The organism is Solimonas variicoloris DSM 15731 (genome assembly GCF_000382285.1).
Classification (GTDB): domain Bacteria; phylum Pseudomonadota; class Gammaproteobacteria; order Nevskiales; family Nevskiaceae; genus Solimonas; species Solimonas variicoloris.
In genome coordinates, this window is the sequence record NZ_KB907926.1 from 169555 (window position 1) to 227225 (window position 57671).

Genomic DNA, 57671 nt, shown 5'->3' on the forward strand with positions numbered 1-57671 from the left:
TGAACTGGATCTCGCCGTTCTTGATCATGTCGACGCAGTGCGGGCGGCCTTCCTTGACCTTGTTGACGCCCTGGCAGTCGATGCCGGCCTTGCGGATCATCGCCGCCGTACCGTGCGTGGCGACCACCTTGAAGCCCCGGCTCGTCACCAGGCGCGCCAGCTCGACCGCCTTCTTCTTGTCCTGGTCGCGGACCGAGATGAAGGCCTGGCCAGCGCGCGGCACCGTCATGCCGGCCGCCAGCAGCGCCTTGTTGAAGGCCTCGCCGAAATGCTTGCCGGTACCCATGACCTCGCCGGTCGAGCGCATCTCCGGCCCGAGCAGCGGATCGACGCCCGGGAACTTGGCGAACGGGAAGACCGATTCCTTGACCGAGAAGTACTTCGGCAGGATCTCGCCGGTGATGCCCTGCGCCTTCAGGCTCTGGCCGGCCATGCAGCGCGCGGCGATCTTCGCCAGCGGACGGCCGGTCGCCTTCGAGACGAACGGGCTGGTGCGCGAGGCGCGCGGATTGACCTCGAGCAGGAAGACCTTCGCGTCGCTGCCCTTGCCCTGCACCGCGAACTGCGTGTTCATCAAGCCGACGACGTTCAGCGCCTTGGCCAGCTTGACGATCTGGCTGCGGATCTCGTCGAGCACCTTCTTCGGCAGCGAATGCGCCGGCAGCGAGCAGGCCGAGTCGCCGGAATGCACGCCGGCCTCCTCGATGTGCTCCATGATGCCGCCGATCACGACGTCCTTGCCGTCGGCGAGCGCGTCGACATCGACCTCGATCGCATCGTTGAGGAAGCGGTCGAGCAGCACCGGCGAATCGTTCGAGACCTTCACCGCCTCACGCATGTAGCGCTTCAGGTCTTCGTCGTCGTGGACGATCTCCATGGCGCGGCCACCGAGCACGTAGCTCGGGCGCACGACCAGCGGATAGCCGATCTTCGACGCAACCGACAGCGCCTGCTTCTCGGACGTCGCCGTACCGTTCGGCGGCTGCAGCAGGCCGAGCTTTTCGACCAGCTTCTGGAAGCGCTCGCGGTCCTCGGCGAGGTCGATCGCGTCCGGCGTCGTACCGATGATCGGCGCGCCGGCGGCCTCGAGCTGGCGCGCCAGCTTCAGCGGCGTCTGGCCGCCGAACTGCACGATCACGCCCTTGGGCTTTTCGAGGTCGATGATTTCCATCACGTCCTCGAACGTCAGAGGTTCGAAATACAGGCGATCCGAGGTGTCGTAGTCGGTCGACACGGTCTCCGGATTGCAGTTGACCATGATGGTTTCGTAACCATCCTCGCGCAGCGCCAGCGCCGCGTGCACGCAGCAGTAGTCGAATTCGATGCCCTGGCCGATGCGGTTGGGACCGCCGCCGAGGATCATGATCTTCTCGCGCGTGCTCGGCTGCGCCTCGCACTCCTCGTCATAGCTGGAGTACAGGTACGCGGTCGAGGTCGGGAATTCGGCGGCGCAGGTGTCGACGCGCTTGTAGACCGGACGAATGCCGAAGCGATGCCGCGCGCGGCGCACGGAGTCCTCCTTGACGCCCATCAACCGGGCGAGGCGGCGATCCGAGAAGCCGAGTCGCTTGTAGCGCCGCAGATCGTCGGCCTCGATCTGGCTGATCTTCTGTCCGGCGATCTCCACTTCCGTCTTCAGGAGTTCCTCGATCTGCTCGAGGAACCAGACGTCGATCTTGCTGAACTTGTGCACCTCGGCGACCGACAGACCGGCGCGGAAGGCGTCGCCGACGTACCAGAGACGGCGGCCGCGCGGGATCGCCAGCTCGGTACGCACGCGATTCAGCGCCTCGTCGCCGTAGCGGCCGTCCTTGCCCGGTTCGACCTGCGGATCGAAGCCGTCGCTGCCGACCTCGAGGCCGCGCATCGCCTTCTGCAGCGATTCCTGGAAGTTGCGGCCCATCGCCATCACCTCGCCGACCGACTTCATCTGCGTCGTCAGACGCGAATCGGCCTGCGGGAACTTCTCGAAGGTGAAGCGCGGAATCTTGGTAACGACGTAGTCGATGCTCGGCTCGAACGAGGCCGGCGTGGCACCGCCGGTGATGTCGTTCTGGAGCTCATCGAGCGTGTAGCCGACGGCGAGCTTGGCGGCGATCTTGGCGATCGGGAAGCCGGTCGCCTTCGAGGCCAGCGCCGACGAGCGCGACACGCGCGGATTCATCTCGATGACGATCATGCGGCCGTCGGCCGGGTTGATCGCGAACTGCACGTTCGAGCCGCCGGTGTCGACGCCGATCTTGCGCAGCACCGCGATGCTGGCGTTGCGCATGATCTGGTATTCCTTGTCGGTCAGCGTCTGCGCCGGCGCGACGGTGATCGAGTCGCCGGTGTGCACACCCATCGGATCGAAGTTCTCGATCGAGCAGACGATGATGCAGTTGTCCTTGCGGTCGCGGACCACCTCCATCTCGAATTCCTTCCAGCCGAGCAGCGACTCCTCGATGAGGACTTCGGTGGTCGGCGAAAGATCGAGACCGCGCATCACGATCTCCTCGAACTCCTCGACGTTGTAGGCGACGCCGCCGCCGGAGCCGCCGAGCGTGAAGCTCGGCCGGATGATCACCGGGAAGCCGATCTCCTGCTGGATCTTGCGCGCCTCCTCGATCGAGTGCGCGACGCCCGAGCGCGCCGAACCCAGACCGATCTCGGTCATCGCGTCGCGGAACTTCTGGCGGTCCTCGGCGAGATCGATGGCGTGCTCGTTGGCGCCGATCAGCTCGCAGCCGAACTTCTTCAGCACGCCTTCGCGCGCCAGCTCCAGCGCGCAGTTCAGCGCGGTCTGGCCGCCCATCGTCGGCAGCAGCGCGTCGGGGCGCTCCTTCTCGATGATCTTGGCGACCGACTGCCAGCGGATCGGCTCGATGTAGGTGGCGTCGGCCATTTCCGGGTCGGTCATGATCGTCGCCGGATTCGAGTTGACGAGGATCACGCGATAGCCTTCCTGGCGCAGCGCCTTGCAGGCCTGCGCACCGGAATAATCGAACTCGCAGGCCTGGCCGATCACGATCGGACCGGCGCCGATGATCAGGATGCTTTGGATGTCTGTGCGTTTCGGCATCTTGCGACTCGTCTGACGGGCTAGTTGGCCGCGGCCGTTGCCAGCCGGGCACTGAAACTCAGGAACAGGGCACCGACCCCACCGGTCGCCCCGGCGCTCAGGCGCCGGCGCACGCGGAACGCCGCGGCGAGGCGGTGGCCGGCGAAGATCAGGGTGCTCAGGTAGGCAAAGCTCGCGATCTGCACGATCGCGCCGAGCGCGGCGAACGACAGCGCCGGATACGGGTAGCTGCGATCGACGAACTGAATGAAGAACGACATGAAGAACAGGATCGCCTTCGGGTTCAGGAGGCTGATCGCCAGCGCGCGCTGGAACGGCCGCGCCGTCGCCGGCTCGGCGAGCGGCGCCGTTGCCGCCGGCTGCGCTTCGCGATGCCAGGTCCGCCAGGCGCCGCGCAGCAGGCTCAGACCGAGCCAGGCCAGATAGGCGGCGCCGGCCCACTTGAGCGCGAAGAACAGCTGCGGATAGGCGCGCAGCAGCGAGGCGACGCCGGCAGCCGCCAGCAGCATCAGGATGAAATCGCCGACGAACACGCCGCAGGCCGCGCGATAGCCGGCGCGCACGCCATCGCGCGCCGCCACGCTGAGCACGAACATCGAGTTCGGGCCGGGCAGCACGACGATGATCACCACTCCGATCACGTAAGTGGCGATGTCGGTGATTCCGAACACGGGGCTTACCGCTGTTCCGCCATCAGGCCCACGAAGCGGTCGAACAGTTCGGCGACGTCGTGCGGGCCGGGGCTGGCCTCGGGATGCCCCTGGAAGCTGAAGGCCGGCGCATCGAGCACGCGCAGACCCTGGTTGGAACCGTCGAACAGCGAGCGGTGCGTGGCGACGACATTCTTCGGCAGCGTCGCCTCGTCAACCGCGAAGCCGTGATTCTGGCTCGTGATCATCACGCGGCCGGTTTCCAGATCCTGCACCGGATGATTGGCGCCGTGGTGGCCGAGCTTCATCTTCAGCGTCTGCGCGCCCAGCGCGAGACCGAGAATCTGGTGGCCGAGGCAAATGCCGAACAGCGGAATCTTCTTGGCGAGGAAGGTGCGCGCGGCGGCGATCGCGTAATCGCAGGGTTCCGGATCGCCGGGGCCGTTCGACAGCATGATGCCGTCCGGCTTGAGCTTGAGCACCTCGGCGGCGCTGGTCTGCGCCGGCACCACGGTGACGCGGCAGTCGCGGTCGACGAGCAGGCGCAGGATGTTCGACTTGATGCCGTAGTCGTAGACCACGACGTGGAAGCGGCCGCCTTCGCGCAGCGTCTCGCGGTTGGTCTCCAGCGTCCACGAGCCGCGCGTCCACGCGTACGGCTTGGTCACCGAGACGACCTTGGCGAGGTCCATGCCCTTCAGGCCGGGAAACGCGCGCGCCGCGTCGAGCGCCTTCTTCTCGGTGATGCGGCTGCCGGCGAGGATGCAGCCGTTCTGCGCGCCCTTGTCACGCAGGATGCGCGTCAGGCGACGCGTATCGATGCCGGCGATCGCAACCGTCTTGTTGGCTTTCAGATACTCGCGGAAATCCTGCGTCGAGCGGAAATTGCTGTGCCGGCGCGGCACCTCGCGCAGCACCAGGCCGGCGATGTGCACGCGCTCGGATTCCGCGTCCTCGGCATTGGTGCCGACGTTGCCGATGTGCGGATAGGTCAGCGTGACGATCTGCTCGCGGTACGAAGGATCCGTGAGGATTTCCTGATAGCCGGTCATCGCTGTGTTGAAAACGACTTCACCGACCGTTAGACCATCGGCGCCGATGGAAACGCCCTTGAAGATGGAACCATCGGCGAGGGCAAGCAGGGCCGGTTTGAAGTCGGTCATCGGCGGATCTAATCCTGGGAGGCGGACACGAAAACGGGGGCGTGTCGTGCGTCTAGCGCCCCCGTACTGGATTAGGCCGGCATTATATTGGTGCAGCGCCGCAAGGTCCATCAAAACTTCGCGAAAAAATCCCCCAGACCGGCCGCGATCCGCGCCGCCGACCTTTCAGCCTTGCGCCGGCAGCACGGTCCCCTCGACCTCGCCGAAACCGATCCGCGCCACCCCCTCGCCGGTGCACCAGCCGCGCAGGACGACGCGATCACCGTCGGCCAGGAAGCTGCGCGCCTCGCCGCCGATCGTCAGCGGCCGCTGCCCGCCTGCGGTCAGTTCGAGCAGCGAGCCGGCTTCGCCCGGCGTCGGCCCCGACTGCGTGCCGGTGCCGAGCAGATCGCCCGGGCGCAGATTGCAGCCGTTGACGCTGTGGTGGGCGACCAGCTGCGCGATCGTCCAGTACGCGTGCCGGAAGCTGGTCTCGGACAGCGCCTGCGGCGCCTCGCCGCGCGCGCGCATCGCCGCCGTCTCGATCAGCACCTGCAGGCGGATGTCGAAGGCGCCCGCGGCCCGGTTCGCCGCCGAATCGAGGTACGGCAGCGGCGCCGGATCGCCGTCCGGACGCACGAACGGCCGTCGGTACGGCGCCAGCGCCTCCAGCGTCACGATCCACGGTGAAATCGTGGTCGCGAAGTTCTTGGCGAGGAACGGACCGAGCGGCTGGTATTCCCAGGCCTGCAGATCGCGCGCCGACCAGTCGTTGAGCAGACAAAGTCCGAAGATGTGCGACTCGGCCTCGGCGATCGGCACCGCCTGGCCGAGGGCGTTGCCTGGGCCGACGAAGACGCCGAGCTCGAGCTCGTAATCGAGCTTCTTCGACGGCCCGAAGGTGGGCGCCGCCGCGCCCGGCGCCAGCGTCTGCCCGCAGGGCCGTGCGAAGCGCTGGCCGGAAACGCCGATCGACGAACTGCGCCCGTGGTAGCCGATCGGCACCCACCGGTAGTTCGGCAGCAGCGGCTGGTCGGGCCGGAACAGGCGGCCGACGCTGGTCGCGTGGTGGATCGAGGCATAGAAATCCGTGTAGTCGCCGATCGTCGCCGGCAAGGCGTACTCGGCCTCGGCCTGCGCCAGCAGGCAGGGCTCGAGCGTCGCGCGCAGCGACGAACCCTCGCGCAGCGCGCGCGACAGCGCCAGGCGCAGTGCCGACCAGGCCGGCGCACCGAGCGCCATCAGCGCGTTCAGCGTCGCCTGCGCGCCGGCCTGCAGGGCCTGCGCCGCGAGGCCTTCGAACGGTGCGCGTGCGGCGAGCGCCGCCAGATCGACGATCCGCTCGCCGATCGCGACGCCGCCGCGCCACGCCTCGTCCGTGCCGCGACGGCGGAACACCGCGAACGGCAGGTTCTGGATCGGAAAATCACCGTCGGACGCCTGCGCGCCGGGCACCCAGCTGCGCAGCGACGGCGCGTGTGTTTCGTTGAGCATGAAGATCAGCAATGTGCGGGATCGAAGTGCTTGCGCAGGCCCTGCCAGCAGGCGCGGTAATCACGCTGCCGATGCGGGGCATCGACGGCGGCGCGCGCCGGCACGAGCGGCAGCCGGGACTCGAACATGAAGGCCATGGTGTCAGCGATGCGCTCCGGGCGCGACAGGTCGGCGTGGCTCGCCCGCTCGAACGTCGCCGCATCGGGGCCGTGGCCGCTCATGCAGTTGTGCAGCGAGGCGCCGCCGGGCACGAAACCGTCGGCCTTGGCGTCGTAGACGCCGTGGATCAGGCCCATGAATTCGCTGGCGACGTTGCGGTGGAACCACGGCGGCCGGAACGTGTCCTGCATCACCAGCCAGCGCGGCGGAAAAATCACGAAATCGAGGTTGCTGACGCCGTCGCTGTCGCTTGGCGCGTGCAGCACGAGGAAGATCGACGGGTCGGGATGGTCGTAGGAGATCGAGCCGATCGCGTTGAAGCGCCGCAGATCGTAGCGATACGGCGCGTGACGCCCGTGCCAGGCGACGACGTCGAGCGGCGAATGGTCGATCTGCGCGCGCCACAGGCGGCCCTGATACTTGGCGAGCAATTCGCCGTCGACCTCGCGATCCTCGTAGGCCGCAACCGGCGTCTCGAAGTCGCGGGCATTGGCGAGGCCGTTGGCGCCGATCGGACCGAGATCCGGCAGCTTCAGCGGCGCACCGAAGTTCTCGCAAACATAGCCGCGCGCCGTCGCGTCGCGCAGTTCGACGGCGAAGCGCACGCCGCGCGGGATCACCGCGATCTGCTGCGGCTCGAGCTCGATGCGGCCGAGTTCGGTCGCCAGCCGCAGGCGTCCGAGCTGCGGCACGATCAGCAGTTCGCCGTCGGCATCGTAGAACCAGCGCTCGCGCATCGAGCGGTTCGCTGCATAGAGATAGATCGCGCAACCGCTCTGCAGCGCCGGCCCGCCGTTGCCGGCGTAGGCGACGAGTCCGTCGACGAAGTCGGTCGCTGCGGTCGGCAGCGGCAGCGGACCCCAGCGCAGCGGCTCGGGCGTCGCCAAGCCGTCGGCCAGCGCTTCGATGCCGGCATGCGGCAGCGGCATGAACGCGCCGTGCGTCAGCGCCGGGCGGATGCGGTACAGCCAGGTGCGCCGGTTGGCATGGCGCGGCGCCGTGAATGCGGTGCCGGACAGTTGCTCGGCGTAGAGACCGTAGGCACAGCGCTGCGGCGCATTGCGACCGACCGGCAGCGCGCCGGGCAAGGCCTCGGTCGCGAACTCGTTGCCGAAGCCGCTCTGGTACGGCGCGCCGCTGGCGATACGCATGGGGACTCCTCCGGCGGTCGGGCGCCTTCGCCGGCTCGTGCCAAGCTCGACGGCTCGCTGCGCCGCTTCTATAGTTGTGATCGCAACCATCGTAGAAAGCGACCCGGACCGGGTCAAGACGGGAGAAACCCCGGGATGCCCGCCGCCACCGAGCTGCAGCTGCTGCGCTTCCTGCCGTTCCGCCTCAACCGGCTGGCCGTCGAAGTCAGCCAGAATCTGGCGCAGATCTACCGGCAGCGCTACGGCATCGATGTCCCGGAATGGCGCATCCTCGCCACGCTGGGCGCCGAAGGCCGCTGCACGGCACAGGCGATCGCCGCCTCGACGCGCATGCACAAGACCCGCGTCAGCCGCGCGGTCGCCTATCTGCGGGAAGCGGGTCACGTCCGCGTCGCGGGCGGCACGGCCGACGGCCGTGAAACGCAGCTGCAGCTGACGCCGCGCGGGCGCCGCCTCTACGAAACGCTGGTGCCGCTGGCGCTGGCGCGCGAGCGCGAGTTGCTCGCCACGCTGGACCCCGTCCTGGCCGCGGCCTTTCTCGAAGCGCTGGACCGTCTCGAAACGGCGCTGCAGCTGCCGCGCACCGAAGCCGCCCTTCGCGCCGGCCGGCCCGAAGGGCCGCGGCAGACGGCCCGGCAAACGTCCGGCAGCACCGCGCGAAGTACCTGAGGCCGAGCTATAGCGGCACGCCCATCGCGCGGCCGATCTGCCAGATGTTCTTGTCGACCTGTTCCGAGACCATCATGATGACCGACTGCTCGGCGCTCATCTTGGCGGCCTCCTGCAGCGCCCAGCCGAGCGCATACGCAGTCTCGATCGCCGGAATGACGCCCTCGTGTTTGCTGAGGTCGTAGACAGCGCGCTTGGCAGCCGCCGGCGTGCCCTTCACATACTCGACGCGGCCGCTCGCCTTGAGCCAGGCGTGTTCGCGCGTCGTGCGCGGATAATCCATGCCTTCGAGAATCACCGCCGCGCGCTGCTGCTCCTGCAGCGTCAAGGTCTGCGGCCCGCCGCCGCCGCGCTCGGCAGCGGCATCGAGATGATCGCGCGTTTCGACGCAGACCAGGCGGGTGCCGGCCGCGCGCAGGAACGGCGGAAACAGGCCGATCGCATCGGCATTGTCGCCGGCGCGCGCGACCAGCAGGTCCGGCACTTTCTTGTTGATCGCATACAGCTGGCGACGACATTCGCGCCCCGCCACCGAAGCCATTTCCAGCGACAGCATCGGATACGGGTGCGGCGCCGCGTCGAGCCCCATCGCCAGAAAGCACTCGCCGAGATTGGCGACCCAGTGCGCCCAGGCCTCCTTGCGGATGTCGCTGGTCTTGCTCGGCCCGGTGCCGGCCTCGAGGACCTGGGCGCCCATCATCCACATGCGGAACAGATTTCCGGCCTGCAACTGCATCTGGCAGCTTTCCATGTAGACCACCGCGTCGAGCCCGAGGCGCGCTGCCACCGAGGCGAGCACCACGCCGCTGCGCCCGTTGGCGCTGAAACCGACCAGCGTCTTCTTGCCCATGCGCTTGGCCAGCATCGCCTGGCCGCACAGCGCCGCGAGCAGGTGCGAGGGCTGGGCGCTGAGGTCCTCGCGCTTCAGATAGATGCGCGCGCCGCCGACATGGCGCGACAGCGAAGCGGCGAACTGCAGCGAAGTCGGGTGTCCGGCGCTCTGGATCAGCTCGGCGTCGAGCTCGGCGATGAAATGCGGGTCCTTGCGCACCGCCTCGTAGGCTTCGGCGACTTCGGCAAGCGGCTTGCGGAAACGCTCGTCCTCGCCGATGCGCTTGTACTCGCGCGGGGCGGACGCCCTGGCGGCGATGTACTCGACCTTGCCGTCGACCTCGGCTTCGAGAAACATCGGATCGTCGAGGGCGATGATGCGTCCCATGCTGACGATCCGGCTCCAGTCCTGCGAGCGCCGCAGGTTCGGAATCATGTCCTGGACCTGGCGCGCGTGCTTGAGGAAAGCCTCGACCCGGCGCGTCTCGTAGTACAGCTCGACCAGCTTCAGCCGCAGGTCCAGGACGGTGGGCTGGCTGGCGATCTGACGCAGCAGCAGCTTTTCGAGATCGTCGTAGAACGCCCCCGTACTCTGAACCCTGACACTGCCGCGCTCCGTCATAGCAGCCCCTTCCCGTTGAGGCGGCCAGTATAAGGGGGGCTCCGCGTCAGAGCGCCAGATCCAGCTGGTCGCCGGCTTGCGGCGGCACGCGGAACTGCGTCGTCGACAGCCAGGCGCTGCGCTCGCCGGTATTCAGGCCCAGACGCCGGCAGGCCAGGTCGAAACGCTGGCGGATGATGCGCGCGTACTCGCCCTGCCCGGTCATGCGGCTGCCGAACGCCGGGTCGTTGTCGCGGCCGCCGCGCATCTGCCGGACCAGGCTCATGACGTGCTCCGCCTTCAGCGGCAGATGCGTCTCCAGCCATTCGCGGAACAAATCCTTCACCTCGTGCGGCAGACGCAGCGGGATATGCGCCGCCTGCCGCGCGCCGGCCGCGTGCGCCGCGGCGAGGATGCTTTCCAGTTCGGCATCGTTGACGAAGGGAATGACCGGCGAATACAGCACCATGGTCGGGATACCCGCCTCGGACAAGGCCCGTAGCGTACGCAGACGCGCCGCGCCGGAGGCGGCGCGCGGCTCCAGCGTGCGCTTGAGCTCGGGCTTGAGCGTGGTGATCGAGACCGCGACCGTCGCCAGACCGTCGCGCGCCAGATCCTGCAGCAGGTCGATGTCGCGCTCGATCAGGGTGCCCTTGGTGACGATGCCGACCGGATGGCGGAAACGCACCATTACTTCGAGCAGGCTGCGCGTGATGCGCAAATCCCGCTCGACCGGCTGGTACGGATCGGTATTGGCGCCGAGCGAGATCATCGAGCAGCGGTAGCCGGGCCGGCGCAGCTCGGCCTCCAGCAGCGCTGCGGCGTTCGGCTTGTAGAACAGCTGCGTTTCGAAATCGAGGCCCGGCGACAGGTTCAGATAGGCGTGCGTCGGCCGCGCGTAGCAATAGATGCAGCCGTGCTCGCAGCCGCGATACGGATTGATCGACTGCGTGAACGGCAGGTCCGGAGAATCGTTGCGCGCAATGATCGTGCGTGCCTGCTCGACGTGCAGCGTCGTCGCCTGCCGCGGCGGCGCGTCTTCGTCGAGCAGCCAGCCGTCGTCGAAACGCTCGGCGCGGCGCGACTCGAAGCGCCCCTCCGGATTGGAGACGGCGCCGCGCCCCTTCGGCGGCACGGACCCGGCGTCGCGCATCTCAGGCTCGGCGCCGGCCTGCGGCGGCGACGCGCCGCTCGTCGGCGCTGGCCGTACGGCCGGAGGTCACGCCGCGCCCGGCGCGATCGCTCGGCCGTGCCGGAGCGCCGCCGCCCGGCGCGCGCATGGCGTTCGCATCAAGCGCGACGCGGGCGGCACAAATGGCACGGCAGCGCAGGCGAGACATGGCAACTCCGGAACCCGGCGACGGCGCCGGACGGCGCCGTCATCGTTCTACCGCGGCCCGGCGAGTTGCGCCAGGCGGTTCAGGGCTGCGCCGCTGACGCGATTGATGATCCACTCGCGCTTCATCTCGGCACCGAGGCTCTGGTAGAAGCGGATCGCCGGCTCGTTCCAGTCGAGCACGGTCCATTCGTAGCGCCCGCAACCGCGTTCGACGCCGATGCGCGCGACCTCGGCGAGCAGGCGCTTGCCGATGCCGAGCCCGCGAAACGCCGGCTGCACGAACAGGTCTTCGAGGTAAATGCCCGGCTTGCCGACGAAGGTCGAGTAGTTGTGGAAGAACAGCGCGAACCCGGCCGGCTCGCCGTCGGCCTCGGCGATGATCGCCTCGGCGTACGGCCGCGCGCCGAACAGGTGCTCGCGCAGGCTGTCCTCGCCGGCGACGCACTCGTGCGCGAGTTTCTCGTACTCGGCGAGCGCGCGGATCAGCGCCAGCAGAAGTGCCGTGTCGGCGACGCTCGCCGCGCGGATCGTGATCGTCGCCATCAGAAGCCGAGCACCTGGCGCATCGTGTAGAGCCCCGGCTCGCGGCCGGCGAGCCAGGCCGCGGCACGCACGGCGCCGTTGGCGAAGTTCATGCGGCTCGAGGCCTTGTGCGCGATCTCCACGCGCTCGCCGTCGCCGAGGAACATCACCGTGTGATCGCCGACCACGTCGCCGCCGCGGATCGTCTGGAAGCCGATCGTGCGGCGCTCGCGCGGGCCGGTGTGGCCGTGGCGCGCGTAGACCGCGACCTCGTCCAGATCGCGGCCGACGCCGTGCGCGACCGCCTCGCCCATCATCAGTGCGGTGCCGCTCGGCGCATCGACCTTGTGGCGGTGATGCGCCTCGACGATCTCGATGTCGAAGTCGTCGCCGAGCGCGCGCGCGGCGTCCTCGAGCAGCTTCAGGCAAAGGTTGACGCCGATGCTGAAGTTGCCGGCCATCAGCACCGGCAGGCGCGTCGCGGCCGCCTCGATCAGCGCCTTCTGCTCGGCGCTGAAGCCGGTGGTGCCGATCACCATGCGCTTGCCGAGCGCGGCACAGGCTTCGAGCGCGGTGAGCGTACCTTCGGGACGGGTGAAGTCGATCAGCACATCGAACTGCGCGGCGGCGGCGGCGATGTCGGCGCTGATGCGCACCTCGCTGCCTTCGACCGGCCGGCCAAGCTCGGCGTGCCCGGCGCGCTCGAAGGCCGCACCCAGCTCGACCAGCGGCGAGGCGGCGACGGCGGCGGCGACGGCACGACCCATGCGGCCGGTGGCGCCGAGAATGGCAATGCGGGGACGAGCGGTCATGGTCGGCGGCAGAAAAAGGGGGCGCATAGATTAGCGGCGCGCCGCGCCGCCCGCAGCACATCGCGGCGCCCTTTCGGCGCGGCCGCCCGGCCGCGCACGCCGGTCTAGATGTCGGCCTCGTGCGGCTCGGCCGCGAACGCCAGGCCCAGAGCGCCGGCACCGACGTTGATGCCGCCGGTCACGCTCATCATGCTCTCGATGCACTCAACGCCGTGCTCGCTGCAGGTCCGTAGCAGATGCTCGTAGCCCGGCAAGGCGCGCATCTCGGCGAGGTCGCCGCCGTAGCACAGGCCCAGCGTCGGCGTCAGCAGGCCGGCGCGGACGCGCTCCCCGGCGTAAGTGAACAGCCGTGCGCAGGCGTCGTCGAAGTGACGCGGCTTGGCGACCGGTCCCGTCTCGTTGCGATAGCCGCGCACGATCGGCTTGATGTCGAGCATGGTGCCGAGCGCCGCGCCGACCCAGCCGACGCTGCGGTCGCCCTTCTTCTGGCCGCGCACGCGCAGGTAGTGCAGATCGCGCGGCACCATGTAGCCGTAGGTGTTCTGCACGATGAACTCGGCGCGCTCGCGGATCTTGTTGGGGTTCGCCGTGCCAGCCTCGATCAGGCGCACGATCTCGACCGCGCTGATCGCCTGCGCGACGAACAGGTTCTGCGTGTCGATCACGCGCAGCGCAAACGGCCCCGGAATGCCGGCCTGGGCGCGGATCGGCTTGTAGTCGCGCAGGATCGCGAACGAAGCCTGCGTGGCGTTGGCGTGGATCGGACTGCGGCTGCTGGCAATGGTCAGGCAGAACACGAAGTCGTAATCGAGCACCAGCTTGCGCAGGAACACGTCGCGAATCTGCTCGACCGAGAACGGTGACGAGCCGGCGTCGCCCCTGGCGCCGAGTCGCTCACGATAGAAGCGCAGCGTGGTTTCGGGATCACGCCGGTCGATCAGGTCCTGACCGTCCAGATGGATGGTGATCGGCAGGATCTGGATCTTGTGCCGCTCGATGAACTCCGGCGGCAGATCGCAGGCCGAATCGACGACGACGCCGATGCGCATGAGACTCCCTCCTCCCTCGCAAGTGGACCGCAGCCGGCCCGTGACCGACGCTTTCTATTTTTCGCGGCGCTTGGCTTCGAGCCAGCGCGCTTCCATCGCGTCGAGTCGTCGAGGATCGCCGATCGGCGGCAGCTGTTCAAGCGCGGCGCAGACGTGCGCAAAACGGCGCGCGAACTTGGCGTTGGTGCCGGCCAGCGCGGCCTCCGCGTCGACGCCGAGATGGCGGGCAAGGTTCACTGCCATGAACAGCACGTCGCCGAGTTCCTCCTGCGTGCGCAGGCGCCCCTGAGTCGCCGCTTCCTTGAGTTCGGCCACTTCCTCGTCGAGCTTGTCCCAGAGCTCGTCGAGCTGGCGCCAATCGAAGCCGAGCTCGGCGGCCTCGTGCTGCAGGCGCAGCGCCTCGGCGAGCGCGCCCTTGCCGGCGTCGGCACTCATCGGCGCATCCTTCCGGCGAGATCCCAGAGCATGCCGGCGGTCGCGCCCCAGATGCGGCGCCCCTGCCAGTTGACCTCGTAGATCGGCACCTCGAAACCGGCGCGCTCGAACAGCTTGCGCTCGAAGTTCGCCGGCTCGGCGAGCACCGAGAACGGCACGTCGAAGACCTCGGCGACTTCGTCCTGCTGCAGCGACAGCATCGGCTCGGGATCGACGATGCCAACCACCGGCGTCACCAGAAAACGGCTCAGCGTCGGGAAGTCGTCGAGATAGCCGACGATCTCCACGCTCGCCGGATCGAGGCCGACCTCTTCCTGGGCCTCGCGCAGCGCGTTGTCGACGGCGGTGATGTCGGAGGCATCCTTGGCGCCGCCCGGAAAGGCGATCTGGCCGCCGTGCGCACGCAGATTCGGGGCGCGCACCGTCAGCAGCACATGCAATTCGCTGCCGCGGCGGATCATCGGCACGAGCACGGCCGCCGGCCGCAAGCTTGCCCGCATCGCCGCCGGCATCAGCTTGTCGAGCAGCGGCATTTCCAGCGTGGCGATCGGCCGCGGCGTCTCCAGGTGCGTGTCGGCCAGCGCCGCCCGCAGGCGCCGCTCGAGCTCGGCGGCGGATACGGGTCGGTTCGGTTCGGGAGCATTCATCGTCGTCAGTTTAGCGGAGCCGCCGGGCTCGACCTAGAATCGTCGCCATGAGCGATCCCGACTTCATCGACGCGCTGCGCGAGCGCTATCTCGCGCTGTCCCCGCACATGGCCGAATGCGGCATGCAGGTCGGCGCGCTCAGCGCCGACGCCGCGGTCCTGATCCTGCCCTGGCGCGAGGACTGGCTCGGCGACAGCGAGAGCGGCCGCATCAATCCCGGCGTCATCACCGTACTGGTCGACAGCGCGGCCGGACTGGCGGTGCTGGCCCGCGTCGGCCAGCGCGAGCCGATCGCCACACTCGATTTGCGCATGGATTACCTGCGGCCGGCGTTTCGCGGTGCTGCCGTGCACTGCCGCACCAGCTGCTTTCGTTTGACGCAGAGCATCGCCTTCGTCCGCGCCACCGTCTGGCAGCACGACGAGGAGCAGCCGATCGCCAGCGCGCAGCTGGTCTTCATGCGCTCGAACGCGCCACGCCCCGGCCAGGCAGGTGCGCCATGAGCGCCTGGAGCGAAGCCCGGCGCGCGGCGCGCGAACGCGGCGACTATGCACCGCTGGTGGCACTGATTCCGTACGCGCGCTTTCTCGGCATGCGGGTCGAGCCGCATGAACAGCGGCCGCGCCTGCGCCTGCCGTTCCGCGACAGTCTGGTCGGTAATCCGCGCCTGCCGGCCTGGCACGGCGGGGTGACGGCGGCGTTCATGGAGAACACCGCGCTGCTGCATCTGCTGCTGCAACTCGATGCCCAGCGCATGCCCAAGAGCATCGATTTCGCGATCGACTACCTGCTGTCGGGCCGTCCCGAGGACCTGTACGCGGACTGCGAGATCACACGGCTCGGCAGTCGTGTCGCGCAGACGCAGATCCGCTGCTGGCAGAGCGATCCGGCGCGGCCGATCGCCATCGCGCGCGCTCATTTCCTGCTGTCGGCGTCGGAATGAATCCTTACCGGGACTGGCTGACGCTGCGCGAAATCGACGCCGCCGCCGGGCTCGCCAAAGGCCACGCGTTCCGCCGCTTCAAGCAGCTCGCGGCGCTGCGCGAGGAAGGCGTCGACTATCGCGTGCTCGATCATCGTCTGGCGACGTCCGAGATCGCGACGCTGCGCGCCGAGGGTCGCATCCACGGCAGCAGCATCAACGTCGTTCTGCTCGCGCCCGATTTCGCCGCAGCCTTGCTGGGGTCGCTGCGCGACGCCCCGCCGCGACACCAGTAAGCGGGCTTTCCATCTCGTCCGTTCTTGGGTTGTACGGCGCCGCGAGCTGGGCTTACGATGCGCACTCCTCACACCATTTCCGGAGCGTCTCATGTCTGCTGCTGAACTGCTGAAGAACCTGCCGTCCGCCTTCAATGCCGCCGAGGCGAGCGGCACCGATTGCACGATCCAGTTCAACTGCTCGCAGCCGGTCCATGCCGTCGTCAAGAACGGCGCCTGCGCGGTCGTCGACGGCGTGTCCAGCGCGGCCGACGTGACGATCACGATGGAAGACGACGATCTCGTCGCGCTGATGAAGGGCGAGCTCAACGGCATGACCGCGTTCATGACCGGCAAGCTGCAGGTCGAGGGCGACCTGATGCTCGCGCAGCGCCTGCCGGCCCTGTTCGACTCCAGCAAGCTCTAAGTCTTGTCGGCCACGCAGGACACGACCCCGGGCCTCGAAGCCCGGGGTTTTTCGTTTGCGCTGGAACGCGGCGCCGGCGGGCTCGAACTGCACGCGCGTCATCATCCCGAGTTCAAGCCGATCCGCTGCGACTGGACCGGCGCCGAGCTGGCGCGCCGCATCGCCGCCGGCAAGAAGCAGTTGCTGGCGCGCGCGATCGGCCTGCACAAGCATCCGCAGGCCGAGGTGCTCGACGCCACCGCCGGACTCGGCCGCGACGGCTTCACGCTCGCTGCGCTCGGGGCGCGGGTGACGATGGTCGAACGCCAGCCGCTGTTCGCGGCCCTGCTCGAGGACGCGCGCCTGCGCGCCCTCGCCGACCCGCGCTGGCGCGAAACGGCCGAGCGCATCGAGCTGATCGCCGGCGACGCTGGCGCGCTGATGCGCAGCGGACGGCGCTGGGACGTCGTCCATCTCGACCCCATGTATCCGCACCGCGGCAAGCAGGCCCTGCCGCAGAAGGAAATGCAGCTGCTGCGCGAACTGACCGGCAGCGATCCGGATGCCGAGGCGCTGCTCGCCCCGGCGCTCGTCTGTGCGCGCCTGCGCGTCGTCGTCAAGCGGCCAAGCGCCGCGCCATTTCTCGCCGACCGTGCGCCGGCATTCCAGATCAGCGGCACGCAGGCGCGCTACGACGTGTACCTGCCCGCGGCTTAGGGCCGGCGAGCGGATCGCGTCCGCGGTACCGCCTGGCGAACCGCCAGACTCCGGCTCCTTGGCCACGGCAGGGGCGAGCCGCGCAACGGGGTGATTCCCGCGAAGCGGGCCGCAACGTCGCCTGGCGGTTCGCCAGACGGCATCCCGCAGCACCCTATCGAACGCTGGTTGCCGCATCGCGGGCAGTTCCTTCACAAGCCGCAGGACCGGCAAGCCCCACCCAGCGCTAGAACAGCGGCGCCCCGGTCAGGACCCGCCGGGACGCTAGGCGGTGCTCGACCTGATGGGCGCCTGCCGCATCGGCGAGTTCATGGCCCTGACGGTGAACCTCAATCACGTCACCGATGCAAAGCAGCTCTCCAGCCGGTACGGGTCGCAGTCCTGCTACGTCGCCCCGCGCGGGATCAGCGCCAGCCGGAGCTGGCAATTCTGGGCTGCAACGCGAGCCGCACGGCGGATCCGGACCGGCCGGATCTGCCGCGCCGCAGCGGTGGATGCGCGCGCCACGGATGCGGAATACTCGCATCCATGCGCCTGCTCACTGTCGTCCGCCACGCCAAGTCGTCGTGGGACCATCCCGAACTCAGCGATTTCGAACGCCCGCTCAACGACCGCGGCCGCCGCGACGCGCCGCGCATGGCGGCGTGGGCGCGCCAGGCGCTCGGCGTGCCGGATCGCATCGTCAGCAGCCCGGCGCTGCGCGCGCTGACGACGGCGCGCCTGTTCGCCGACGCGTTCGGCATCGACAGCCATCAACTGCTGATCCAGCCCCGCATCTACGAAGCGGCGTTGCCGACGCTGCTGCGCCTGGTGCGCGGCTTCGATGACGCCGATCGCCACGTCATGCTGTTCGGACACAACCCGGGTCTCAGCGAACTGGCACACGCCCTGGCGCGCTGTCCGTTCGACGATCTGCCGACCTGCGCCGTCGCGCAGATCGCATTACCGATCGAACATTGGGCGCTGCTGGCGGAGCACGACGGGGCGCTGCGCGACTATCAGTTCCCGAAGCGCTTGCGCGACTGAGCCGGGCGCGCATCCCCCAGCATCAGCAGGGCCCCGCCGCGAGTTGCCGCAAGCCGGCGTGGAACCGCCCGCCGCTTGCCGGTGCGCTCAGGCCGGCGCCGGTTGCAGCGACGGCGCGGCATCGAAGGCGTGGCCGCGGTCGAGCAGGTAGTCGAGCCACTTGTTGAGCAGCAGATTGCGACGCCACTGCGCCGAGAGGAAGGCGTGGGCGGCCGGATCGGCGTCGTCCTCCGCCTCCCATGGCGGGCGCTGGCTGCATTCGAGCGCCTCGGCGACCGATGCATCGCGATACAGGCGCACCCACAGGTCCGGCTGCCGGCGCACCCCGGCCTCGTCGACGAATTCATAGGTCAGGCGCAGCGTCTGCGTATAGCGGTCGCGCTCGACGATCTCCAGATGCAGCGGACAGTCGCGCTCGCTGCGCGAGACCACGCGCTGGCGCGGCGCATGGCCGTCGAGCGCCGGCAGCAGCCGTTGCAGCATGCGGTAGTTCCGCTCGTAGAGCTCGAGCAGATGCGCAATACGCCGCGGCTTGCCGCAGCATGGGCAAAGATGCGTAGTAGCCTGCATGAGGGAACTATAAGATACCGGCCGAAAGCAAACCAACAGAACGACGAGCATGACGATCCGCGACATCCAGACCAAGCCCTACCTCGACCAGAAGGCCGGCACCGCAGGTCTGCGCAAGAAGGTCGCCGTGTTCCAGCAACCGCATTACCTGGAGAACTATCTGCAGTCGATCTTCGACTGCGTGCCGGAACTCCGGGGCGGCACCCTCGTCATTGGGGGCGATGGACGCTATCACAACCGCGCCGCGATCCAGACCACCGCGGCGATCGCCGCGGCCAACGGCATCGCTCGCCTGATCATCGGCCAGGGCGGCCTGCTGTCGACACCGGCGGCCTCGAACCTGATCCGCGTGCGCCAGGCTGCCGGCGGTCTGCTGCTGACGGCGAGCCACAACCCGGCCGGCCCGGACGGCGACTTCGGCCTCAAGTTCAACGTCGCCGGCGGCGGCCAGGCCAGCGAAGGTCTGACCGCGCGCATCTTCGAGTACAGCAAGGCGATCACGCACTACCGCGTGCTCGACGCGGCGCCGATCGACATCGATCGCCGCGGCGAGCAGTCGCTCGGCGACTGCGTGGTCGAGATCATCGACAGCGTCGACGACTACGCCCACCTGATGCAGCAGCTGTTCGATTTCGACCGCCTGCGCGACTGGCTCAAGCGCGGCGCGCGCCTGCGCTTCGACGCCATGCACGCCGTCACCGGCCCGTACGCGCAGCGCATCTTTGTCGAAATGCTCGGCGCGCCGGGCAGCAGCGTGATGAACGCCGTGCCGCTGGAGGACTTCGGCGGCGGCCACCCCGATCCGAACCTGATCTACGCCAAGCACCTCGCCGACCTCGCCTATCAGGATGACGCCCCGGATCTGATCGCCGCCAGCGACGGTGACGGCGATCGCAACATGATCCTCGGCCGCGGTCTGTTCGTCTCGCCGGGCGATTCGCTGGCGATGCTCGCCGCCAACCTGCAACGGCTGCCCGGCTATCGCGACGGCGTCAAGGGCATCGCCCGTTCGATGCCGACCTGCCGCGCCGCCGATCAGGTCGCCAAGGCGCTGCACGTGCCGCTGTACGAAACCCCGACCGGCTGGAAGTTCTTCTGCAATCTGCTCGACGCCGGCGACGTCACGATCTGCGGCGAAGAGAGCTTCGGCACCAGCTCGGCGCACGCGCGCGAGAAGGACGGCCTGTGGGCGGTGCTGGCCTGGGCCAACGTGCTCGCCGCAACCGGCAAGTCGGTGCGCGAGATCGCCGACCAGCACTGGCTGCACTTCGGCCGCCACTACTTCGCGCGCCACGACTACGAGGAACTGGCCGCACCGCAGGCCGAAGCGGTGATGCAGGGCCTGTCCTCGGAGCTGGCATCGCTGCCCGGCCGCAGCTTCGCCGATCTGCCGGTCACGCTCGCCGACGAATTCAGCTACCACGACAAGACCGACGGCAGCATCGCCACCGCACAGGGCCTGCGTATCGTCTGCGGCGACGACGCCCGCGCGGTGCTGCGCCTGTCGGGCACCGGCACCAAGGGCGCGACCTTGCGCGTCTATCTGGAGCGCTACCAGCGCGACCCCGGCCGGCTGCACTGGGATAATGCCGAGGCGCTGGCGCCGCTGGCCAAGGCGATCGACGAGCTGGCGCGGATCAGCGAGCTGACCGGGCGACGGACGCCCGACGTCATCACCTGAACACGGATCGGCCGCCGCGCCGCATCGGCCCTTGCCGCGGAATCCACCGCGCGCTGGGGCCGCGCCGGTCGATCAGCGGAACAGCGTTGCGCCGATCAAGACGCCGGCCACCAGAGAGAACGCGCCGGACCAGAATGCCCACGCATAGCGGCGCTTGATCCGCCACCTGTTACCAACTTGATCGTAATAGCGTAAGGGCACGACGTCAGCCGCCGACAGAGATGGGGGAAATGGCAGGACGCGCGCAGCACGTCCGATAGCGCACATAGTACGACAGAAAATCATTTCTTGTCGTAGGAAACCTGACCGTTTTTGCCTGACAAGCCTTGCTTTTCTAGGCATCACGAAAAGCGCCTGCGCCGGCATTCCGTCACCACCGTTTTCCGTCTCGCAGCTTCGCCGGAACTCCGTCTCTCCCGCTCGCAAAAGGCCTCTCGAGAGCGCGAGAAAATGGTGGAATATTAAGGTTTCTTAAGAATTCACCAGAATCCGCCATTTTTTTGACGCGACCGCGCCGCTGCGCAGGCCGGCGGCCTCGCCCCGGCACGGCCTGTCATCGAATTGCCGCGCGCCCGACGCACACTGCGTCGCTCGCCGGCACCGCATCCGCCACAGCGGGCGGTGTCGGTGCCACAGGCCTGTTCGAAAGGAATCGAATCTCATGAAGACCCGGCATACGCCGGAGCGCTGGCTCGCGCTCGCGGTTCTCGCTTGCACGCTGCAGGCGTGCGGCGGCCATTCCGACGTCGACGAAACGCCGGCGCCGGTGCCGTCGACATTGCATTGCGCTCCGGAGCCCGTGGCCGGCACCAGCTCGCGCACGGCGGTGCCGGCCACGGCCTGCCCGCCCACCGCGGAGGCGCTGTCATGAGCCGCACCGACCGCCGCAGCTTCCTGCGCCTCGCCGGCGGCGCCGTCGCCTTCGCCGCGCTGCCGGCCAGCATCCGCCGCGCGCTGGCGATCCCGGCCAACAATCGCACCGGCACGATCCGCGACGTCGAGCACGTGGTCATCCTGATGCAGGAAAACCGCTCGTTCGACCATTACTTCGGCACATTGCCGGGCGTGCGCGGCTTCGGCGACCGCATCACCGTACCGCTCGACGGCGGACGCAGCGTCTGGGAGCAGCGTTACGAGACGGATGGCGGCGCCCGCATCATCACGCCGTACCATCTCGACCAGACGCAGGGCAACGCGCAGCGCGTCGAAGGCACGCCGCACGGCTGGGAGGACGCGCACGGCGCCTGGGATGACGGCCGCCTCGGCCGCTGGCCCACCTACAAGCAGCCGCAGTCGATGGGGTACTACCAGGAGGCCGAACTGCCGTTCCAGTTCGCGCTCGCCAACGCCTTCACGATCTGCGATGCCTACTTCTGCGGCATCCACAGCAGCACCAACCCGAACCGCCTGTTCCACTGGACCGGCACCAATGATCCGGCCGGCGAGCACGGCGGACCGGCGCTCACCAATCAGTGGGACTCGCTCGACGCCTCGAGCGAGGGCTACACGTGGAAAACCTACCCGGAGCGCCTCGAAGAGGCCGGCGTCAGCTGGAAGCTCTATCAGAATCTGCCGAACAACTTCACCGACAACCCGCTCGCCGGCTTCAAGACCTACCGGCAGGCCAATGAAGCGCGCGGCAATGCGGCGAGCGGCTTTCCCTACCCCGCCTACAAGGACGCCGACAACGACGGCAATCCGCTCTACAAGGGCATCGCCAATACCCTGCCGGCCGGCAACGTCGCCAATCCGAACCTGCTCAGCGACTTCCGCAAGGACATCGACGCCGGCAAGCTGCCGCAGGTGTCATGGATCGTCGCGCCGGACAGCTACTCCGAGCATCCCGGACCGTCGAGCCCGGTGCAGGGCGGCTGGTACCTGCAGGAAGTGCTCGACGCGCTGACCGAGAAGCCGGAGATCTGGAGCAAGACGGTGCTGCTCGTCAACTTCGACGAGAACGACGGCTTCTTCGATCACCTGCCGCCGCCATGCGCGCCGTCGTTGAACGAAGACGGCAGCCGCGCCGGCCTGTCGACGATCGATCTCGCCGGTGAAACGCACAGCGACGGCCGCATCTACGGCCCGGGCCCGCGCGTGCCGATGTTCGTGATCTCGCCGTGGAGCCGCGGCGGCTGGGTCTGCAGCGAGACCTTCAGCCACACCTCGGTGCTGCGTTTCCTCGAAGCGCGCTTCGGCGTGCGCGAGGACAACATCAGCCCGTGGCGGCGCGCGATCTGCGGCGACCTCACCTCCGCCTTCAATTTCGTCAACCCGAACGACGAGGATCTGCCGCCGCTGCCGACGCGCAGCAAGTCCGATGCCGACATCCTGCGCATCAGCCAGGAGTTCAAATCGCCGGTGCCGGTGCCGGCCGAGACCGAGCAGCAGCTGCCGGTGCAGCCCGCCGCTCTGCGCTTCTCGCGCGCGCTGCCCTACGAGCTGCACGCGACCGCGCGCGCCGACGTCATGCGCAATCGCCTGACGGTGCTGTTCGCCAACACCGGCCGCGCCGCCGCGGTGTTCCACGTCTACGACCGCCTGCACCTCGACCGCATCCCGCGCCGCTACGGCGTCGAAGCCGGCAAGACCCTGCAGGACGACTGGGATCTGTCGAGCGACGACGGCCGCTACGATCTGTGGGTGCTCGGTCCGAACGGCTGGCATCGCGCCTTCGCCGGCGACGCGCGCGCGATCCGCAGCGGCATCGATCCGGAAATCCGCGTCTGCTACGACCTCGCGCTCGGCGGCGTACAGCTCGATCTGCACAACCGCGGCACGCAGGCGCTGCGCTTCGAGGTCGTGCCGAATGCCTATTTCGGCACCGAACGCTGGAGCCTCGACGTCGCAGCCGGACAGACGCAGACCCGGCTCTGGGGTCTGGCCGACAGCTTCCGCTGGTACGACTTCAGCGTGACGCACACCGACAGCGGCTTCTCACGCCGCTTCGCCGGCCGCATCGAGACCGGCGCGCACTCGGTCAGCGATCCGGCGGCCTGAGCCGCATCGCACGCGCCGCCGCAGCCGGAGCCCGGCGCGGCGGCGCGCCGCGGCGCTCAGAGGCCGAAGTTCATGCCCGGCGGCAGCTGCATGCCGGCGGTGACCGCGGCGAGCTTGGCCTTCGAGGCGGCGTCGACCTTCTGTGCCGCGTCATTGATCGCCGCAGCGACCAGATCCTCGACAAATTCCTTGTCTTCCTTCAGCGCATCCGGGCTGATCTCGACCTTGCGCGCCTGGTGCTGGCCGGTCATCGTGACCTTGACCATGCCGGCGCCGGATTCACCGGTCACTTCCATGCGCGCGATCTCTTCCTGCGCGCGCTTCATGTTCTCCTGCATCTGCTGCGCCTGGCGCATCAGATTGCCCATCGCACCTTTCATCATCGTCTTGGCTCCAGAGTCTTGAGAGTCGGCACCCGCCGCACGGCAGTGCCTTCAGGAATCGAGCGGGTGAATCGAACCCGGCTTGATCGTCGCCGCGAACTGCTCGCGGAACGCCCGCACGACCGGGTCGTTGAAGATCGCGCTCTCGGCCTGCTGCTGGCGCGCCGCCTCGCGCTGCACCGCCAGCTGCGCCGGCGAATCGACCTCGTCGATCGCGATCTCGATCGCGACGCGCACCGGCGCGCCGAGCTGCACCGACAGCGCACGCTCGATCGCCGCGCGGCGCTCTTCGTTGAGCAGGTGCTTGGCGCGGGCATCGAGCGCCAGGCGCACGGCATCGCCGTCGCGGCCGGCCCAGGCGCTGTTGCGCACCAGCTGGCGCGCGAAACCTTCGAGGCCGAGCTGGTCGACCGTCGCCGCCCACTGCGCCGCGCTCAGCGTCGCGCCCGCGGCCGCCGGCGCGGCCGGCGGCGGCACCGCAACCGGCGCGGCTGGTACCGCACGCACCGGTTCCTGGGCGAACGCACGCGGCATCGCCGGGGCCGGAGCCGGAGCCGGAGCCGGAGCCGGAGCCGCTGACGCTGCCGCAGCAGGCAGCGCACGCGCCGCCGCCGCGACCGGCGCGGCGCTGCCGCGCACACCCGCATCGCTGCCCGCCCCGCCAGCCGGCGCCAGCGGGGTCGGCGACGCGTCGTCGGGCCGGAACGCCGCCATGCGCAGCACCGCCATCTCGAAGCCCAGACGCGGATCGGGCGCCCACGGCAGGTCGCGGCGAGCATGCACGGCGATCTGGTAATCGAGCTGCAGATCCTCGGCGCGAAACGCGTCCTTGAGCGCGACCAGCGCCTCCTCGTCCTCGTCGCTGCGCGCGGCCGGCAGCATCTGCAGCACGGCGAGCCGCTGCAGGCAGGCGGCCAGCTCGCTGAGCAGCGCGGCATAGTCCGGCGCCTGCTGTTCGAGCTTCTGCAGGTTCGCGAACAGCGCCGTGGGGTCGCCGGCGGCAAGCGCGCGCAGCAGCTCGAACAGACGCTCGCGGCCGCTGGTGCCGAGCATGTCCTCGATCGGCCCGCGCGCCAGCGGCGCACCGCCGGAGAACGCGATCGCCTGGTCGAGCAGCGACAGGCCGTCGCGCATCGAGCCGTCGGCGGCGCGCGCGATCTCGGCGAGCGCCGGCAGCTCGTAGGCGATGCCTTCGTTGTCGAGCACCTTAGCGAGCTGGTCACGGATCAGCGACACCGGCAGGCGCTTCAGGTTGAACTGCAGGCAGCGCGACAGCACGGTGACCAGCAGCTTCTGCGGATCGGTCGTCGCGAGAATGAACTTGACGTGCGGCGGCGGCTCCTCGAGCGTCTTCAGCAGCGCGTTGAAGGCGCTTTTCGACAGCATGTGGACTTCGTCGATCAGATAGACCTTGTAGCGGCCGCGCGCCGGCGCGTACTGGGCGTTCTCGATCAGCTGGCGCACGTCGTCGACGCCGGTGTTGGACGCCGCGTCGATCTCGAGCAGATCGACGAAGCGGCCCTGGTCGACTTCCTGGCAGGCCGAGCAGACGCCGCAGGGATGGGCGCTGACGCCGGTCTCGCAGTTGAGGCACTTGGCGATGATGCGCGCCAGCGTGGTCTTGCCGACGCCGCGCGTGCCGGTCAGCAGGATCGCCGGATGCAGCTTGTCGCTGGCCAGCGCGTGCGACAGGGCCTTGACGACGTGGTCCTGCCCCATCACGTCTTCGAAACGGCGCGGACGCCACTTGCGGGCCAGGGCGAGATAGCTCATCGGGAAATGTCCGGATCGACAGCGGGACGGAGAACAGCGGTCTCCGATTGTCCCGGATCGGCGGGCCGGATACCAGCGCGCCGCCGGCGCTCCGTCGAACGCGCCGTGTCCGGGCGCGTGCCGCGCCGGCCGGCGTCTGCCAGCGCCCGCGCAAGCTCGCGCCGGCGGCCGGACGGCGCGGTTCCGAACACGTCCGCCCGCTGACAAAGCTTTTATGCGCCCGTCCGCGCGGCGGTGCTATCGTCCCGGGCTATTCGCAGAATGACCTCGCTGCAAGCGCCGCCGTGAAAACGATCCCTTACTGGCTCGCCGGCCTGATCGGCGTGTGCATCGCGTGCACCGCGGCCGCCGCCGACGCGCCGCCGGCGCGAGCGCTGACCCTGCCCGAACTGACGGCGATCGCGCTGCGCAATCATCCGGACACGCGCATTGCCTGGGCGACGCTCGCCCAGTCGCAGGCCGCCGAGCGCATCGCCCGCGCCGGCTGGTGGCCGACCCTCACCGCCAGCTACAGCGCGCAGCGCTCGCGCTCGATCGCATCAGGCGGCACCGAAGTGCCGGCGCAGACGCGTTACGGACCGAGCGTCAGCCTCAGCTATCTGCTGTTCGACTTCGGCACGCGCGGCGGCAGCATCGAGCGCGCCGCCGCCGAGCGCATGGCCTCCGAATTCAGCCTCAACCAGACGCTGCAGGACGTGGTGCTGGCGGTGGAATCCAGCTACTACACCGTGATCGGCAGCGCGGCGCTGGCCGATGCCAGCCAGCAGGCGCTCGACGAGGCGCAGGCCAATCTCGACGCCGCGCGCACCAAGCACGCCGCCGGCCTGGCGACGATCGCCGACGTCTATCAGGCCGAAGCGGCGCGCGCCGCCGCGCAGCTGACGCAGCAACGCGCACAGGGTGACTACCGCATCGCGCAGGGCGCGCTCGCCGGCGCGCTCGGCTACTCGCCGGCGACGCCGCTGCAGCTCGTCGACTGGGCCCCGGAGCAGGCCGCGATCGAGCGGCCGGCGCTCTCGCTCGGCGAACTGCTCGATCGCGCGCGGCGCGCGCGTCCGCAACTGCTCGCCGCGCAGGCCAGCGAGCAGGCCGCGTCGGCCGCGGTGCGCGCCGCGCGCGGCAACGCGCTGCCGACGCTGCGCCTGAGCAGCAGCGCCGGACAGACGCGCGTCGTCGATCGCGGCGCAAGCGAGCAATACAGCGCCGGCCTGAGCCTGAGCGTGCCACTGTTCCAGGGCTTCGCGCTGCGCGCGGCGATCGACGGCGCGCGCGCCAGCCTCGACAGCGCCCGTGCCTCGACCGAAGCCCTGCGCCTGACTGTCGAACAGCAGGTCTGGAGCGCCTATCAGGCGGTCGATACCGCGTACGGCAACCTCGACGCCAGCCGCGTGCAACTCGAATCCGCCGAACGCGCCGCCGAGGCGATCCGCGCCCGCTACAGGAACGGCCTGTCGAGCATCCTCGAAGTGCTGACCACCGAATCGACCCTGGCGCAGGCGCGCGTCGCGCGCATCCAGGCCTTCCTCGACTGGTATCTGGCCCTCGCCACCCTCGCCCACGATGCCGGCGGCCTGCACGCCGCCGTCGACAGCCCCGACACCGGAGCGTTGCCTTGAGTCTTCGCCGCCTGGCGCTCGTCGCCGTCCTCGTCCTCATCGTCGCCGCGATCGCCTGGCGCACGCGCCACAGCGGCAACGCGCACGGCCCGCGCGGCAACGAGCCAGCCACCGTCGCGCTAGCGACCGTGCGCAGCGGCACCGCGCCGGTGCTGCTCGGCGCAGTCGGCAACGTCGTCAGCCCGCACACGGTCAACGTGCGGCCGCAGGTCGCCGGCACGCTCAAGGAAATCTATTTCAGCGAAGGCGACAGCGTCGCCGCCGGCCAGAAGCTGTTCCTGATCGATCCGGCGCCGTACCAGGCGGCGCTGGCGCAGGCGCGCGCGCAGCTCGCCGTCGATCGCGCCTCGCTGTCGGCGGCGCGCGCGCAGTTCGAGCGCATGAAGCCGCTCGCCGAGAAGGACTACGTGACCTCGCAGGAATACGACGACGCGCGCGCCGCCGCCGAGGAATCCGCCGCCCGCGTCGTCGCCGACGAGGCCGCGGTGCAGACCGCCGAGATCAATCTCGGCTATACGCTGATCCGCTCGCCGATCGCCGGCCGCACCGGCAGCGTCGCCGCCAAGACCGGCAATCTGGTCAGCGCCAGCGACGGCACGCCGCTGGTCGTCATCAACGAGATCGACACCGTGCAGGTGCAGTTCGCGCTGCCGCAGACCCAGCTCGCCGACGTCCAGCAGGCACTGACGCGCGGCGAAGTCCCGGTCGAGGTGCTCGGCGACGACGCCGAACATCCGCTGGCGCGCGGCCGGCTCAATTTCATCGAGAACGCCGTCGATCCGAGCACCGGCACGGTCGCGCTGAAGGCGCTGATCGACAACGCCGATCACCGTCTCTGGCCGGGCACCTTCGTCACCGTGCGTCTGCAGCTCGCCGTCGAGGACGGCGCCCTGCTGGTGCCCGAATCGGCGGTGCAGCCCGGCGCCGAGGGCCAGTACGTGTTCGTGGTCGACGCCGACGGCAAGGCCCAGCTGCGCACCGTCACGATCGATCGCCAGGTCGGCGGCGAACTGGTGGTGACGCACGGCCTGAAGGCCGGCGAGACGATCGTCGCCAAGATCCCGCACAACCTGCAGCCGGGCACCGCCGTGATCGGCATCGGCCAGCACACGGACGGCAAGCCGGGCGGCCGGCCGTGAGCCTCTCCGAAATCTTCATCCGCCGGCCGGTCGCCACCACCACGCTGATGGTGGCGCTGGTGCTGTTCGGCATCTTCGCCTACCGCTCGCTGCCGGTCGCCGAACTGCCGAACGTCGACTTCCCGACGATCAGCGTCAGCGCTTCGCTGCCCGGCGCCGATCCCGACACCATGGCGGCGACGGTCGCGACGCCGCTCGAACGCCAGTTCACGCAGATTCCCGGCATCGACTCGATGACCTCGAGCAGCACGGTCGGCAGCACGCGCATCACGCTGCAGTTCGCGCTCGAACGCAACATCGACGCCGCCGCGCAGGACGTGCAGACGGCGATCGCCCAGGCCCGCCGCCAGCTGCCGAGCGACATGCCGCAGGACCCGACGCTGCGCAAGGTCAACCCGGCCGACTCGCCGATCATGTTCATCGCCATGAGCGCGACGACGATCCCGATGACGCAGCTCGACGAGTTCGCCGAGACGCGCGTCGCCGACCGCCTGTCGCAGGTCGACGGCGTCGCCCAGGTGGTCGTCTACGGCTCGAAGAAATACGCGGCGCGCCTTTACCTCAACCCGCAGGCGCTCAATGCGCGCGGCCTGTCGCTGCTGCAGGTCTCGGATGCGATCGCCGGCGCCAACAGCAATCAGCCGAGTGGCACTCTGTACGGCGCCCAGCGCAGCTACACGGTGCAGGCCGACGGCCAGCTGCGCGACGCCGCCGCTTACAACGACGCCGTGATTGCCTACCGCAACGGTGCGCCGGTGCGCCTGCGCGACGTCGGCCGCGCGGTCGACAGCATCGCCAACGACAAGCAGGCGACCGAATTCAACGGCCGGCCGTCGATCGTCGTCGCCGTCTCGCGCCAGCCGGGCACCAACACCGTGTCGATCGCCGAGGCCGTGCGCGCGCTGCTGCCGGAGCTGGAGAAGCAGGCGCCGGGCGACGCCAAGGTCGACATCATGTTCGACCGCAGCGAGTTCATCGAGGAGTCGATCGACGACGTCAAGCTGACGCTGCTGCTGTCGATCGTGCTGGTCGTCGGCGTCATCTACGTGTTCCTGCGCGACGGCCGCGCCACGCTGATCGCGGCGCTGGCGCTGCCCGCCTCGCTGTTCGGCACCTTCGGCCTGATGTACCTGTTCGGCTACTCGCTCGACAATCTGTCGCTGATGGCGCTGACGCTGTCGGTCGGCTTCGTCGTCGACGACGCCATCGTCGTGCTCGAGAACATCTCGCGCCATCGCGAGCACGGCATGCCGGGCGCGCGCGCGGCGAGCGTCGGCGCCGCCGAAATCGGTCCGACGGTGATCTCGATGACGCTGTCGCTGGTCGCCGTGTTCATCCCGATCCTGTTCATGGGCGGCATCATCGGCCGCCTGTTCCGCGAATTCTCGATGACGGTGGCGATCGCCATCCTGCTGTCGGCGCTCGTTTCGCTGACGCTGACGCCGATGCTGTGCGCGCGCTTCCTCGGCGACCATCATGCCCAGCCGCAGGGACGCTTCTACCGGATCACCGAGCGCGCCTTCGACGCCGCGCTCGGCGTCTACGCGCGCTCGCTGCGCTGGGCGCTGCAGCACTACCGCCTGATGCTGGTGGTCGCCGCGGCGACGCTGGTGGCGACGGTGTTCGCGTTCCGCATCGTCCAGACCGGCTTCATCCCGACCCAGGACATCGGCCTGTTCTTCGGTGACGTCGAGGGGCCGGACGGCATCACCTTCGACGAAATGATGGACCTGCAACGCCAGGTCGCCGCCATCGTGCTGAAGAATCCGAACGTGCAGGGCGTGCAGTCCTCGGTCGGCCAGGGTCAGGGCGGCGTATCGAGCAGCAACGGCGGCCGCCTGATGATCCGCCTCAAGCCGCTGCACGACCGCGACGCGACGGCGGACGAGGTCATCGCCCAGCTGCGCCAGTCGCTGCGCGCGGTGCCGCTGCTGCATGTCTACCTGCAGAACCGCCCGGCGATCCGCATCGGCGGCTTCGGCGGTTCCGGCAACTACCAGTACGTGCTGCAGGGCAACGACTTCGACACGCTCGGTGCCGCCTCGCGCGAGCTGCAGGCGAAGATGGGCGGCGTGCCCGGCATCCGCGACGTCAACAGCGATATGCAGTTCAACAACCCGCAGATCGACGTGCGCATCGAGCGCGACCGCGCCGCGGCGCTGAACGTCTCGGTCGCCGACATCCAGCGCACGCTCTACGCCGCCTACGGCACGCGCAAGATCAGCACGATCTACACCAGCACCAACCAGTACGACGTCATCGTCCAGGTCGAGCCGCGCTACCAGCGCGACGCCGAAGCGCTGAGCACGCTCTACGTGCCGACCGCGAGCGGCGGACTCGTGCCGCTCGGCAGCGTGGCGACGATGGTGCGCAGCGTCGGCCCGGTCGCCGTCAACCACTACGCGCAGCTGCCGGCGGTGACGATCGGCTTCGATCTGCTGCCGGGCGTTTCGCTCGGCGACGTCACCGGCCCGATCGAGCGGCTCGCCGCCGAAGTGCTGCCCGAGAACGTCAACGGCACCTTCGCCGGCACCGCGGCGACCTTCCAGAAATCGCTGGTCGATCTGCCGGTGCTGCTGCTGTTCAGCATCGCCGTCATCTACATGGTGCTGGCGATCCTCTACGAGCACTTCATCCACCCGCTGACGATCCTCACCGCGCTGCCGCTGGCGGCGATCGGCGCGCTGCTGGCGCTGTGGCTGTTCGGCTCGGAACTGAACGTGTTCAGCTTCGTCGGCCTGATTCTGCTGGTCGGCCTGGTCAAGAAGAACGGCATCATCATGGTCGACTTCGCGATCGCCCGGCGCCGCGAGGGCATCAGCGCGCGCGACGCGATCCTCGAAGCCTGCACGGTGCGCTTCCGGCCGATCATGATGACGACGCTGGCGGCGATCCTCGGCGTGCTGCCGATCGCGCTCGGTCTCGGTGCCGGCGCCGAATCGCGGCAGCCGCTCGGTATCGCCGTGGTCGGCGGCCTGCTGACCTCGCAGCTGCTGACGCTCTACATCACGCCGGCGTTCTATCTGACGATGGAAGGTCTGAGCGAACGCTGGCAGCGGCGCAGGACCAAGGCCGCGGACGCCGCCGCAGCGCCTTGATCGTCCCGGTAGCGGCGGCGCCGGAAGCGGCCTTGCTGCGCCGGTCATTGCCGGCGCGAGCAAAAGGCAACGGAAACCGAATCGGGCCGGGCGGCATTGCGCCGACGGGCGGACGCTTGGCCCGCGGCCCAGACGGGCACGGCCGCTGGCGGGCATCCGCAGCAGAGGACAGAGAAGAGAAGAAGAAGCCTGCCGAACGCGCCAGGCCTGAAAACGGCGTTCGGCGATCGAAGGCGGCAGCCCGTACCAGCTGACTCCGGCACCCGGCATCGCCGCTACCGTTGCTCCCTTCCGGGCCTGGCGGGGTTCACGGTTTGCCGTCGCGGAGGGCCGGCACGGGCCACCATCGAAGCCTCGCGCGGACCGCAGGTCCCTGCGAGGGACGCGAAGTGTGCCTGATTCGACGCGGCGCTGCCAGCCGCGCGCACGCTCAGCCGGCGGCGGCCTTGGCGGCGCGCGCGGCACGCTGCTCGTGCAGCGTCAGCGCCACCTTGTTGCGCAGGTAGACTGGCAGCAGCTGCGCGGCGCTGATCGTGCCGCCGTCGCGAAACGCCGGCAGCGCCAGCATCAGGGCATCGGCGGCGCGCGGCAGCGCCGCGTCGTCGAGCGACTGCAGCCAGGCCGCGCCGACCGCGGCGCGCAGCGCCTCGTAACGCCAGCCGGTGCCGACCGCGACCAGCGGCGCGTCGGCGGGCGCGACCTCGGCCGGCGCGCAGACCCGCGGCGCACCGAGCGGCTGCGCGAGGCCGTCGGCACCGGCGACATAGGCGGCGACGTAGACCTCGTTCATGCGCGCGTCGATCGCACTGAGCACCCGAGCGGCGCCGGCGGCGAGCGCCGGCTGCGCCAGCATCGCCAGCGAGCTGACGCCGACCACCGGCCGCTCGTGCGCGAGGGCGAGGCCCTTGACGAAGCTGACGCCGATGCGCACGCCGGCGAAGCTGCCGGGACCGACACCGCAGATGTAGCCGTCGAGCTGCGCGAAGCCGAGTCCGGCTTCCGCCATCAACGCCCGCACCATCGGCGCGAGCTTGGCGGTATGGCCGCGCTCGGTCGCCTCGAAGCGCGCCAGCGTACGACCGCCGACATGCAGGGCGGCGGAACAGGCTTCGGTGGCGGTATCGAGCGCGAGCAGATTCATAGCGTGGACAGGAATTCTCGCACGGCGTCGAGCTCGCGCAGCACCGGCATGCGCGGCAGGCTCGCCAGCACGCGGCGGCCGTAGGCTTTCGAACTGATGCGCGGATCGCAAAGCATCAGCAGGCCGCGGTCGGACGGATCGCGAATCAGGCGGCCGGCGCCCTGGCGCAGCATCACGATCGCCTCCGGCAACTGCAGGTCGAAGAACGGCGTGCCGCCGCGGCGGCGGATCGCGTCGAGCTTGGCCTCGAATACCGGATCGCCGGGCGCCGCGAACGGCAGGCGGTCGATGATCACGCAGCGCAGCGCACTGCCCTTGACGTCGACGCCCTCCCAGAAGCTGCTGGTGCCGACCAGCACGGCATTGCCGTCCTCGGCGAAGGCGTCGAGCAGCGCCGAGCGGCTGTCATCGCCCTGCACCAGCACGCGCAGCTTGAGCTGGCCGCGCAGGCGCTCGGCGATCTGGCGCAGCGCGCGGTGGCTGGTGCAGAGCACGAAGGCGCCGCCGCCGGCGGCCTCGATCACCGGCTGCGCGGCGGCAGCGACCGCCAGCGGATAGCGCGGATCGTTCGGCTCCGGCAGCCCGGACGGCAGGTACAGGCGCGCCTGACGCGCGTAATCGAACGGACTGTCGAGGCGCAGCGTCTGCGCGTCGTCGAGCCCGAGCGCGCGGCTGAAGTGCCCGAAGTCCTCGCCGACCGCGAGCGTCGCCGAGGTGAACAGCCAGGTGCCCGGATAGGTCTCGCGCATGCGCTGGAAATCGTCGGCGACTTCGATCGGCGTCGCGTTGACGCTGCCGCCGCGGAGCAGCGCCTCGACCCAGCGCACTTCGCGCAGCAGCGTTTCGTCGGCGTCGGCGGGCGGCGGCTCGCGCAGCACATGCGTCCAGCGTTCGAGCAGTCCGACGGCGCGCTCCAGCGCGGCGGCGAACTCGGCATTGCGCTCCTCGAGCGGCGACAGCATCTGGCGCAGACCGGCCAGCGAGTCGCCGACCTGCTCGGCGACGCGGCAGCGCTCGTCGTCGGCGAGGAAGGCCGTCAGCGGCTGGCGCTGCGGCAAGCCGGCGAACAGCTGCTCGAAGCGCGTGACGTCGCCGGAGAAGACCTGCGCCGCCTCGACCAGCGCCGACAGGTCCGGCTGCAACTGCGCCTCGGCCTGCACGTCACGCGCCAGCTCCTGCAGCTGGCGCGTCGACACGCGCCGGCCGAAGAACTCGGCGGCGAGTTCCGGCAGCTGGTGGGCCTCGTCGATGATGATGGCGTCGCTGCCGGACAGGATCTGGCCGAAACCCTGGTCCTTGAGCACGAAGTCGGCGAGCAGCAGATGGTGGTTGACGACGACGAGGTCGGCGGCCTGCGCGTTGCGCCGCGCCCGCGCGACGAAGCACTGCTCGAAGTCGTCGCAGCGGCTGCCGAGACAGTTGTCGGCGGTCGAGGTGATCTGCCGCACCAGACCGTCGTCCTCGCGCGCCTCGCCGATGACCGGACCGAGCTCCGCCAGTTCGCCGGCGTCGGTGCGCCGCGCCCAGTCCTCGATCGCGCGCAGGCGGTCCCAGGCCCAGCGCAGCGCCGGCAGGCCGCGCGCGCGCTTCATGCGGTACAGGCACAGATAGTTGGCGCGACCCTTCAGCAGTGCGACCCGCGCCGGCGCGCGCAGCGCATCGCGCACGCGCGGCAGGTCGCGATGGAACAGCTGGTCCTGCAGCGTGCGCGTGCCGGTCGAGACCAGCGTGCGCTTGCCGGACAGCAGCGCCGGCACCAGGTACGCATAGGTCTTGCCGGTGCCGGTGCCGGCCTCGACGACCAGCGCGGCCTCGCGCTCGAAGGCGTCGGCGACGGCCGCCGCCATGCGCTGCTGCGGCTCGCGCGCCGCGAAGCCGGGCAGGCCCGAGAACGGACCGCCGTCGCCGAGCAGTCCGGCGATTTCCTCCGGCGTCACGCGCGCGCCGCCGGCGCGACCGGCCAGCGCGCCGTCACGGCGTGCCCGGCGCCGCGCTCAGCTGCGCCTGCAGCGCCTCGACCTGCGCCGCAGCCTGCAGCGCGCCAACCGCGTCGCCGCGCGCCTCGCGGGCGGCGGCGATCGTCTTCCAGTTCTCGACGGCGACGTAGACGTTGCCGCGCGCCAGCGCGTTCGACTTCTGCGCGACCGACTCGGCCTGCAGGTAGTTCTTCTGCGCGAGATAGGCCTGGCCGAGCGCCGACCAGACGAAGTAGTTGCGCGGCTCGATGCGCAGCGCGCGCTCGAGCACGCCGGCGGCGCGGTCCGGCTGGCCGGCGCTGCGGTACTGACGTGCCTGCTTCATCAGCGCGGTGACGGCGCTGCCGCTGATCTGCTCGGCGCTCTTCGGAAAGCTGGCGAGCGGCGCCGGCGGCGGCTCGACCACGGCCGGCGCTTCGAGCGGCTTGGGTTCCGACTGCGCCGGCGGCGGCGGCAACGGTTCCGCCTGCGGCCCCGAGGCCGGCGGATAGATCTGGTGAGTACCCTGCGTGGTCTGGCAGGCCGCCAGGACGAGGGCGGCGACGGCAACGATCAGCTTTGAACGCACGGGAAGCAATCCGGGGAGCGGTCGACGCCGCTATTGTAGCCGGCGGGCCCCGACGCGCGGCCACGCGCGCCGGGCGCCATCGTCAGTGCCCGAAGATGTCCTTGAGCCACTGCAGCGGCCCCTGCTCCGCCTGCGCCGCGCACGGCGCCCAGTCCTGCGGACCGAAGCCGCGCAGGTAAGGAACGGTGACGGCGTTGTAGCAGTGCTCGTCGGCGCGCAGCCCGCTGTCGGGATCGACGAGGATTTCCTCGACCGAGCCCGGCGGGATCGGCTCGATGCTGCGCACGTGCAGATCCTTCATCACGCGCGACCAGATCGGCAGCGCGCCGGACGAACCGGACAGGCCGGTCGGCTGGTTGTCGTCGCGGCCGACCCAGATCACCGTCACGCGGTCGGCACCGAAGCCGGCGAACCAGCTGTCGCGGTAGTCGTCGGTGGTGCCCGACTTGCCGGCCACGACCGTGTCCGGCGACAGCTGCGTGTACGCCGCGCGGCCGGTGCCGAGCGTCATGACCCTCTGCATCGCCCAGGTCAGCAGATAGACCGGCCCCTCGGCAATCGTCTGCTTCACTTCCAGCGGGAAGCGCTGCAGCGGCTGGCCTTCCTTGGTCTGCACCTCGCGGATCGCCGACGGCCGCGCCTGGAAGCCGCCGGAGGCGATCGTGCCGTACATCTGCGCGACCTGCAGCGGCGAGGCGTCGAGCGCGCCGAGGAAGATCGACGGCAGCGCCTTGGCCTCGCCCTGGTAGCCGGTGGCACGCATGGTCTTGAGCACCGCATCCGGGCCGAGCGCCAGGCCGAGACGCACGGTCGGCAGGTTGTATGACTGCGCGAGCGCCATGTAGAGATGCTGCGGGCCGTGCAGCTGGCGGTCGTAGTTCTTCGGCGCCCACAGCGCGGCGCCGGGCAGCTTGAGCTCGATCGGTTCGTCCTCGAGCACGGTTTCGAGGTTGTACTGCTCCGGCTGCTGCAGCGCCGTCAGGTAGACGAAGGGCTTGGCCAGCGAACCGATCGAGCGCCGCGAATCGAGCGCGCGGTTGAAGCCCGGGAAACGCACGTCGCGGCCGCCGACCAGCGCCAGCACCTCGCCGCGGTCGGCGCTGGTGATCGCGCCGGCGGCTTCGAGCAGACCGGGCTTGATCTTGCGCATCTTCTCGATCAGCGGCAGCTGTTCGAGGACGCGCGTCTCCAGCGCCTCCTGCGCGCGCGGATCGAGCGTGGTGAAGATGCGCAGTCCCTCGTTGGTGAGGTCCTCTTCCTTGTAGTCGGCCTCGAGCTGGCGGCGCACCAGCTGCACGAACGCCGGATAGCGCTCGACGCCGCCGCCGCGACCGCCGACCACGCCGAGCGGCATCTGCACGTACTGCTGGTAGTCGGCGTCGCTGATCAGGCCTTCGTCGCGGAACACGCCGAGCACCAGGTTGCGGCGCTCGGTCGCCCGCTTCGGGTTGCGCCGCGGGTTGTAGTACGACGGCCCCTTGACGATGCCGACCAGCAGCGCGATCTCGTGCGGGCGCAGCTCGTTGAGCGGCTTGTTGAAATAGAACTGCGCGCCGAGGCCGAAGCCGTGCACGGCGCGATTGCCGTCCTGGCCGACGTGCACCTCGTTGAGATAGGCCTCGAGGATCTCGTCCTTGCTGTAGTGGCTCTCCAGCAGCAGCGCCATGAAGGCTTCGTTGAACTTGCGGTTCCAGGTCTGGCGGCTGTTGAGGAAGAAGTTCTTGACCAGCTGCTGGGTGATCGTGCTGCCGCCCTGCACGACATGGCCGGCGCGCAGATTGGCGACGCTGGCACGCAGGATCGCCTTGAGGCTGACGCCGGAATGCGAATAGAAGTCGTGGTCCTCGACCGCGACCAGGCCCTTCGGCAGCAGCGGCGGCAGATCGCCGAGCCGCACCAGCACGCGGTCCTCGCCCTGCTTCGGATAGATGCTGCCGATCAGCATCGGGTCGAGGCGCACGATGTCGCGGGCCTCGCCGCTGCTCGCGTCGGTGACGGCCGAGACCATGTCGCCGCTGAAGGTGACGCTGAGCTTCTGCGCCGGTTGCGGACCGTCCCAGAAGCTGAAGGCGCGCGCGTACAGATCGACGCGCTGCGCGCCGCCGCTGTAGGTGCCGGTCATGCCGAGCTCGGCGTCCTCGCGGTAGCCGAGGCGGGACAGCTCATGCACCAGGTCGCGGGCGTTCAGCGGCAGACCGACGTAAAGCTCCTGCGGCGCGGCGTAGACCTGGGCCGGCAGTGCCCAGCGTGCGCCGGCGAAACGATCGCGGATTTCGCGGTCGAGCTTGATGAGATAGCCGGCGAAGAAGACGCCGCCGATGCTGAGCAGCAGCACGAGCGCCGAAATCGCGACGATTTTGACGGAGCGGAAGGAGACGGCCATAAGCCCGCAAGTTTAGAGGATTCGACGCCTCCGCCGCGCCTTCCCGGCATGCTGCGGCGCTGCCGACGGTTCAGTTTCCGTTCAGCGCAAAAAAAGAAGCCCGGCTTGCGCCGGGCTCGAACTGCGACCACTTGGGAACTGCGCGTTGCTTAGAACGTGTAGACCAGCGCGACGCCGACCGTGTCGGTCTTCGGCTTGCTGATGGTCTCCGTCGCCGGCGCGGTGCCGAGCGTGACCGGCTTGTCCTGCTCGTAGGCGACGTAGTACAGCTGCGAGACGAGCGACTTGCTGAGCTTGTAGTCGACGCCGAACGCCATTTCCTTGCGCTTGTAGTCCGAGTCGTCGCCCTTGGTCTGGCCGTACTGGGCCTTGAGCTTGAAGGCGCTGATCGAATAGCCGACCGACGCCATCCAGGTGTTGTCCTGCTTGTCGCTGGCGTTGTCGTTGACGCCGCCGACCTTGCGGTCGACGCCCTGGGCCTGCTGGTACAGGGCCGCGATTTCGAGATCGGTGATCGGCTTGACGGCGACCGTGGCGCGCAGGATGTCGATCGCGTACGGCGAGCCGTCGACCTTCAGGCCCGACACTTCGTTGCCGGCGTAGGCGAGCGAGGCGTAGACCATCTTCATGTCGAACACGAGCGAGGCGTAGTACGTGTCGGCCAGACCGTTGTCGAGATCGCTGTTGTCGTCGGCGGCGGCGCGGCCTTCGCCCGGCGCGATCGCGACGTTGAACGAGAACATGTCGCCCAGCGTCGGCGAGGTGTACTGGATCATGTTGTTGGCGCGCGTCTCGCCCGCCATCAGGTTCGTGTCGTCGCCGATCGTGTCGTTGAACTGGTCGGCCTTCTCACCGGAGACCTTCACCGGCGTGTCGTACTTGCCGAACTTCATCGTGCCCCAGCCGCCCTTCAGGCCGACGAAGATGTTGCGCTCCGAGAACGGGCTGCCTTCCGAACCGTCCGGATCAATGCCGTACTCGAGCTGGTAGATGACCTTCAGGTCACCGAGGCCGACGTCCTGGTCGCCCTTGAAGCCGAGGCGCGAGGAGTTGTTGTTGTCGCGGAACTTCCAGGTGTTGTCCTTGCCGGCGACCGTCTTGTCCTTGTTGAAGTCGAGACCGATCTCGTCCTTCTGGCTGTCCAGACCGATGTTGAACTTGCCGTACACCTTGGTGTCAGCGAACGCCGCGCTCGGAATGGCGAAAACGGCCCCCACAGCGATCGCAAGCAGATTCTTGTTCACGCAAACATCTCCTTCAGGATATCGATTAAGAATTTGGACGCAGCTCACTGCATCGCAGGTTCGGCCGCACTCCCTGCGGCCCTTGCACCACGGCGCAGGTGCGTTGCGACATGGCTCTGCGGACGGCGCGCAGTATGGGGACGGGTGGTGACTGAATCTTTGCATCTATGTGACGCTTAAATGACAAAGCCCCGGGCATGCCGGGGCTTTGCTGGTGAAGACCGTGCCAGTCGGGATGGTGCAAGAAGGCCCGTGGCCTTCGCCGCCATCGCGCCGGCGGCCGACGCTCAGGGTTGTTCGCCGACCCAGCGCAGGAATTCGCGCCGCTGGCCGTCGCCCGACTGCGCCCACCAGGTCTTGATCGTCTCCAGCCAGTCGCCGCCGGCAACGGTCTTGCCGGCTTCGCCGCCGACCCAGCGCAGGAACCCGCGGCGCTCGTCGGCACTCGCCTGTTGCCACCAGCCCTTCATCAGACTGACCCAATCACGCCCTGCTGCGCCCGCCACTGGAGCGGCCGATGCTGCGGCAGCGGAAGCCGCGGCGGACGGGACTGCCACCGCCGGTACCGGCGGCGCGACCGGCGCCACTGCCGGCGCGGGCGGCAGCGGCCGCACCGGCTGGACCGCGCGCGGACCTTCCGCGCCATGGTCGGCGACCAAGCCGCCGTCACCGCTCACCTGGGCCAGCACGCCTTCCTTGAATTTCACACCGCTGTCGACCGAAGCCGTGCGCGTGGCGCTGGTCTGGTCATCGACCCATCCCCGGAAATCCTGGGCCAGGCGCTTGGCGGCCTCGTAGTTCGCCGGCTGCGAATAGCCGATGCGGTACTGATGGCCAGCCTGAGCGTCGATCACGAACAGCGCCGGGCTGCGCGAACGCAGGACATCGCTGCTGTCGCCGCTCTGCCAGACCTCGCGGTAGTAGATCAGCGCCTCGTAGCGGCCGGGCAGCACTTCGAGCCGCTTGTCGCCCTTGTTCCACATGCCCTTGGCGCCCGGCACCTCGGTGCCGTTGATGCTGGCGACCTCGAGCTGCTCGGGCATGGTGATGACGGCGACTTCGGCGGCCGGCTTGGCCGTGCCCTCGTAGAGACGCAGCTGGGGACTGGCGCAGGCCGCCAGTGACAGCAGCAGGGCCGGGGCAAGAAACTTCGCGAAACGAAACATGGCAACTCCGGTGAAGCGGCCGCCGGGATGCCCGGTGGCCCGAACGAAAGAAGGCCGCGAACCGCCGCGGCCTTCGAAGCCCTCGATGGCGCGCGCCATCAGTTCGAGGTGATTTCCTTCTCCACCGTCTCCAGCGACAGGTGGCGAACGTCCTTGCCCTTGACGAAGTAGATCACGTACTCGGAAATGTTCTTGGCGTGGTCACCCATGCGCTCGAGCGCACGCACGCACCAGATGATGTCCATGACCCGGCCGATCGTGCGCGGGTCTTCCATCATGAAGGTGATGCACTGGCGCAGCAGCGCTTCGTACTCGCGATCGACCTCGCGGTCCTGGCGGGCGACGTTCAGCGCCGCTTCGGCATCCATGCGGGCGAAGGCGTCGAGGGCGTCGCGGACCATCTGCGAAACCTGGCGCGACAGGTGCTGGACCTCGCGCATGTTCTCGTGGATACGCTCCTGCGCAGCCAGGTCCTTGGCCATGCGCGCGACCTTGCCGGCCTCGTCGCCGATGCGCTCGAGATCGGTGATGGTCTTGATCACCGCATAGACCAGACGCAGGTCGCTGGCGGTCGGCTGGCGGCGGGCCAGGATGCGCGAGCACTCCTCGTCGATCGAGACTTCGAGCTGGTTGATCTTGAAGTCGTTGAGGTTGACCTGCTCGGCCAGATCGGCGTCGAGATCCATCAGCGCCGTCGTGGCGTCGACGATCTGCTGCTCGACCAGCCCGCCCATCGCCATGACGCGCTGGCGCACGTCCTCGAGTTCGGCGTTGAACTGGCTCGAGATGTGTTGGCGGAAAATCGGCTTGTCCATGTGCTTGCGTGATCCGGTGATGGGTGAGCCGCGGCTCTGCTCGTGACTATAGACATTCCGTCCGCGCTTTTCACAGCGAGGCGGGGAGAACGCCGCGACTGGGCGTGGCGCAGGCGCGGCACTGTGCAATCCATTTATGACGAAAAGATGACGCCCCGGCGGTATTTTTATGAAAGGCCGCGCCGGCGCGGTATAAAGAGCGCCGGACGGCGGTTCCGGCCGCCTGGCCGACGCTTGCAACGAAACTGTAAAACAGCGCCGTTAACCTCGCGCCGCTCATCGGATCCCAACGATGATTCATTCACCACACGGAGACTCCCAGTGACCGTTTTCCGCAAGACCCTGGCGCGCGCCACGCTCGCCGTCGCGGGCGTCGCGCTCGCCGGCGCGGCCATGGCCGCCGATATCACCGGCGCCGGCGCGACCTTCCCCTACCCGATCTACTCGAAGTGGGCGGATGCCTATAAGAAGGAGACCGGCATCGGCCTCAACTACCAGTCGATCGGTTCGGGCGGCGGCATCAAGCAGATCAAGGCCAAGACGGTCACCTTCGGTGCGACCGACAAGCCGCTGAAGGCCGAAGATCTCGACGAAATGGGCGCTATCCAGTGGCCGATGGTGATGGGCGGCGTCGTGCCGGTCATCAACGTCAAGGGCATCGCGCCGGGCCAGCTGGTGCTCGACGGCAAGACCCTCGCCGACATCTTCCAGGGTCGCATCAGCAAGTGGAACGATGCGGCGATCGCCAAGCTGAACCCGGGCGTGGCGCTGCCGGCCAAGGCCATCGCCGTCGTGCATCGCGCCGACGGTTCGGGCACGACCTTCAACTTCACCTACTACCTCGGCCAGGTCAGCGAGTCGTGGCGCGTCAACGTCGGCGTCGAACAGTCGGTCGAGTGGCCGGTCGGCATCGGCGGCAAGGGCAATGAAGGCGTCGCCAACATGGTCACCCAGACCGACGGCTCGATCGGTTACGTCGAGTACGCGTACGCCAAGCAGAACAAGATGACGCACACGAAGATGATCAACAAGGACGGCAAGACGGTCGCGCCGGACGCTGACACCTTCGCGGCGGCTGCGGCCAATGCCGACTGGGCCAAGGCCAAGGGCTTCTACCTGATCCTCGCCAACCAGCCGGGCGCCAACAGCTGGCCGATGACGGCGGCGACCTTCATCGTCATGTACAAGAAGGCCGACAAGGCGGACGACTCGGCCGCCGCGCTGAAGTTCTTCGACTGGGCGTACAAGAACGGCGGCAAGATGGCCGACGAGCTCGACTACGTGCCGATGCCGGCCAGCGTCATCGACCTCGTCGAGAAGACCTGGGCCGCCAACATCAAGGACGCCTCGGGCAAGGCGCTCTGGAAGTAAGGCAAGCGGCTATCATCTGCGGCGGCGGAGGGCTTCGGCTTTCCGCCGCCGCATTTCCACTGTAGGCCCGTTTCACCCGCTTCACCGGGGGAGTACCGCGTGACCACCGCCGTCGTTGAGCCCGCCTCTGAAACCTCGAGCATCCTGCGCCGCAACCGGCTGATGGACGCGCTGCTGCGCTCGCTGACGCGTGCCGCAGCCATCATCGTCCTGATCATGCTCGGCGGCGTCATCATCTCGCTGGTCGACGGCGCGCTGCCTGCCCTGAAGACCTTCGGGTTCTCCTTCGTCACCACCGAATCCTGGAATCCGGTGACCGAGAAATTCGGCGCCGCGGCGCCGATCTACGGCACCCTCGTCACCGCCTTCATCGCCATGCTGATCGGCGTGCCGATCAGCATCGGCATCGCCATCTTCATCACCGAGCTGTGCCCGCGCCCTCTCAAGCGCCCGATTTCCACGGCCATCGAACTCCTGGCCGGCATTCCCAGCATCATCTACGGCATCTGGGGTCTGTTCGTGCTGGCACCGCTGCTGCAGGCTTACGTCCAGCCGGCGCTGATCGGCACGTTCGAGAACGTGCCGATGCTCAACAATCTGTTCGCCGGCCCGCCGTACGGCATCGGCGTGCTCACCGCGGCGCTGATCCTCAGCATCATGGTGTTGCCGTTCATCACCTCGATCACGCGCGACGTGTTCGAGACCGTTCCGGCGATGCTGAAGGAGTCGGCCTACGGCCTCGGCTGCACGACCTGGGAGGTCGTCCGCTACATCGTGCTGCCGTACAGCCGCACCGGCATCATCGGCGGCATCATGCTCGGCCTCGGCCGCGCGCTCGGCGAGACCATGGCCGTCACCTTCGTGATCGGCAACGCGCACAAGATCCATGCCTCGCTGCTGGCGCCCGGCACGACGATCTCGGCCTCGATCGCCAACGAATTCACCGAAGCCGACGGCGTGATGTACACCTCCTCGCTGATCGCCCTCGGCCTGATCCTGTTCATCATCACCTTCATCGTGCTTGCCGCTGCGCGCCTGCTGCTGCTGCGCATGCAGAAAGCCGAGGGCCGTCACTAATGACCGCGATTACTCCGTCCGCTTCGCTGAAGCTCTATGCCCGACGCCGCCGCGCGCACAAGATCGCGATGGTGCTGTCGAACCTCGCGACGCTGCTCGGCCTGATCGCGCTGGTCTGGATCCTCGCGACACTGCTGATCAAGGGCTTCGGCGGCCTGTCGCTGGCGGTCTTCACGCAGAGCACGCCGCCGCCGGGCGAAGACGGCGGCCTCATCAACGCCATCTACGGCAGCGTGATCCAGACCGCAGTGGCAACGCTGATCGGCACCCCGGTCGGCATCCTCGCCGGTACCTACATGGCCGAATACGGCCGCAACAGCAAGCTCACGACCGCGGTGCGCTTCATCAACGACATCCTGCTGTCGGCGCCGTCGATCGTCGTCGGCCTGTTCGTCTACGAGATGATGGTGCAGCCGATGGGCCATTTCTCGGCCTGGGCCGGCTGCGTGGCGCTGGCGATCCTCGTGCTGCCGGTCGTCGTGCGCACCACCGAAGACATGCTGCTGCTGGTGCCGGACTCGCTGCGCGAGGCGGCGAGCGCGCTCGGCGCACCGCGCTGGATGGTGATCCAGAAGGTCTGCTACCGCGCCGCGCGGGCCGGTCTGGTGACCGGCATGCTGCTCGCGGTCGCCCGCATCAGCGGCGAAACCGCACCGCTGCTGTTCACCTCGCTGAACAACCAGTTCTGGAGCACGAACATGAACGCGTCGATGGCGAACCTGCCGGTCGTCATCTTCCAGTTCGCGACCGCGCCATACGAGGACTGGCAGCGCCTGGCCTGGGTCGGCGCGCTGCTGATCACCGTCGCGGTGCTGGTGCTGAACATCCTCGCCAGAACCCTGTCCTCGCCGCAGTCGAATGCCCGCTAATATGGACGCCAACATGCAAACCCGTCCCAACGTCGAACTGACGAAAACCGTGCTCACCGAACCGATTGCCGAGGCCCTGCGGGAAAAGGTCACGATCCGCAACCTCAACTTCTACTACGGCGACTACCAGGCGCTGAAGGGCATTTCGCTGCCGCTGTACGACCGCAAGGTCACCGCCTTCATCGGGCCGTCGGGCTGCGGCAAGTCGACGCTGCTGCGCATCCTCAACCGCATGTACGACCTCTACCCCGGCCAGCGCGCCGAGGGCGAGGTGCTGCTCGACGGCGAGAACATCGTCGATCCGAAGACCGACCTGAACCTGCTGCGCGCACGCATCGGCATGGTGTTCCAGAAGCCGACGCCGTTTCCGATGTCGATCTACGACAACATCGCCTTCGGCATCCGCCTCTACGAGAAGGTGCCGAAATCGGAAATGAACGACCGCGTCGAGGACGCGCTCAAGCGCACGGCGCTGTGGGATGAGGTCAAGGACAAGCTGCACGCCTCGGGCCTCGGCCTGTCGGGCGGCCAGCAGCAGCGCCTCTGCATCGCCCGCTCGGTGGCGGTGCGCCCGCAGGTGCTGCTGCTCGACGAGCCGACCTCGGCGCTCGACCCGATCTCGACCGCCAAGATCGAGGAGCTGATCTACCAGCTCAAGGTCGACTACACGATCGCGATCGTCACCCACAACATGCAGCAGGCCGCGCGCGCCGCCGACTTCTCGGCGTTCATGTACCTCGGCGAGCTGATCGAGTTCGGCACCACCGACCAGGTTTTCACCAAGCCGCGCGAATCGCGCACCGAGGACTACATCACCGGCCGTTTCGGCTGATCGCCACGCCGCGGCAACGCGGCGCATCGCGCGACGATTCACAAGCAGAGGCACGCATCGCGTGCCTCTTTTTTTGTGCCGGAGGACCTGCGCTGCAAGACGCGTCCGCTGCCAGACGCGGGCGCGCGGCGCCGCAAGACCGGGCCGCATTCGAGGCGGCGCCGTCAGAAAACGCCGGCGGCACGGACTTTCCGGCTCAATCGAACAGCAGCGCCTCGCCGTCGCGGCGCGGCGCCGGGCACGCCGGCGGCACTGTCGCGCCCAGCGCCTGCAGGTCACGAACCAGCGCCACCCCGTTGCGGCCACCGGCCTTGGCGCGGTACAGCGCCACGTCGGCGAGCGCGACCAGCATGTCCAGCGTCATGTCCGGCTCGAGCACGGCGACGCCGATGCTGAGCGTCGGACTGGCGCCGTCGATCACGCCGCGCATCGCCTCCGAGAAACGCTGGCATAGCCGCGCGGCGACGCGCTCGGCCTGGGCGGCGTCGATGTCCTCGAGCAGCATCGCGAACTCGTCGCCGCCGTAGCGGCCGAGCAGATCGCGGCCGCGCAGCTGCACGGCGGCGATCTGCGCGAAGCGGCACAGCGCCGCGTCGCCGGCGGCGTGGCCGCCGCGATCGTTGATGAGCTTGAAGTGATCGAGGTCGACCAGCGCCATCACCAGCGGCCGTCCGGCCTGGCGCGCGGCGCGGACCCGGATCTCGGCCTGCTCGCGGAAACCCTCGCGATTGAGTGCACCGGTCATCGCGTCGGTACGCGCGGCGCGTGCCAGCGAGCGCTGCGTGCGCTCCATCGACATCATCATCAGGCTCATGTTCCAGCCGGCGTACGCCGGAACCAGCAGGAACAGCAGGAACGCGTGCAGGGCGTTGTGGCCCATGTAGTCGTCGCCGGCGCCGTAACGCAGCACGACGACGGCGCGCGCGAGGTTGACGAGCGTGCACAGCGCCATCAGGAACGCGCAGATCCAGGCGGCGATCGAACCGTCGCGGCGGGCGATGCGCACCGCCGCGGCGGCGGCGGCGGCCTCGAAGCCGGCGAGCGCGCAACCGACGATGACGATGCGCGCCGCCAGGTCGGCGCTGAGCGGCGACGGAATCGCCAGCACGGCGAACAGCGCCAGCACCGGCAGCGCCGCGGCGCGGATCGGCAGCGGCCGCCGATCGTAGGCCAGCAGGCCGAACCAGGCGACGGCGACCGCGGCAACCGCCACCGTATTGGCGACGGCGATCGACCAGATCGCCGGCACATGGCCGCGCAGGCCGATCAGCAGCGTGCCGAGCGCAGCGCCGAGATTGGCCAGCGCCCACCAGCCGACGCCGTGGCTTTGCGGCCGCCGCAGATAGAACACGAGCTCGGCGACGCCCAGCACGACGCAGATCGCGAACATTTCCAGATACAGCGTGCGGGCGTCGAGCAGCATGACCATTCCGGCATTCTCGGCCGCTCCGGTGGCCCTGGCTACGGCGTCCTGCGACCGGCGCGATCGGGCGGATCAACGGCGCCCCGCGACGCCGGCGCCGACCGCCTCAGTCCGGATCGGCGCCGCGCTCGGCCGCCGCCAGCGCCACACTGGCAGCGTCCTGCACGCGGTGCTGCGGGAAACGACAGATGAACGTCGAGCCGACGCCGACCTCGCTCTCGATCTCGAGCTTGGCGTCGAAGGCCTCGAGCGCATGCTTGACGATCGACAGGCCCAGGCCGGTGCCGCCGGAGGCGCGCGAGCGGCCGACATCGACGCGGTAGAAGCGCTCGGTCAGCCGCGGGATGTCCTCCGGCGCCACGCCGATGCCGGTATCGGCCACGGCGAAGCGCGCGCCTTCGCCGGCGCGCTCCCAGCTGACGCGGATCGCGCCGCCGGCCGGCGTGTAGCGGACGGCGTTGGTCAGCAGGTTGATGATGATGCTGTAGAACTCGGTTTCGCCGCCGAGCAGCAGCAGGTCCGGCTCGACCATCTGCTCGAAACGATGCTGGCCCTTCGATACCGCTTTGGCCTCCTCGACCGCGCGCATCACCAGCATCGGCGCCTGCAGCAGCTCGTCGCGCATGTGCGCGCGGTCGGCCTCGAGCCGGGCCAGCTTGAGCATGTCGTTGATGAGCGCTTCCATGCGCAAGGCCTGGTTGCGCATCTCGAGCACCGGCGTGCGCCAGCCGGCCAGCGGCCCGGCGCCCTGCGCGTCCATTTCCATCAGGTCGAGATAGCCGCGCAGCACGGTCAGCGGCGTGCGCAGCTCGTGCGAAGCGTTGGCGACGAAATCACGGCGCGCCGCTTCCAGCTGCCGGCGCTCCGAGATGTCGCGGACGATCAGCAGCTTCTGCTCGTTGCCATACGGGATGATGCGCAGCGACAGCATGCGGTTGCGGTTGATCGGCGACGGCGCCTCGGTTTCCAGCTCGAAATCGCCGGCTTCGAAGAATTCCGTGAAGCTCGGGTGGCGGATCAGGTTCGGAATGCGGATGCCGAGATCCTGCGGCGCGCGCAGGCCGAGCAGCTGGTGGGCCGCGGTGTTGAACCAGGAAATCTCGCCGCGATCGGCGAGCACCACGGCACCGTCCGGCAGCGCCGCCGTCGACGCCTGGAACTCGGCCAGCATCAGCGCGAGCTTCTTCTTGCGCTTGCGGTTCTTGCGCTGCAAATCGATCAGCAGATCGAACACCTCGCCCCAGATGCCGCTGGCGTCCGGAAGGAAGTGCCGCTTCGGGGCATGCAGCCAGGCGCGCAGGCGGATCAGCTGGCGCAGCTGCAACAGGATGAAGCCCAGTACGGCGGCCAGCGCACCGAGCGCGGGATAGCCGAAGATCGCGCCGACGCCGGCGCCGATCAGGGCGATGACGGCGAGCTTGCCGATGCCGCGCCACCACAGTTCGGCGTACGGAAAGTCGTCCACCGCGCCGTTGCGCGGCGCCGATTCCGGCTGCGACGCACTCGCGGCCGGCCGTGTTGTCACCGGCCCTGTCATCGTCGCGTGGTCAGACCTTTTCGGAGAAACGGTACCCGGAGCCCCGTACCGTCTGGATCATCTCATCATAGCCGAACGGCTCGAGTGCCTTGCGCAGACGGCGGATATGCACGTCGACCGTGCGCTCCTCGACATAGACGTTCTGACCCCAGACGCGATCGAGGACCTGCTCGCGCGTGTAGACCCGCTCGGGATGGCTGATAAAGAAATGCAGCAGCCGGTACTCGGTCGGCCCCAGTCGCACCGGCTGGCCCTTGGCGGTGACGCGCTGGCTGGCGGCGTCGACCTCCAGGCCGTTGATCGCCAGACGCTCCTCCTCGCCGCCCGGCATCGCGCGCCGCAGCACCGCCTGGATGCGGGCGATCAGCTCCGGATACGAGAACGGCTTGGAGACGTAGTCGTCGCAGCCGATATTGAGGCCGCGCACCTTGTCCTCTTCCTCGACGCGCGCCGTCACCATGATGACGGGGATGTCGCGCGTCATCGCCTGACTCTTCAGCTCGCGCGTCAGCTCGACACCGGACATGCCCGGCATCATCCAGTCCATCAGGATCAGGTCCGGGCGCTCGTCGGCGATGCGCAGGCGCGCTTCCTGCGCGCCCGAAGCCTCGACCACCCGGAAGTCGGCACGGCCGAGCGCGAAACGCAGCATCTCGCGGATCGGTGCTTCGTCATCGACCACCAGAATGAGTTTTCCCTGCATCGACATGCTTTCCATTTAATGACAACGCCAGCATATGAACAATGGGTGACGTTTCGATGACAGGCCTCCGCAAACAATGCGATAGCGCGATGAAGCATTGAGCACCGCTATGCGGCGAATATGAATAAATGCTTTGACCTATCGGAAGACGCTGCTTAGCATGCGTCGGCCGCGCTGTTGCCGCCCGTCCCTGCCGGCCGCCACAGGGCGTTTCTCCACATCTGCTGCCTGAGGAATTCCCCCGTATGACGCTCGTCAACCGCCCCGCCCCCGATTTCAAGGCCAATGCCGTGATGGCCGACGGCAGCTTCCAGCAGATCAAGCTGTCCGACTACAAGGGCCAGTACGTCCTGCTGTTCTTCTACCCGCTCGACTTCACCTTCGTGTGCCCGTCCGAAATCATCGCCCATGACCATCGCGTGAAGGAATTCGAGGCGCGCGGCGTGCAGGTGATCGGCGTGTCGATCGACAGCCAGTTCTCGCACTTCGCCTGGCGCAGCACGCCGATCGAGAAGGGCGGCATCGGCCCGGTCCGCTTCCCGCTGGTCGCCGACGTCAACCACGAGATCACCCGCGCCTACGGCGTCGAGCACCAGGACAGCGTCGCCTTCCGCGCCACCTTCCTGATCGACAAGGCCGGCGTCGTGCAGAGCGCCACCGTCAACAACCTGCCGCTGGGCCGCAACGTCGACGAGGCCCTGCGCCTGATCGACGCGCTGCAGTTCACCGAGGCGCACGGCGAAGTCTGTCCGGCCGGCTGGAAGAAGGGCGAGGCCGGCATGAAGGCGACCGCCGAAGGCGTCGCCGACTACCTGGCCAAGCACGGCACCCAGCTCTGAGCGGCCGCAGGCGTCCGCAAGCGGCGGCTCTGGAAATCCGGGCCGCCGCCCCCATCTGCGGATGCACCCGCGATCCATCGCAGCCCCGAACCCGAGACGCACCATGAGCACGCAGCACCACCGCCTGATCATCCTCGGCTCCGGCCCCGCCGGTTACACGGCCGCCGTCTACGCGGCGCGCGCCAACCTCAAGCCGGCGCTGATCACCGGCCTGGAAGTCGGCGGCCAGCTGATGACGACGACCGAAGTCGACAACTGGCCGGGCGACGTCGAAGGCCTGATGGGACCGGATCTGATGGCCCGCATGCAGAAGCATGCCGAGCGCTTCGAGACGACCTTCGTCTACGACCACATTCACGCGGTCGATCTCTCGCGCCGTCCGTTCACGCTCAAGGGCGACCAGGGCGAGTACAGCTGCGACGCGCTGATCGTCACCACCGGCGCCAGCGCCAAGTATCTGGGCCTGCCGAGCGAGCAGTCGTTCCGCGGCAAGGGCGTGTCCGCCTGCGCGACCTGCGATGGCTTCTTCTACAAGGGTCAGGAAGTGGCGGTGATCGGCGGCGGCAACACCGCCGTCGAGGAAGCGCTGTACCTCGCCAACATCGCCAGCAAGGTCACCATCGTGCACCGCCGCGACAAGTTCAAGGGCGAGAAGATCCTGCACGACAAGCTGTTCAGGAAGCAGGCCGAAGGCAAGGTCGAGATCATCTGGGATTCGACGCTCGAGGAAGTGCTCGGCGACGACTCCGGCGTCACCGGCATGCGCGTCCGTAACCTCAAGGACGGCACGACCCGGGACGTTGCCCTCAAGGGCGTGTTCATCGCCATCGGCCACTCGCCGAACACGGCGATCTTCGAAGGCCAGCTGAAGATGAACGGCGGTTACATCCAGGTGCACTCCGGCACCAACGGCGACGCCACCGCGACCAGCGTGCCGGGCGTGTTCGCCGCCGGCGACGTGATGGATCACGTCTACCGTCAAGCGATCACCTCGGCCGGCACCGGCTGCCAGGCCGCACTCGATGCCGAGCGCTATCTGGACAAGCTCGCCGCCGGCTGAACACCGCCGACGCTGCGCAAGCGACGCCCCGGATCCTTGATCCGGGGCGTTTTGCTTTGCGCGCGCCCAAGACCGGCGGCGATAATGCGCAGGTCCGTATCATGACTGCGCGCCGATGAGCGAAACCGACAACAAGATGCGGCTGTATCGCAACCTGGCCTCGCCGTACACACGCCGCGTGCGCGCCGTGATCGAGGAGCTGGGGCTCGGCGAGCAGATCGAGGAAATCGACGTCGATCCGTACAACCCGCCGGCGGAATTCCTCAAGATCAACCCGCTGTCGAAGGTGCCGGTGCTGATCACCGAGCAGGGCGAGGCGCTGCCCGACTCGAACCTGATCATGAGCTATCTGTTTACGCGCGGGCACGGGCTCGCCGCGCTGCCGAGCGGCGCTCGCCGCTGGGGCGCGCTGCGCCGCCAGTACCTGGCCGAGGGCATCATCGATGCGGCCGTGGCTTCGACCAACGAGAAACGGCGCCCCGAAGGCATCATCTACCAGGTCTTCCTCGACCGTCAGATCGTGGCGATGCGCCGCGCGATCGATCAGCTCGACGCCGAAGCCGCCGAACTCAGTCCGGAGACGCCGACCACGGTCGAGATCACCGTCGGCTGCGCGCTCGGCTACCTGGATTTCCGCATGCCCTACATCGAGTGGCGCAAGAACCACGACGCCCTCGCCGCCTGGTACGCGCAGTTCAGCGAGCGCCCGTCGATGCAGAAGACGGCGCCGCAGGCAGCGTGACGATGCGCCGGTCCGCCTGGCGTGGCGCGGCGCTGGCGCTGCTGCTGACGCTCGCCGCCTGCGGCGGCGGCGTGCGCCCGGATCCGGCCAATGACGGCACGCGGCGCGCGATCGTGCTCGAAGCGCTCGGCCAGATCGGCCGGCCGTATCGCTACGGCGGCACGACCCCGGCCGGTTACGACTGCAGCGGTCTGGTGCAGTACGTCTACGCGCAGGTCGGCGTGAAAGTGCCGCGCACGACGCGCGAACAGCACGCCGCCGGTCGCCGGATCGACCTCGACGACGCGGTGCCCGGCGATCTGCTGTTCTACAGCTTCAGCGGTCGCGGCATCGACCACGTCGCGATCTATCTCGGCGACGACGAGGCAGTGCATGCGCCGGCGAGCGGCCGCTCGGTGATCGTCGCCGGCGTGCACCTCGCGTACTGGCAGAAGCACTTCGTCGACGCGGTGCGCGTGCTGCCCTGAGCGGCGACGCGCCCGCCGCGTTGCGCTCGAATCGACGCGTCGTCGCCCGCCGGCACCAGGCCTCGCGCAACGAAAACGGCCGGACCTGCTGCTGCAGGTCCGGCCGTTCCGGCGCAAGCCGGCCGGCGCCACTCAGAGTGGCGCCGCGCGCGTTCAGGACTTCATCCACGCCGCGCGCAGCTTGCGGCCGCAGACCGCGGAATCGACGTAGGCGCTGGTCGACAGCTTCTGGCGCGCGACGATGCCATAGGTGCTCTTGTCGGCGGAGATCCACGGATAGAAGCCCATCAGGCCCGGGCTGCTGAACGCGCCATCGCCGTTCTGCGGATCGTCCTCGACCCAGTGGTTGATGCTGTAGTGCCAGGCCCACGGCGCCGGGCTGTACGCGGCGTTCGCGCACTTGGTGCAGACCGGCTCGTAGCCGAGGAAGTCATGCATGCGCAGCTGTCCCGACAGGATCTTGCGCAGGAACGCACCGTAACCTGCCGGCGTGCCCTGCATGCCGCCAGCCGGCGACGGACTCGAGTAGGAAAGATCGACGTCGCGGCCGATGTAGCCCATGACCTCTTCGGTCATGCGCTGCGCCGTGTAGCCGCCGAGCCCGAGAACCTGCGCGAGCTTCTGGTCGTGGCCGGCGTTGTACGAAAACTTGCCGACGTCGGCGGCGACGCGCATGCCGTTCTCGCGCTTGTTGAGGCAGTCGTCGGCGGTCTTGCTGAGCATGCAGAACAGCGGGTTGAGCTTGGTGTAGCCGGCACGCATCTCCAGATACGAGAGCTGCTCAGCGCTCGGCTTGTTGTTGCGGCCGATCTTCTCGAGCACGTAGGCGCCCCAGACGAACTTCGATGCCGAAGCGATCTTCATTTCGCTGCTCGCCGAATACTCGGTGCCGACCGCGCCGCTGGCGAGCACGCCCTTGGCGTCGCCGATCTCCCAGTAGAAGTCGCCGAGCTTCTTGCAGTCGGCGTCGCCCTGCGCTGCGGCGGTGACGGCCTTGGCGCGGTCGGCGACCGACGCCGCCCGTGCCGGCAGACTGGCGCTGGCGAGGACGGCGGCGAGCAGGCAAACGAGACGTAGACGCGGATTCATCGGAACTCCTTGCAGGACCGGTTTGGCGCAACGGTAACGAAGCCCATGTCAGAAATCTGTCAGTGCGTACCGACAGCCCTGCCTCAGAGCGCGCGATCGAGCGCGGCGATCAGCGCCGGATCGCGATCGTACACGTCGGGCCTGAACGCTAGCCGTCCGTCGGCATCGACCTCAACCGTCCAGTAGGCGATCAGGATCGGCACCGGCTTGGGCAGGGAGACGTTCTGGGTCTGTTCGCTGGCCAGCAGCGCGTCGATCGCCGCGCGGTTCCAGCGCAGCGGATCATCGAACAGCAGCTCGACGAGCTCCAGTGCGCGTTCGACGCGGATGCAGCCGGAGCTGAAGGCGCGTTGCCGCGCGTCGAACAGCGCCTGATGCGGCGTGTCGTGCAGATAGACGGCGTACGGATTCGGAAACCGGATCGCGACGCGGCCGAGCGAGTTGTCGGCGCCGGCGTCCTGGCGCAGCGTGACGTTGCCGGGCCGGCTCCAGTCGATCGACGCCGGATCGAGCTCGCGGCCGCTGGCATCGAGCACGCGCAGGCGGTTGCGCTGCAGATAGCGGGGATCCTTGCGCAGCTTCGGCAGCACGTCCTCGCGCAGGATCGTCGGCGGCACCGTCCAGGTGGGATTGAAGGTGATGATGTTGATCGCCGATTCGAAGATCGGCGTGCTGCGGTAGGGCTTGCCGACCTGCACGCGCGAGCGCCACACGGCCTCGCCGTGGCGGTACAGCGCGATGCCATAGCCGGCGACGTCGACCAGTACGAAATCGCCGTCGGCGCGATGCAGCAGCCAGCGGCCGCGTTCCAGGTTGGCGCGCAGCTGCGCGATGCGTGCCGCCAGCGGCACGTTCAGCACCCGCAGCGTGGCGCGGCCGACGACGCCGTCGGCGTCGAGATACTGCGCCGCCTGATAGCGCTCCACTGCTGCCTGCAGCTCGCTGTCGTACCGCAGGTTCTGCGCGTCGGCGGTCAGCGTCGCGCCGTCGAGCGCGAGGCGCTGGCGCAGCACCGGCACGCGCGCATCCTCGGCGCCGGGCTTGAGCGACGGACCGGCCGCGATCGCCGGCCAGCCGCCGGCCGCTTCGAGCGCGCGCAGCCGCGCCAGTGCCGCGCGCAGGCGCGCATAGATCGGATGCGCCGGCCGCGCTGCCGCGAACAGGCCGGCGAAATCGCCGCTGTCGACGGCCGCGGCGAACGCGCGCAGGCCGGCCTGCGGATCGATCGCGCGCGGCACGAAGTTCCAGTGCGTATCGAGCGTACCGGGCTCGACCTTGCCGCGATACAGATGCAGCAGCGCCAGCATCGCGCCGTGCGTCACGCGCCAGTCGTCGTCGGCCAGCGTCTGGCCCGACGCCGCCGTCGCTGGACGGTCGACTTCGGCGAGCTGGTAGTCCGCCGGATCGAGACCGTCATCGGCCAGTCCGCGCAGTGCCGCCGCCAGCGCCGCACGCCGCTGCGGATCGGTCCATGCCGGCCGGCCGCCGCGCGCGTCGTAGAACAGCCCGATCGCCTCGTCGAAGCCGAGCGGCGGCGTGGCGCTGCCGGGCACCGCCGCCAGCTGCGCCTCGGCGCGCGTGCGCAGCGGCGCCGCGCGCGCCGCCAGCCGCTGCTGCGCGTCGGCGAGCACGGCGGCGTCCGCCGCCGCGGCGCGCGCGGGCGGTCCCGGCAGCGCGCAGACAAAGAAGAAAACGATGGTGACGGCCAGAGCGCGTGCGCGTCCGTGCATGTGCGGTCCTCGTGAGGGGCCGTCACGGTAGCGTCCCGGCCGGGCCCGGTCCATTTGGCGAATCCGCCGCCAGCCGGTACCATGCAGGCGCACCCGGCGGTCCGGCATCTTCGCATCGGACGCGATGGCCGCCCCGGATGCCCGTCCTGTTTCCCCCATGGTTGCGGTCGCGCCCCGGGCGCCAGCCGCACCGCCAGACACGGTGTTTTGAAAAATGCAGTCTTTCCGATCGGCCGTAGCGTCCGCATGCGCTGCCCTGTTGCTTCCGTTCTGCGCACACGCCGCGGACGTCTCCTCGCTCTACACCGACCTGCGCCGCGCCGCGCCCGACGCGCAGCCGCAGGCCCTGCAGGCGGCACTCGACGCGCTGAACTGCGCACAGTCCGCCGACGAGATCGCCGACGCCCGCCGCCTGGCGCTGATCGACTACTCGCTGCCGTCGACGCAGCCGCGCCTGTGGGTCTTCGACCTCGGCGAGCGCCGGCTGCTGTTCCGCGAACTCGTCGCGCACGGCCGCAACTCCGGCGAACGCTACGCCGAGCGCTTCTCGAACCGCGACGGCAGCCTGCAGTCGAGCCTCGGCCTGTTCCGCACCCTGAACAGCTATCAGGGCGGCAACGGCTATTCGCTGCGTCTGGCCGGGCTCGAACCGGGCGTCAACGATCTGGCCCTGCAGCGCGCGCTGGTCATCCACGGCGCTCCGTACGTCGACGCCGCGCTCGGCGCCAAGCAGGGCCGCATCGGCCGCAGCTGGGGCTGCCCGGCGGTGCGCGCCGGCATCGCCCGGCCGCTGATCGACGCGATGAAGAACGGCCAGCTGCTGTTCTCGTACTACCCGGATTCGCACTGGCTGGCGTCGTCGCGCTTCCTGCACTGCGCGACGGTCACCGAGCGCCGCGAGACGCGCACGCCGAGCTTCATCCGCACCGCCGCCGCCGCGCCCTGAACGCTGCGGGCGCAGCAGCGGCGCAGTCTTTCAGCCGACGATGATGCGGCCGGCGTCGCCGCCGGTGCCGCCAAGCAGCAGCTTGTTCAGGCGGCGCACGAAGCCGGCCGGATCGTCGAGCTGGCCGCCTTCGGCGAGCACCGCCTGACCGAACAGCAGCTCGCCGAGATCGGCGAACGTCGCCTCGTCGGCGGTCGCCTTCAGCTTCTCGACCAGCGGATGGGTCGGATTGAGCTCGAGGATCGGCCGCGACGCCGGCGCCTGCTCGCCGGCGCGCTTGAGCATTTCCTCGAGCCGGCGCGACAGCGCGTACTCGCCGGCCACCAGACACGACGGCGACTCGGTCAGGCGCGACGACAGCCGCACCGACTCGACGCGCTCGCCGAGCGTCTTCTGCAGGCGTTCGAGCACGTCCTTGTACTCGCCTTCGAGGCGCGCCTTCTCCGGCGTTTCGATCTTGCTTTCGAGATCCTTGGACGCCCGCGACACCGACTCCAGCTTCTTGCCGCCGAACTCGCTCAGGTGTCCGACCAGCCACTCGTCGATGCGGTCGACGAGCAGCAGCACCTCGAAATTGCGGGCACGAAAACCTTCGAGATGCGGCGAGCTGCGCGCCGCCGACAGCGTGTCGGCGGTCAGGTAGTAAATGCCGTCCTGCCCGGCCGGCATGCGCGCCACATAGGCGTCGAGCGAAACCTCCGGCTGGTCCGGCGCGGCGGTCGAATGGAAGCGGCACAGCCGGGCGATGCGCTCGCGGTTGGCGGCATCCTCGACAATGCCCTCCTTCAGCACCACGCCGAACGCCGCCCAGAATTTCGCGTAGTCGTCCGGCTTGTTGGCGGCCATGTCGTCGAGCAGATCGAGCACGCGCTTGACCAGCGCGCCGCGAATCTTCTCGACCGTGCGGTTGCCCTGCAGAATCTCGCGCGAGACGTTCAGCGGCAGATCCGGCGTATCGACCACGCCGCGCACGAAGCGCAGGTACGGCGGCAGCAGCTCGGCCGCCTTGTCCATGATGAAGACGCGTTTGACGTAGAGCTGCACGCCGCGCGACTGCTCGCGATCCCAGAGATCGAACGGCGCATGCGCCGGAATGTAGAGCAGCGAGGTGTACTCGATCGTGCCTTCGACCTTGTGATGCGCCCAGGCCAGCGGCGCCTGGTAGTCGTGCGCGATCTGCTCGTAGAACTTCGCGTAGTCCTCGTCCTTGAGCTCGGACTTCGGCCGCGTCCAGAACGCACGCGCCTGATTCAGCGTTTCGAGCTCGCCCTTGTCGTTCTTGAGCTTGATCGGCAGGCCGATGTGGTCCGAGTAGCGGCGCACGATCGTCGCCAGCCGCATCGGCTCCAGAAATTCCTTGTCGTCCTCGCGCAGGTGCAGGATCACTTCGGTGCCGCGATCGAGCTTGAACGAAGGCTCGACGAAAAACTCGCCCTGCCCGTCCGATTCCCAGCGCACCGCGTCGGCGTCGCTGCGCTTGCTCAGCACCGTCACCTTGTCGGCGACGATGTAGGCGGAGTAGAAACCGACGCCGAACTGGCCGATCAGCTGCGAGTCCTTCTTCTGGTCGCCGGACAGCGACTCGATGAACTTGCGCGTGCCCGAGCGCGCGATCGTGCCGAGGTTCTCGATCACTTCGTCACGCGACATGCCGACGCCGTTGTCGCGGATCGTCAGCGTGCCCGCCGCCGGATCGGGAATCAGCTCGACCGCGAGCTCGTCGCCGCCGAGCAGCTCGGGCCTGGCGATCGCCTCGAAGCGCAGCTTGTCGCAGGCATCGGAGGCATTCGAGATCAGCTCGCGCAGGAAGATTTCCTTGTTCGAGTACAGCGAATGGATCATCAGGTGCAGCAGATGCCGCACTTCCGCCTGGAATTCACGCTTTTCGGCTGCCATTGACGCAGGACTCCTTGTGCAAACATTGGAGGCGGCGTTTTAGGGCCGGCGCCCGGCGATTTCAAGCCCAGGACCTGGGCCACTCGCCGCGCGCTCAGTCCAGCGTGCGCCGGTAGAAACGCACGGCGACCGCCATGACGATCACCGTGAAGACCAGTATCGGCCAGATGCTTGGCCACAGCTCGGCCCAGCCGTTGCCCTTGAGCACGATGCCGCGGATCAGGCGGTTGAAGTGCGTCAGGGGCAGCACGCTGGCGAGCCATTGCGCCCAGGCCGGCATGCCGGCGAACGGGAACATGAAGCCGGACAGCAGCATGTTCGGCAGGAAGTAGAACATCGTCATCTGCATCGCCTGCAGCTGGTTCTTGGCCAGCGACGACAGCGTGATGCCGACGGTGAGGTTGGCGGCGATGAACAGCAGCGCGGCCAGATAGACCGCGACGATGCTGCCGAAGAACGGCACGCCGAACACGAAGCGCGCGGCGAGCAGGATGATCGTCGCCTGCAGCAGGCCGATCGCGATATACGGCACGATCTTGCCGCTCATGACCTCGAGCGGCCGCACCGGCGTCGCCAGCAGGTTTTCCATGGTGCCGCGCTCGCGTTCGCGCGTCATCGCCAGGCCCGTCATC

The 57671-nt window shown here is 68.8% G+C and carries 51 protein-coding genes and 1 other RNA gene (2 of these 52 only partly in view); 22 read left to right on the plus strand and 30 right to left on the minus strand.

The features are described 5' to 3' along the window. From carB to hmgA, 5 genes are all read right to left on the minus strand, one after another. Positions 1–3061, minus strand: partial view of a carbamoyl-phosphate synthase large subunit gene (gene carB, locus H149_RS0103355; RefSeq protein ID WP_020648321.1) — the 5' portion only. 185 nt of this gene lie to the left of the window's left edge; only the first 3061 of its 3246 coding nucleotides appear in the window; it begins with the start codon at positions 3059–3061; its stop codon lies off the left edge, out of view. Positions 3062–3081: 20 nt separating this feature from the next. Then, on the minus strand, positions 3082–3732 hold the full coding sequence (gene leuE / locus H149_RS0103360; RefSeq protein WP_020648322.1) for a leucine efflux protein LeuE: 651 nt from the start codon (positions 3730–3732) through the stop codon (positions 3082–3084). A 5-nt stretch (positions 3733–3737) separates the two neighbouring features. Further along, positions 3738–4874, minus strand: coding sequence for a glutamine-hydrolyzing carbamoyl-phosphate synthase small subunit (gene carA / locus H149_RS0103365; protein ID WP_020648323.1), 1137 nt, complete (start codon positions 4872–4874; stop codon positions 3738–3740). A 165-nt stretch (positions 4875–5039) separates the two neighbouring features. Continuing rightward, entirely contained in the window at positions 5040–6347 is a 1308-nt protein-coding gene (gene fahA / locus H149_RS0103370; protein ID WP_039747955.1) for a fumarylacetoacetase, read from the minus strand. A gap of 5 nt (positions 6348–6352) precedes the next feature. Then, positions 6353–7657, minus strand: a complete 1305-nt coding sequence (gene hmgA / locus H149_RS0103375) for a homogentisate 1,2-dioxygenase (RefSeq protein WP_020648325.1) — start codon at positions 7655–7657, stop codon at positions 6353–6355. Between the two features lie 135 nt (positions 7658–7792). Between hmgA and H149_RS19520 the strand changes: the two genes are divergently transcribed. Beyond that, positions 7793–8326 (plus strand): MarR family winged helix-turn-helix transcriptional regulator, encoded by a 534-nt coding sequence (locus H149_RS19520; RefSeq protein WP_020648326.1) that lies wholly within the window; start codon positions 7793–7795, stop codon positions 8324–8326. A 7-nt stretch (positions 8327–8333) separates the two neighbouring features. On the opposite strand, the gene H149_RS19525 is transcribed toward H149_RS19520, so the two are convergent. The 7 genes from H149_RS19525 to H149_RS19530 form a co-directional block, all read right to left on the minus strand. Next, positions 8334–9779, minus strand: a complete 1446-nt coding sequence (locus H149_RS19525) for a pyridoxal-phosphate dependent enzyme (RefSeq protein WP_020648327.1) — start codon at positions 9777–9779, stop codon at positions 8334–8336. 46 nt (positions 9780–9825) lie between these two features. Beyond that, the gene (locus H149_RS0103390) at positions 9826–10911 is read right to left on the minus strand and encodes a PA0069 family radical SAM protein (protein WP_020648328.1); all 1086 of its coding nucleotides are present in this window, start codon (positions 10909–10911) and stop codon (positions 9826–9828) included. 234 nt (positions 10912–11145) lie between these two features. Then, entirely contained in the window at positions 11146–11640 is a 495-nt protein-coding gene (locus H149_RS0103395; RefSeq protein ID WP_020648329.1) for a GNAT family N-acetyltransferase, read from the minus strand. Continuing rightward, positions 11640–12431, minus strand: a complete 792-nt coding sequence (gene dapB, locus H149_RS0103400; RefSeq protein ID WP_039747848.1) for a 4-hydroxy-tetrahydrodipicolinate reductase — start codon at positions 12429–12431, stop codon at positions 11640–11642. Before dapB ends, H149_RS0103395 begins: the two co-directional genes overlap by 1 nt. Positions 12432–12535: 104 nt before the next feature. Then, positions 12536–13480, minus strand: coding sequence for a DegV family protein (locus tag H149_RS0103405; protein WP_020648331.1), 945 nt, complete (start codon positions 13478–13480; stop codon positions 12536–12538). A gap of 54 nt (positions 13481–13534) precedes the next feature. Next, positions 13535–13915, minus strand: coding sequence for a MazG nucleotide pyrophosphohydrolase domain-containing protein (locus tag H149_RS0103410; RefSeq protein ID WP_020648332.1), 381 nt, complete (start codon positions 13913–13915; stop codon positions 13535–13537). Next, positions 13912–14562, minus strand: a complete 651-nt coding sequence (locus tag H149_RS19530; RefSeq protein WP_020648333.1) for a CoA pyrophosphatase — start codon at positions 14560–14562, stop codon at positions 13912–13914. The genes H149_RS0103410 and H149_RS19530 overlap by 4 nt, the downstream gene beginning before the upstream one ends. A 47-nt stretch (positions 14563–14609) precedes the next feature. Here H149_RS19530 and H149_RS19535 point away from each other — a divergent pair, with 47 nt between their 5' ends. The 6 genes from H149_RS19535 to H149_RS0103445 all read left to right on the plus strand — a co-directional run bounded on the left by H149_RS19535 (position 14610) and on the right by H149_RS0103445 (position 17908). After that, positions 14610–15065, plus strand: a complete 456-nt coding sequence (locus H149_RS19535) for a PaaI family thioesterase (RefSeq protein WP_020648334.1) — start codon at positions 14610–14612, stop codon at positions 15063–15065. Next, positions 15062–15505, plus strand: coding sequence for a PaaI family thioesterase (locus H149_RS0103425; protein ID WP_020648335.1), 444 nt, complete (start codon positions 15062–15064; stop codon positions 15503–15505). The genes H149_RS19535 and H149_RS0103425 overlap by 4 nt, the downstream gene beginning before the upstream one ends. Next, positions 15502–15780 (plus strand): hypothetical protein, encoded by a 279-nt coding sequence (locus H149_RS0103430; protein ID WP_020648336.1) that lies wholly within the window; start codon positions 15502–15504, stop codon positions 15778–15780. The genes H149_RS0103425 and H149_RS0103430 overlap by 4 nt, the downstream gene beginning before the upstream one ends. A 91-nt stretch (positions 15781–15871) precedes the next feature. Beyond that, positions 15872–16186, plus strand: coding sequence for an SCP2 sterol-binding domain-containing protein (locus tag H149_RS0103435; protein WP_020648337.1), 315 nt, complete (start codon positions 15872–15874; stop codon positions 16184–16186). 3 nt (positions 16187–16189) lie between these two features. Then, positions 16190–16882 carry a class I SAM-dependent methyltransferase gene (locus tag H149_RS19540; protein WP_020648338.1) on the plus strand — a complete coding sequence of 231 codons (693 nt, stop codon included), beginning with the start codon at positions 16190–16192 and terminating at the stop codon, positions 16880–16882. 528 nt (positions 16883–17410) lie between these two features. After that, a complete protein-coding gene (locus H149_RS0103445; RefSeq protein ID WP_020648339.1) occupies positions 17411–17908 on the plus strand; it encodes a SixA phosphatase family protein in 498 nt (165 codons plus the stop codon). A gap of 87 nt (positions 17909–17995) precedes the next feature. Here the strand turns inward: H149_RS0103445 and H149_RS0103450 are convergent, their stop codons facing one another. Next, a complete protein-coding gene (locus H149_RS0103450; RefSeq protein ID WP_020648340.1) occupies positions 17996–18391 on the minus strand; it encodes a DUF1249 domain-containing protein in 396 nt (131 codons plus the stop codon). A 136-nt stretch (positions 18392–18527) separates the two neighbouring features. Here H149_RS0103450 and H149_RS0103455 point away from each other — a divergent pair, with 136 nt between their 5' ends. The 3 genes from H149_RS0103455 to H149_RS0103465 all read left to right on the plus strand — a co-directional run bounded on the left by H149_RS0103455 (position 18528) and on the right by H149_RS0103465 (position 23156). Further along, positions 18528–20159 carry an alpha-D-glucose phosphate-specific phosphoglucomutase gene (locus H149_RS0103455; RefSeq protein ID WP_020648341.1) on the plus strand — a complete coding sequence of 544 codons (1632 nt, stop codon included), beginning with the start codon at positions 18528–18530 and terminating at the stop codon, positions 20157–20159. 661 nt (positions 20160–20820) lie between these two features. Continuing rightward, positions 20821–21030 carry a hypothetical protein gene (locus tag H149_RS0103460; RefSeq protein ID WP_020648342.1) on the plus strand — a complete coding sequence of 70 codons (210 nt, stop codon included), beginning with the start codon at positions 20821–20823 and terminating at the stop codon, positions 21028–21030. Beyond that, positions 21027–23156, plus strand: coding sequence for a phosphocholine-specific phospholipase C (locus H149_RS0103465; RefSeq protein WP_020648343.1), 2130 nt, complete (start codon positions 21027–21029; stop codon positions 23154–23156). The genes H149_RS0103460 and H149_RS0103465 overlap by 4 nt, the downstream gene beginning before the upstream one ends. A 56-nt stretch (positions 23157–23212) precedes the next feature. On the opposite strand, the gene H149_RS0103470 is transcribed toward H149_RS0103465, so the two are convergent. Together H149_RS0103470 and dnaX are read right to left on the minus strand one after the other, a co-directional pair. Then, the gene (locus H149_RS0103470; RefSeq protein ID WP_020648344.1) at positions 23213–23539 is read right to left on the minus strand and encodes a YbaB/EbfC family nucleoid-associated protein; all 327 of its coding nucleotides are present in this window, start codon (positions 23537–23539) and stop codon (positions 23213–23215) included. Positions 23540–23590: 51 nt separating this feature from the next. Then, entirely contained in the window at positions 23591–25312 is a 1722-nt protein-coding gene (gene dnaX / locus H149_RS0103475; protein WP_020648345.1) for a DNA polymerase III subunit gamma/tau, read from the minus strand. 284 nt (positions 25313–25596) lie between these two features. Between dnaX and H149_RS0103480 the strand changes: the two genes are divergently transcribed. Genes H149_RS0103480 through H149_RS0103490 form a run of 3 tightly spaced genes read left to right on the plus strand, consistent with a single transcriptional unit; the run spans position 25597 to position 31165 of the window. Further along, complete coding sequence (locus H149_RS0103480; RefSeq protein WP_020648346.1) at positions 25597–26928, plus strand: TolC family protein; 1332 nt, start codon at positions 25597–25599, stop codon at positions 26926–26928. Then, positions 26925–28067 (plus strand): efflux RND transporter periplasmic adaptor subunit, encoded by a 1143-nt coding sequence (locus H149_RS0103485; protein WP_020648347.1) that lies wholly within the window; start codon positions 26925–26927, stop codon positions 28065–28067. Before H149_RS0103480 ends, H149_RS0103485 begins: the two co-directional genes overlap by 4 nt. Beyond that, a complete protein-coding gene (locus H149_RS0103490; RefSeq protein ID WP_020648348.1) occupies positions 28064–31165 on the plus strand; it encodes an efflux RND transporter permease subunit in 3102 nt (1033 codons plus the stop codon). The genes H149_RS0103485 and H149_RS0103490 overlap by 4 nt, the downstream gene beginning before the upstream one ends. Positions 31166–31405: 240 nt before the next feature. Here the strand turns inward: H149_RS0103490 and ffs are convergent. The 8 genes from ffs to phoU all read right to left on the minus strand — a co-directional run bounded on the left by ffs (position 31406) and on the right by phoU (position 40458). Beyond that, positions 31406–31502: signal recognition particle sRNA small type (ffs, locus tag H149_RS22540), an RNA gene on the minus strand. Between the two features lie 93 nt (positions 31503–31595). Next, positions 31596–32306: a tRNA (adenosine(37)-N6)-threonylcarbamoyltransferase complex dimerization subunit type 1 TsaB gene (gene tsaB / locus H149_RS0103495; protein ID WP_020648349.1), complete on the minus strand. Its 711-nt coding sequence runs from the start codon at positions 32304–32306 to the stop codon at positions 31596–31598. Then, complete coding sequence (gene yoaA, locus H149_RS0103500) at positions 32303–34243, minus strand: DNA repair helicase YoaA (RefSeq protein ID WP_020648350.1); 1941 nt, start codon at positions 34241–34243, stop codon at positions 32303–32305. Before yoaA ends, tsaB begins: the two co-directional genes overlap by 4 nt. A 34-nt stretch (positions 34244–34277) precedes the next feature. Next, on the minus strand, positions 34278–34850 hold the full coding sequence (locus H149_RS21930; RefSeq protein WP_020648351.1) for a tetratricopeptide repeat protein: 573 nt from the start codon (positions 34848–34850) through the stop codon (positions 34278–34280). Positions 34851–34932: 82 nt separating this feature from the next. Further along, entirely contained in the window at positions 34933–37233 is a 2301-nt protein-coding gene (gene mrcB / locus H149_RS0103510) for a penicillin-binding protein 1B (RefSeq protein ID WP_020648352.1), read from the minus strand. Positions 37234–37382: 149 nt separating this feature from the next. Further along, positions 37383–38477, minus strand: a complete 1095-nt coding sequence (locus tag H149_RS19550; protein WP_020648353.1) for a porin — start codon at positions 38475–38477, stop codon at positions 37383–37385. A 287-nt stretch (positions 38478–38764) separates the two neighbouring features. Further along, positions 38765–39643 carry a DUF2057 family protein gene (locus H149_RS19555; RefSeq protein WP_169518302.1) on the minus strand — a complete coding sequence of 293 codons (879 nt, stop codon included), beginning with the start codon at positions 39641–39643 and terminating at the stop codon, positions 38765–38767. A 98-nt stretch (positions 39644–39741) separates the two neighbouring features. After that, positions 39742–40458: a phosphate signaling complex protein PhoU gene (gene phoU, locus H149_RS0103525; protein WP_020648355.1), complete on the minus strand. Its 717-nt coding sequence runs from the start codon at positions 40456–40458 to the stop codon at positions 39742–39744. Positions 40459–40779: 321 nt separating this feature from the next. Between phoU and pstS the strand changes: the two genes are divergently transcribed. From pstS to pstB, 4 genes are all read left to right on the plus strand, one after another. Then, on the plus strand, positions 40780–41829 hold the full coding sequence (pstS, locus tag H149_RS0103530; RefSeq protein ID WP_020648356.1) for a phosphate ABC transporter substrate-binding protein PstS: 1050 nt from the start codon (positions 40780–40782) through the stop codon (positions 41827–41829). A 162-nt stretch (positions 41830–41991) separates the two neighbouring features. Then, positions 41992–42906, plus strand: a complete 915-nt coding sequence (gene pstC / locus H149_RS0103535) for a phosphate ABC transporter permease subunit PstC (RefSeq protein WP_051101782.1) — start codon at positions 41992–41994, stop codon at positions 42904–42906. Further along, positions 42906–43775, plus strand: coding sequence for a phosphate ABC transporter permease PstA (pstA, locus tag H149_RS0103540; RefSeq protein WP_020648358.1), 870 nt, complete (start codon positions 42906–42908; stop codon positions 43773–43775). Before pstC ends, pstA begins: the two co-directional genes overlap by 1 nt. 13 nt (positions 43776–43788) lie before the next feature. After that, positions 43789–44607, plus strand: coding sequence for a phosphate ABC transporter ATP-binding protein PstB (gene pstB / locus H149_RS0103545; protein ID WP_154654620.1), 819 nt, complete (start codon positions 43789–43791; stop codon positions 44605–44607). Between the two features lie 196 nt (positions 44608–44803). Here pstB and H149_RS0103550 read toward each other — a convergent pair whose 3' ends face one another. The 3 genes from H149_RS0103550 to phoB all read right to left on the minus strand — a co-directional run bounded on the left by H149_RS0103550 (position 44804) and on the right by phoB (position 48270). Then, entirely contained in the window at positions 44804–46030 is a 1227-nt protein-coding gene (locus H149_RS0103550; RefSeq protein ID WP_154654621.1) for a GGDEF domain-containing protein, read from the minus strand. A gap of 106 nt (positions 46031–46136) precedes the next feature. After that, positions 46137–47495, minus strand: coding sequence for a phosphate regulon sensor histidine kinase PhoR (gene phoR / locus H149_RS0103555; protein ID WP_020648361.1), 1359 nt, complete (start codon positions 47493–47495; stop codon positions 46137–46139). Positions 47496–47577: 82 nt separating this feature from the next. Next, the gene (gene phoB, locus H149_RS0103560; protein WP_039747977.1) at positions 47578–48270 is read right to left on the minus strand and encodes a phosphate regulon transcriptional regulator PhoB; all 693 of its coding nucleotides are present in this window, start codon (positions 48268–48270) and stop codon (positions 47578–47580) included. A gap of 245 nt (positions 48271–48515) precedes the next feature. Between phoB and H149_RS0103565 the strand changes: the two genes are divergently transcribed. The 4 genes from H149_RS0103565 to H149_RS0103580 all read left to right on the plus strand — a co-directional run bounded on the left by H149_RS0103565 (position 48516) and on the right by H149_RS0103580 (position 51378). Then, complete coding sequence (locus H149_RS0103565; RefSeq protein ID WP_020648363.1) at positions 48516–49109, plus strand: peroxiredoxin; 594 nt, start codon at positions 48516–48518, stop codon at positions 49107–49109. A 103-nt stretch (positions 49110–49212) separates the two neighbouring features. Further along, entirely contained in the window at positions 49213–50169 is a 957-nt protein-coding gene (gene trxB, locus H149_RS0103570; RefSeq protein ID WP_020648364.1) for a thioredoxin-disulfide reductase, read from the plus strand. A 115-nt stretch (positions 50170–50284) separates the two neighbouring features. Then, positions 50285–50911 carry a glutathione S-transferase family protein gene (locus H149_RS0103575; RefSeq protein WP_020648365.1) on the plus strand — a complete coding sequence of 209 codons (627 nt, stop codon included), beginning with the start codon at positions 50285–50287 and terminating at the stop codon, positions 50909–50911. Between the two features lie 2 nt (positions 50912–50913). Beyond that, on the plus strand, positions 50914–51378 hold the full coding sequence (locus H149_RS0103580; RefSeq protein WP_039747853.1) for a C40 family peptidase: 465 nt from the start codon (positions 50914–50916) through the stop codon (positions 51376–51378). 153 nt (positions 51379–51531) lie between these two features. Here the strand turns inward: H149_RS0103580 and H149_RS0103585 are convergent, their stop codons facing one another. Both H149_RS0103585 and H149_RS0103590 read right to left on the minus strand, forming a co-directional pair. After that, positions 51532–52467 carry a hypothetical protein gene (locus H149_RS0103585; RefSeq protein ID WP_020648367.1) on the minus strand — a complete coding sequence of 312 codons (936 nt, stop codon included), beginning with the start codon at positions 52465–52467 and terminating at the stop codon, positions 51532–51534. A gap of 83 nt (positions 52468–52550) precedes the next feature. Beyond that, a complete protein-coding gene (locus H149_RS0103590; RefSeq protein ID WP_020648368.1) occupies positions 52551–54197 on the minus strand; it encodes a L,D-transpeptidase family protein in 1647 nt (548 codons plus the stop codon). Positions 54198–54411: 214 nt separating this feature from the next. Between H149_RS0103590 and H149_RS19560 the strand changes: the two genes are divergently transcribed. Then, entirely contained in the window at positions 54412–55143 is a 732-nt protein-coding gene (locus H149_RS19560; protein WP_051101783.1) for a murein L,D-transpeptidase catalytic domain family protein, read from the plus strand. Positions 55144–55173: 30 nt separating this feature from the next. On the opposite strand, the gene htpG is transcribed toward H149_RS19560, so the two are convergent. Together htpG and H149_RS0103605 are read right to left on the minus strand one after the other, a co-directional pair. After that, complete coding sequence (gene htpG / locus H149_RS0103600; RefSeq protein WP_020648370.1) at positions 55174–57039, minus strand: molecular chaperone HtpG; 1866 nt, start codon at positions 57037–57039, stop codon at positions 55174–55176. Between the two features lie 94 nt (positions 57040–57133). Next, positions 57134–57671: the end of an ABC transporter permease gene (locus H149_RS0103605; protein ID WP_020648371.1), read on the minus strand. The gene runs 617 nt beyond the window's last position; the window shows 538 of its 1155 coding nt (coding positions 618–1155); the start codon falls outside the window, past its right edge — the gene reads right to left on this strand; the stop codon is at positions 57134–57136.

Bases quoted from the DNA above. Each gene is read 5' to 3' on its own strand.
- carA (WP_020648323.1), bottom strand. From the start codon at position 4,874: ATGACCGACTTCAAACCGGCCCTGCTTGCCCTCGCCGATGGTTCCATC.
- fahA (WP_039747955.1), bottom strand. From the start codon at position 6,347: ATGCTCAACGAAACACACGCGCCGTCGCTGCGCAGCTGGGTGCCCGGC.
- hmgA (WP_020648325.1), bottom strand. From the start codon at position 7,657: ATGCGTATCGCCAGCGGCGCGCCGTACCAGAGCGGCTTCGGCAACGAG.
- H149_RS19520 (WP_020648326.1), top strand. From the start codon at position 7,793: ATGCCCGCCGCCACCGAGCTGCAGCTGCTGCGCTTCCTGCCGTTCCGC.
- H149_RS19525 (WP_020648327.1), bottom strand. From the start codon at position 9,779: ATGACGGAGCGCGGCAGTGTCAGGGTTCAGAGTACGGGGGCGTTCTAC.
- H149_RS0103390 (WP_020648328.1), bottom strand. From the start codon at position 10,911: ATGCGCGACGCCGGGTCCGTGCCGCCGAAGGGGCGCGGCGCCGTCTCC.
- H149_RS0103395 (WP_020648329.1), bottom strand. From the start codon at position 11,640: ATGGCGACGATCACGATCCGCGCGGCGAGCGTCGCCGACACGGCACTT.
- dapB (WP_039747848.1), bottom strand. From the start codon at position 12,431: ATGACCGCTCGTCCCCGCATTGCCATTCTCGGCGCCACCGGCCGCATG.
- H149_RS0103405 (WP_020648331.1), bottom strand. From the start codon at position 13,480: ATGCGCATCGGCGTCGTCGTCGATTCGGCCTGCGATCTGCCGCCGGAG.
- H149_RS0103410 (WP_020648332.1), bottom strand. From the start codon at position 13,915: ATGAGTGCCGACGCCGGCAAGGGCGCGCTCGCCGAGGCGCTGCGCCTG.
- H149_RS19530 (WP_020648333.1), bottom strand. From the start codon at position 14,562: ATGAATGCTCCCGAACCGAACCGACCCGTATCCGCCGCCGAGCTCGAG.
- H149_RS19535 (WP_020648334.1), top strand. From the start codon at position 14,610: ATGAGCGATCCCGACTTCATCGACGCGCTGCGCGAGCGCTATCTCGCG.
- H149_RS0103425 (WP_020648335.1), top strand. From the start codon at position 15,062: ATGAGCGCCTGGAGCGAAGCCCGGCGCGCGGCGCGCGAACGCGGCGAC.
- H149_RS0103430 (WP_020648336.1), top strand. From the start codon at position 15,502: ATGAATCCTTACCGGGACTGGCTGACGCTGCGCGAAATCGACGCCGCC.
- H149_RS0103435 (WP_020648337.1), top strand. From the start codon at position 15,872: ATGTCTGCTGCTGAACTGCTGAAGAACCTGCCGTCCGCCTTCAATGCC.
- H149_RS0103445 (WP_020648339.1), top strand. From the start codon at position 17,411: ATGCGCCTGCTCACTGTCGTCCGCCACGCCAAGTCGTCGTGGGACCAT.
- H149_RS0103450 (WP_020648340.1), bottom strand. From the start codon at position 18,391: ATGCTGCAACGGCTGCTGCCGGCGCTCGACGGCCATGCGCCGCGCCAG.
- H149_RS0103455 (WP_020648341.1), top strand. From the start codon at position 18,528: ATGACGATCCGCGACATCCAGACCAAGCCCTACCTCGACCAGAAGGCC.
- H149_RS0103460 (WP_020648342.1), top strand. From the start codon at position 20,821: ATGAAGACCCGGCATACGCCGGAGCGCTGGCTCGCGCTCGCGGTTCTC.
- H149_RS0103465 (WP_020648343.1), top strand. From the start codon at position 21,027: ATGAGCCGCACCGACCGCCGCAGCTTCCTGCGCCTCGCCGGCGGCGCC.
- H149_RS0103470 (WP_020648344.1), bottom strand. From the start codon at position 23,539: ATGATGAAAGGTGCGATGGGCAATCTGATGCGCCAGGCGCAGCAGATG.
- dnaX (WP_020648345.1), bottom strand. From the start codon at position 25,312: ATGAGCTATCTCGCCCTGGCCCGCAAGTGGCGTCCGCGCCGTTTCGAA.
- tsaB (WP_020648349.1), bottom strand. From the start codon at position 32,306: ATGAATCTGCTCGCGCTCGATACCGCCACCGAAGCCTGTTCCGCCGCC.
- mrcB (WP_020648352.1), bottom strand. From the start codon at position 37,233: ATGGCCGTCTCCTTCCGCTCCGTCAAAATCGTCGCGATTTCGGCGCTC.
- H149_RS19555 (WP_169518302.1), bottom strand. From the start codon at position 39,643: ATGTTTCGTTTCGCGAAGTTTCTTGCCCCGGCCCTGCTGCTGTCACTG.
- phoU (WP_020648355.1), bottom strand. From the start codon at position 40,458: ATGGACAAGCCGATTTTCCGCCAACACATCTCGAGCCAGTTCAACGCC.
- pstC (WP_051101782.1), top strand. From the start codon at position 41,992: ATGGACGCGCTGCTGCGCTCGCTGACGCGTGCCGCAGCCATCATCGTC.
- pstA (WP_020648358.1), top strand. From the start codon at position 42,906: ATGACCGCGATTACTCCGTCCGCTTCGCTGAAGCTCTATGCCCGACGC.
- pstB (WP_154654620.1), top strand. From the start codon at position 43,789: ATGCAAACCCGTCCCAACGTCGAACTGACGAAAACCGTGCTCACCGAA.
- H149_RS0103550 (WP_154654621.1), bottom strand. From the start codon at position 46,030: ATGCTGCTCGACGCCCGCACGCTGTATCTGGAAATGTTCGCGATCTGC.
- phoB (WP_039747977.1), bottom strand. From the start codon at position 48,270: ATGCAGGGAAAACTCATTCTGGTGGTCGATGACGAAGCACCGATCCGC.
- H149_RS0103565 (WP_020648363.1), top strand. From the start codon at position 48,516: ATGACGCTCGTCAACCGCCCCGCCCCCGATTTCAAGGCCAATGCCGTG.
- trxB (WP_020648364.1), top strand. From the start codon at position 49,213: ATGAGCACGCAGCACCACCGCCTGATCATCCTCGGCTCCGGCCCCGCC.
- H149_RS0103575 (WP_020648365.1), top strand. From the start codon at position 50,285: ATGAGCGAAACCGACAACAAGATGCGGCTGTATCGCAACCTGGCCTCG.
- H149_RS0103580 (WP_039747853.1), top strand. From the start codon at position 50,914: ATGCGCCGGTCCGCCTGGCGTGGCGCGGCGCTGGCGCTGCTGCTGACG.
- H149_RS0103585 (WP_020648367.1), bottom strand. From the start codon at position 52,467: ATGAATCCGCGTCTACGTCTCGTTTGCCTGCTCGCCGCCGTCCTCGCC.
- H149_RS0103590 (WP_020648368.1), bottom strand. From the start codon at position 54,197: ATGCACGGACGCGCACGCGCTCTGGCCGTCACCATCGTTTTCTTCTTT.
- H149_RS19560 (WP_051101783.1), top strand. From the start codon at position 54,412: ATGCAGTCTTTCCGATCGGCCGTAGCGTCCGCATGCGCTGCCCTGTTG.
- htpG (WP_020648370.1), bottom strand. From the start codon at position 57,039: ATGGCAGCCGAAAAGCGTGAATTCCAGGCGGAAGTGCGGCATCTGCTG.